Source organism: Streptomyces sp. NPDC046759, from assembly GCF_040645475.1.
GTDB lineage: Bacteria > Actinomycetota > Actinomycetes > Streptomycetales > Streptomycetaceae > Streptomyces.
This window is the reverse complement of sequence record NZ_JBEYYJ010000047.1, coordinates 1-49,556: the sequence shown is the minus strand read 5'-3', so window position 1 is coordinate 49,556 and position 49,556 is coordinate 1. Positions and strand designations below refer to the sequence as shown.

The 49,556-nt window shown below is 72.1% G+C and carries 44 protein-coding genes and 3 pseudogenes; 17 read left to right on the top strand and 30 right to left on the bottom strand.

All coding sequences use genetic code 11. The annotated features are described in order from the left end of the window. Positions 1–122: 122 nt before the first annotated feature. From ABZ919_RS39145 to ABZ919_RS39110, 8 genes are all read right to left on the bottom strand, one after another. Positions 123–1,490 carry a nucleobase:cation symporter-2 family protein gene (locus ABZ919_RS39145; protein ID WP_361258297.1) on the bottom strand — a complete coding sequence of 456 codons (1,368 nt, stop codon included), beginning with the start codon at positions 1,488–1,490 and terminating at the stop codon, positions 123–125. 750 nt (positions 1,491–2,240) lie between these two features. Next, entirely contained in the window at positions 2,241–3,626 is a 1,386-nt protein-coding gene (locus tag ABZ919_RS39140) for an 8-oxoguanine deaminase (RefSeq protein WP_361258295.1), read from the bottom strand. A gap of 69 nt (positions 3,627–3,695) precedes the next feature. After that, positions 3,696–5,108, bottom strand: coding sequence for a nucleobase:cation symporter-2 family protein (locus ABZ919_RS39135; protein WP_361258292.1), 1,413 nt, complete (start codon positions 5,106–5,108; stop codon positions 3,696–3,698). A gap of 64 nt (positions 5,109–5,172) precedes the next feature. Next, positions 5,173–6,096, bottom strand: coding sequence for a factor-independent urate hydroxylase (gene pucL, locus ABZ919_RS39130; protein WP_361258289.1), 924 nt, complete (start codon positions 6,094–6,096; stop codon positions 5,173–5,175). A gap of 3 nt (positions 6,097–6,099) precedes the next feature. Further along, complete coding sequence (gene uraH, locus ABZ919_RS39125; protein WP_361258286.1) at positions 6,100–6,495, bottom strand: hydroxyisourate hydrolase; 396 nt, start codon at positions 6,493–6,495, stop codon at positions 6,100–6,102. Between the two features lie 4 nt (positions 6,496–6,499). Further along, positions 6,500–7,012: a 2-oxo-4-hydroxy-4-carboxy-5-ureidoimidazoline decarboxylase gene (gene uraD / locus ABZ919_RS39120; protein ID WP_361258283.1), complete on the bottom strand. Its 513-nt coding sequence runs from the start codon at positions 7,010–7,012 to the stop codon at positions 6,500–6,502. A 150-nt stretch (positions 7,013–7,162) separates the two neighbouring features. Next, positions 7,163–7,525, bottom strand: a complete 363-nt coding sequence (locus ABZ919_RS39115) for a helix-turn-helix domain-containing protein (RefSeq protein ID WP_361258280.1) — start codon at positions 7,523–7,525, stop codon at positions 7,163–7,165. After that, positions 7,526–7,786 (bottom strand): hypothetical protein, encoded by a 261-nt coding sequence (locus ABZ919_RS39110; RefSeq protein WP_361258278.1) that lies wholly within the window; start codon positions 7,784–7,786, stop codon positions 7,526–7,528. A 171-nt stretch (positions 7,787–7,957) separates the two neighbouring features. On the opposite strand from ABZ919_RS39110, the gene ABZ919_RS39105 reads away from it, so the two are divergent. The 4 genes from ABZ919_RS39105 (at position 7,958) to ABZ919_RS39090 (ending at position 12,367) form a co-directional block, all read left to right on the top strand. Beyond that, a complete protein-coding gene (locus ABZ919_RS39105) occupies positions 7,958–8,797 on the top strand; it encodes a TIM barrel protein (protein WP_361258275.1) in 840 nt (279 codons plus the stop codon). A 42-nt stretch (positions 8,798–8,839) separates the two neighbouring features. Next, the gene (locus tag ABZ919_RS39100; RefSeq protein ID WP_361258272.1) at positions 8,840–9,733 is read left to right on the top strand and encodes a 2-hydroxy-3-oxopropionate reductase; all 894 of its coding nucleotides are present in this window, start codon (positions 8,840–8,842) and stop codon (positions 9,731–9,733) included. Between the two features lie 204 nt (positions 9,734–9,937). Beyond that, complete coding sequence (locus tag ABZ919_RS39095; protein ID WP_361258270.1) at positions 9,938–11,401, top strand: catalase; 1,464 nt, start codon at positions 9,938–9,940, stop codon at positions 11,399–11,401. Between the two features lie 732 nt (positions 11,402–12,133). After that, positions 12,134–12,367: a hypothetical protein gene (locus ABZ919_RS39090; RefSeq protein WP_361258267.1), complete on the top strand. Its 234-nt coding sequence runs from the start codon at positions 12,134–12,136 to the stop codon at positions 12,365–12,367. Positions 12,368–12,602: 235 nt separating this feature from the next. Here ABZ919_RS39090 and gcl read toward each other — a convergent pair whose 3' ends face one another. Then, positions 12,603–14,390, bottom strand: a complete 1,788-nt coding sequence (gene gcl / locus ABZ919_RS39085; RefSeq protein ID WP_361258264.1) for a glyoxylate carboligase — start codon at positions 14,388–14,390, stop codon at positions 12,603–12,605. A gap of 266 nt (positions 14,391–14,656) precedes the next feature. Between gcl and ABZ919_RS39080 the strand changes: the two genes are divergently transcribed. After that, positions 14,657–15,433, top strand: a complete 777-nt coding sequence (locus tag ABZ919_RS39080) for a hypothetical protein (RefSeq protein WP_361258261.1) — start codon at positions 14,657–14,659, stop codon at positions 15,431–15,433. A 101-nt stretch (positions 15,434–15,534) separates the two neighbouring features. Here ABZ919_RS39080 and ABZ919_RS39075 read toward each other — a convergent pair whose 3' ends face one another. Next, on the bottom strand, positions 15,535–17,127 hold the full coding sequence (locus ABZ919_RS39075; protein ID WP_361258258.1) for an AMP-binding protein: 1,593 nt from the start codon (positions 17,125–17,127) through the stop codon (positions 15,535–15,537). Then, entirely contained in the window at positions 17,124–18,797 is a 1,674-nt protein-coding gene (locus tag ABZ919_RS39070) for an AMP-binding protein (protein ID WP_361258255.1), read from the bottom strand. Before ABZ919_RS39070 ends, ABZ919_RS39075 begins: the two co-directional genes overlap by 4 nt. 116 nt (positions 18,798–18,913) lie before the next feature. Between ABZ919_RS39070 and ABZ919_RS39065 the strand changes: the two genes are divergently transcribed. The 3 genes from ABZ919_RS39065 (at position 18,914) to ABZ919_RS39055 (ending at position 23,745) form a co-directional block, all read left to right on the top strand. Beyond that, positions 18,914–19,750, top strand: a complete 837-nt coding sequence (locus tag ABZ919_RS39065) for a LuxR C-terminal-related transcriptional regulator (protein WP_361258253.1) — start codon at positions 18,914–18,916, stop codon at positions 19,748–19,750. Between the two features lie 153 nt (positions 19,751–19,903). After that, positions 19,904–22,747 carry an AAA family ATPase gene (locus ABZ919_RS39060; protein ID WP_361258250.1) on the top strand — a complete coding sequence of 948 codons (2,844 nt, stop codon included), beginning with the start codon at positions 19,904–19,906 and terminating at the stop codon, positions 22,745–22,747. A 206-nt stretch (positions 22,748–22,953) separates the two neighbouring features. Beyond that, positions 22,954–23,745, top strand: coding sequence for a serine protease (locus tag ABZ919_RS39055; protein ID WP_361258247.1), 792 nt, complete (start codon positions 22,954–22,956; stop codon positions 23,743–23,745). A gap of 137 nt (positions 23,746–23,882) precedes the next feature. On the opposite strand, the gene dmpI is transcribed toward ABZ919_RS39055, so the two are convergent. Then, complete coding sequence (gene dmpI, locus ABZ919_RS39050; RefSeq protein ID WP_361258244.1) at positions 23,883–24,065, bottom strand: 4-oxalocrotonate tautomerase DmpI; 183 nt, start codon at positions 24,063–24,065, stop codon at positions 23,883–23,885. Positions 24,066–24,157: 92 nt separating this feature from the next. Next, positions 24,158–25,023 (bottom strand): annotated as a pseudogene (locus ABZ919_RS39045) (LysR substrate-binding domain-containing protein). Here ABZ919_RS39045 and ABZ919_RS39040 point away from each other — a divergent pair. Continuing rightward, positions 24,946–25,389: a glutaredoxin domain-containing protein gene (locus ABZ919_RS39040; RefSeq protein ID WP_361258241.1), complete on the top strand. Its 444-nt coding sequence runs from the start codon at positions 24,946–24,948 to the stop codon at positions 25,387–25,389. The pseudogene ABZ919_RS39045 and the gene ABZ919_RS39040 overlap by 78 nt on opposite strands. Before the next feature lie 11 nt (positions 25,390–25,400). Here ABZ919_RS39040 and ABZ919_RS39035 read toward each other — a convergent pair whose 3' ends face one another. Further along, entirely contained in the window at positions 25,401–26,534 is a 1,134-nt protein-coding gene (locus tag ABZ919_RS39035) for a winged helix DNA-binding domain-containing protein (protein ID WP_361258238.1), read from the bottom strand. Between the two features lie 188 nt (positions 26,535–26,722). On the opposite strand from ABZ919_RS39035, the gene ABZ919_RS39030 reads away from it, so the two are divergent. Then, positions 26,723–27,871, top strand: a complete 1,149-nt coding sequence (locus tag ABZ919_RS39030; protein WP_361258235.1) for a magnesium and cobalt transport protein CorA — start codon at positions 26,723–26,725, stop codon at positions 27,869–27,871. 87 nt (positions 27,872–27,958) lie between these two features. Next, positions 27,959–28,164 (top strand): annotated as a pseudogene (locus tag ABZ919_RS39025) (IS630 family transposase); the annotation flags it as partial. Between the two features lie 4 nt (positions 28,165–28,168). On the opposite strand, the gene ABZ919_RS39020 reads toward ABZ919_RS39025, so the two are convergent. The 3 genes and pseudogenes from ABZ919_RS39020 to ABZ919_RS39010 form a co-directional block, all read right to left on the bottom strand. Further along, positions 28,169–28,435 carry a pentapeptide repeat-containing protein gene (locus ABZ919_RS39020; RefSeq protein ID WP_361258232.1) on the bottom strand — a complete coding sequence of 89 codons (267 nt, stop codon included), beginning with the start codon at positions 28,433–28,435 and terminating at the stop codon, positions 28,169–28,171. A gap of 56 nt (positions 28,436–28,491) precedes the next feature. Continuing rightward, positions 28,492–28,905 (bottom strand): annotated as a pseudogene (locus ABZ919_RS39015) (pentapeptide repeat-containing protein); the annotation flags it as partial. 519 nt (positions 28,906–29,424) lie between these two features. Beyond that, positions 29,425–30,216, bottom strand: coding sequence for a hypothetical protein (locus tag ABZ919_RS39010; protein WP_361258229.1), 792 nt, complete (start codon positions 30,214–30,216; stop codon positions 29,425–29,427). A gap of 146 nt (positions 30,217–30,362) precedes the next feature. Here ABZ919_RS39010 and ABZ919_RS39005 point away from each other — a divergent pair, with 146 nt between their 5' ends. Then, positions 30,363–30,872, top strand: a complete 510-nt coding sequence (locus ABZ919_RS39005) for a MarR family transcriptional regulator (protein ID WP_361258226.1) — start codon at positions 30,363–30,365, stop codon at positions 30,870–30,872. A gap of 51 nt (positions 30,873–30,923) precedes the next feature. Here ABZ919_RS39005 and ABZ919_RS39000 read toward each other — a convergent pair whose 3' ends face one another. The 12 genes from ABZ919_RS39000 to ABZ919_RS38945 all read right to left on the bottom strand — a co-directional run bounded on the left by ABZ919_RS39000 (position 30,924) and on the right by ABZ919_RS38945 (position 43,190). Beyond that, entirely contained in the window at positions 30,924–32,207 is a 1,284-nt protein-coding gene (locus ABZ919_RS39000; protein WP_361258223.1) for an amidohydrolase family protein, read from the bottom strand. Beyond that, positions 32,204–32,767: a nuclear transport factor 2 family protein gene (locus ABZ919_RS38995; RefSeq protein ID WP_361258221.1), complete on the bottom strand. Its 564-nt coding sequence runs from the start codon at positions 32,765–32,767 to the stop codon at positions 32,204–32,206. Before ABZ919_RS38995 ends, ABZ919_RS39000 begins: the two co-directional genes overlap by 4 nt. Beyond that, positions 32,764–33,663 carry a methylenetetrahydrofolate reductase gene (locus tag ABZ919_RS38990; RefSeq protein ID WP_361258303.1) on the bottom strand — a complete coding sequence of 300 codons (900 nt, stop codon included), beginning with the start codon at positions 33,661–33,663 and terminating at the stop codon, positions 32,764–32,766. The genes ABZ919_RS38995 and ABZ919_RS38990 overlap by 4 nt, the downstream gene beginning before the upstream one ends. Before the next feature lie 56 nt (positions 33,664–33,719). Continuing rightward, the gene (locus tag ABZ919_RS38985; RefSeq protein WP_361258300.1) at positions 33,720–34,652 is read right to left on the bottom strand and encodes a carbohydrate kinase family protein; all 933 of its coding nucleotides are present in this window, start codon (positions 34,650–34,652) and stop codon (positions 33,720–33,722) included. 22 nt (positions 34,653–34,674) lie between these two features. After that, positions 34,675–35,883 carry a methionine adenosyltransferase gene (gene metK, locus ABZ919_RS38980; RefSeq protein ID WP_361258218.1) on the bottom strand — a complete coding sequence of 403 codons (1,209 nt, stop codon included), beginning with the start codon at positions 35,881–35,883 and terminating at the stop codon, positions 34,675–34,677. Between the two features lie 4 nt (positions 35,884–35,887). Then, positions 35,888–36,580, bottom strand: coding sequence for a class I SAM-dependent methyltransferase (locus ABZ919_RS38975; protein ID WP_361258215.1), 693 nt, complete (start codon positions 36,578–36,580; stop codon positions 35,888–35,890). Then, positions 36,577–37,518, bottom strand: coding sequence for a TauD/TfdA family dioxygenase (locus tag ABZ919_RS38970; RefSeq protein WP_361258212.1), 942 nt, complete (start codon positions 37,516–37,518; stop codon positions 36,577–36,579). Before ABZ919_RS38970 ends, ABZ919_RS38975 begins: the two co-directional genes overlap by 4 nt. After that, on the bottom strand, positions 37,515–39,119 hold the full coding sequence (locus ABZ919_RS38965; protein ID WP_361258209.1) for an AMP-binding protein: 1,605 nt from the start codon (positions 39,117–39,119) through the stop codon (positions 37,515–37,517). Before ABZ919_RS38965 ends, ABZ919_RS38970 begins: the two co-directional genes overlap by 4 nt. Continuing rightward, complete coding sequence (locus ABZ919_RS38960) at positions 39,106–39,753, bottom strand: thermostable hemolysin (RefSeq protein ID WP_361258206.1); 648 nt, start codon at positions 39,751–39,753, stop codon at positions 39,106–39,108. The genes ABZ919_RS38965 and ABZ919_RS38960 overlap by 14 nt, the downstream gene beginning before the upstream one ends. Positions 39,754–39,784: 31 nt before the next feature. Beyond that, positions 39,785–40,789: a methyltransferase gene (locus ABZ919_RS38955; protein WP_361258204.1), complete on the bottom strand. Its 1,005-nt coding sequence runs from the start codon at positions 40,787–40,789 to the stop codon at positions 39,785–39,787. A 288-nt stretch (positions 40,790–41,077) separates the two neighbouring features. Next, positions 41,078–42,532 (bottom strand): amidase family protein, encoded by a 1,455-nt coding sequence (locus ABZ919_RS38950; protein ID WP_361258202.1) that lies wholly within the window; start codon positions 42,530–42,532, stop codon positions 41,078–41,080. 46 nt (positions 42,533–42,578) lie between these two features. Continuing rightward, on the bottom strand, positions 42,579–43,190 hold the full coding sequence (locus tag ABZ919_RS38945; protein ID WP_361258199.1) for a flavodoxin family protein: 612 nt from the start codon (positions 43,188–43,190) through the stop codon (positions 42,579–42,581). 528 nt (positions 43,191–43,718) lie between these two features. Between ABZ919_RS38945 and ABZ919_RS38940 the strand changes: the two genes are divergently transcribed. Then, on the top strand, positions 43,719–44,069 hold the full coding sequence (locus ABZ919_RS38940; protein ID WP_361258196.1) for a hypothetical protein: 351 nt from the start codon (positions 43,719–43,721) through the stop codon (positions 44,067–44,069). A gap of 184 nt (positions 44,070–44,253) precedes the next feature. Here the strand turns inward: ABZ919_RS38940 and ABZ919_RS38935 are convergent, their stop codons facing one another. After that, a complete protein-coding gene (locus ABZ919_RS38935) occupies positions 44,254–45,714 on the bottom strand; it encodes a protein kinase (protein ID WP_361258193.1) in 1,461 nt (486 codons plus the stop codon). A gap of 231 nt (positions 45,715–45,945) precedes the next feature. Here ABZ919_RS38935 and ABZ919_RS38930 point away from each other — a divergent pair, with 231 nt between their 5' ends. From ABZ919_RS38930 to ABZ919_RS38915, 4 genes are all read left to right on the top strand, one after another. Continuing rightward, on the top strand, positions 45,946–46,311 hold the full coding sequence (locus tag ABZ919_RS38930) for a hypothetical protein (RefSeq protein WP_361258190.1): 366 nt from the start codon (positions 45,946–45,948) through the stop codon (positions 46,309–46,311). Between the two features lie 95 nt (positions 46,312–46,406). Further along, the gene (locus ABZ919_RS38925) at positions 46,407–47,615 is read left to right on the top strand and encodes an MFS transporter (protein ID WP_361258187.1); all 1,209 of its coding nucleotides are present in this window, start codon (positions 46,407–46,409) and stop codon (positions 47,613–47,615) included. A 340-nt stretch (positions 47,616–47,955) separates the two neighbouring features. Beyond that, a complete protein-coding gene (locus ABZ919_RS38920) occupies positions 47,956–48,390 on the top strand; it encodes a hypothetical protein (protein ID WP_361258184.1) in 435 nt (144 codons plus the stop codon). A 21-nt stretch (positions 48,391–48,411) separates the two neighbouring features. After that, entirely contained in the window at positions 48,412–49,260 is an 849-nt protein-coding gene (locus tag ABZ919_RS38915; RefSeq protein ID WP_361258181.1) for a class I SAM-dependent methyltransferase, read from the top strand. Positions 49,261–49,556: the final 296 nt, after the last annotated feature.

The following is a 49,556-nucleotide window of genomic DNA, read 5'->3' as shown; positions in this document are numbered from 1 at the left end:
GCCCGGCGTACACCCCCGCGGGGGAGGGCCGCGCGGGGGCGGGCCGCTGACTGGGCACTGGGCCAACCTGGGCGCCTGGGCTGGGGGGGGGGTACGGCGGTCGCCGTACCCCGCGCCGGTTCTCAGTGCGTGGGCGTGAGTTCCTGGCCCGCTTCCATGGGATGGGTGACGTCCTCGGCGTCACGGTTCCTGCCGAGGTGGTTGAAGACGAGGTTGAGCAGGACGGCGCTGAGACAGCCGGTGGAGATGCCGGAGTCCAGGACGATCTTCGCGGTGTCGGGGAAGGCGTGGTAGAAGCCCGGAGCGGTGATCGGGATGATGCCGACCGCGAGGGAGACGGCGACGATCAGGACGTTGTTGTCCTTCTCCAGGCCCGCCCGCACCAGGGTCTGGATGCCGCTGGCGGCGACCGAGCCGAACAGGACGACCCCGGCGCCGCCGAGGACCGGGCGCGGGACGACCGCGATGAGCGAGGCGGCCATCGGGCACAGACCCATCAGGACGAGGAAGCCGCCGCCCACGGCGACGACGAAGCGGCTGCGGATCCTCGTCATGGCGACGAGGCCGATGTTCTGGGCGAAGGCGCTGCACATGAAGCCGTTGAAGAGCGGGCTGAGGGCGGAGCCGAGGGTGTCGGCGCGCAGGCCGGCCGCGATGGTCCGCTCGTCCGAGGGGCGTTCGACGATCTCGCCGAGCGCCAGCATGTCGGCCGTGGACTCCGTCATGGAGACGACCATCACCACGCACATCGACAGGATCGCCGCGATGTGGAAGGTCGGGGCGCCGAAGTGGAAGGGGGCCGGGAAGCCCACGACGGCGGAGTGCACGACCGGGCTGAAGTCGGTGACGCCGAAGGGTATCGCGATGAGCGTGCCGATGATCAGGCCGAGCAGGACCGCGATCTGCTTGACGAAACCGCGGGTGAAACGGCGCAGCAGCAGCACGATGAGGAGGGTGACACCGGCCAGGGTGAGGTTGGTCGTCGAGCCGTAGTCGTGCGCGGCGGGGTTCGGTCCCTGGGCCCAGCCGAAGGCGACCGGGAGCAGGGAGACGCCGATCAGGGTGATGACCGAACCGGTGACGACGGGCGGGAAGAAGCGGACGGCCTTGCAGAAGACGGGGGCGGCGAGGAAGCCGAGGAGGCCGGCGACGATGACCGCGCCGAAGATCATGGGCAGCGCGTCGGACTTGTCCTTGGCGGAGGCGACGATCGCCGTCATGGGCGCGACGCCGGCGAAGGTCACGCCGTTGACGAACGGCAGACGGGCGCCGATCTTCCAGAAGCCGAGGGTCTGCAGGAAGGTGGCGAGCCCGGCGGTGAACAGACAGGCTCCGGTGAGGAAGGTGAGGTCTTTGCCGGACAGCCCTATGGCCGCGCCGACGATCAGGGGCGGGGCGACCACTCCCGCGTACATGGCGGCCACGTGCTGCAGGCCGCTGGTCGCCATTTTGAGGGCGGGGAGTTTCTCGTCAACAGGATGGGCGGCCACGGCGGCTCCTCCGGGCGGGTGACACGTCGTCGTCGACGTGGGTTTCAGGGAGGTGGTGCGTGTGGTCGTGCGGGACCGGGACGGGGTGGCGCTGAGCGGGTCGAGCGGTGACCGTTCCGGGGCGCGTGCGTACACACGCGCCCCGGAGACGGCTGCCGTGGACCCCGCTCGGGTCCACGGACCCCGGCCGGGAGCCGTCCCTCCCGGCCGGAGCGTTCCGGCGGGCCGCCCATGAGGGGGGCGACACCGCCGTGCCTTCCGGCAGCCGGCCCGCACGGGCCACCTGCCGAGTCGTCCGGCGAACCGCCCACACGGGGCGACCGCCGCGTCTCCCGGCACGCCGCCCGTGCAGGGCAACTGCCGAGTCCTCCAGCACGCCACCCACACGGGGCAACCTGCCAAGTCCTCCGGCAGACCGGCCGTAAGTCCGTCTGCCAAGTCGTCCGGCAGACCAGCCGCGTGTCCGGCCTGCCAAGTCCTCCGGCAGACCAGCCGCGTGTCCGGCCTGCCGAGACCTGTCGCGTTCGCCCGTACGGGGCGACCGCCAGGTTTGTCGGGCGGCCACCCGTGCAGGGCGGGCCGCCGGGTGTTCGGTGGGTCCGCTCCGGGCGGCGGCCGCCGGGGTCCTCCGGCGGACCGGCCGCGCGGGGCGACCACCTGGTCTTTCCGGCGGGTCCGCTCGGGGCGGGCTCGCCGAGGTCGTCCGGCGGGCTGGCCGCAGGGGTGGCCGGCCGCCGGCCTGGGTGGGGATCAGGCCTGGGCGACGATCCGGGCGAGGCGCTGGGCCTCCTCGCGGGTGGTGCGGGCGACGGCGTCCTCGTCGACCGTGAGCAGGCGGCCGTTGTCGACGATCTGCCTGCCGTTGACGAAGGACGCGGTGACCGGAGCCGCCGCGCCGAAGACCAGCGCGGTCACCGGGTCGGCGATCGAGGCGTGGGCGAGGGTGTCCATCTTCCACAGCACCACGTCGGCCAGCTTGCCGGGCTCCAGCGAGCCGATCTGGTCGGCCCGGCCCAGCACTTGGGCGCCGCCGTAGGTGCCGAGCCGCAGCGCCTGGCGGGCGTTCAGCGCGGCCTCGCGGTGGGCGCCGAGACGGTTGATCAGCAGGGCGTTGCGCAGCTCGGTGTGGAGTTCGCCGGACTCGTTGGAGGCCGTGCCGTCGACGCCGAGGCCGACCGGGACGCCGGCTGCCAGCATGTCCGGGACCCTCGCGATACCCGCCGCGAGACGGGCGTTGGACGACGGGCAGTGGGCCACACCGGTCTTCGTACGGCCGAACGCGGCGATGTCGGAGTCGTTCATGTGGACGCAGTGCGCCATCCACACGTCCTCGCCGAGCCAGCCGGTGGACTCGAAGTAGTCGGTCGGACCCATGCCGAACAGCTCGTGGCAGAACTTCTCCTCCTCCACGGTCTCCGAGCCGTGAGTGTGCAGCCGCACGCCCAGGCGACGGGCCAACTCCGCACCCTGGCTCAGCAGTTCGGTGGAGACGGAGAACGGCGAGCAGGGTGCGACCGCCACCTGGGTCATCGCGTCGAAGGAGGTGTCGTGGTGCTTGCGAACGGTGTCCTCGGTCGCGGAGAGCGCACCCTCCAGGGTCTCGACGGCGAAGTCCGGCGGCAGGCCGCCGTCCTTCTCGCTGCGGTCCATCGAGCCACGGGCCAGCGTGAAGCGGACGCCCATCTCGGCGGCGGCGCGGATGATCGAGCCGGACAGGTCGCCGGAGCCGTGCGGGTAGACGTAGTGGTGGTCCATGGCGGTGGTGACGCCGCCGCGGGCCATCATGGCGAGGGACCCCTGCGCGGCCGCGTGGGACATCTGCTCGTCGATGCGCGCCCAGACCGGGTAGAGCGCGACGAGCCAGTTGAACAGGTTGTGGTCGGTGGCCAGGCCGCGGGAGATCCACTGGTAGAAGTGGTGGTGGGTGTTGACCAGACCGGGCGTGGCCAGATGACCGCTCGCGTCGATCCGGCGCACGACGTTCTCAAGGCCTTCGGGGGCCCGGCCCGCGCCGACCGACTCGATGCGGTTGCCGGCGAGTACGAGGTACCCGGAGGCGTACTCGGTGTCGCCCGCGTCCACGGTGGCGATCGCACAGTTCTCGATGACGATGCGCTGGTCTGCCGATGGTGCCATGGTGCTTCCTTGTCTGTCGGTGGCGGCCCGCGGACCGAAGGGGTGTCCACGGGAGGGCACGGCAGGACCCTAGGAGGATTTGAGTGCCGGAGCGGGCTGGCGGCTCCGGGTGCCGAGATGGTGGAAGAACAGATTGAGCAGAACGGCGACGAGCGCGCCGGCGCTGATGCCGGATCCCAGCACGGTCTGCGCCCAGTCCGGGAAGCCGGCGTAGAAGGCCGGCGCGGCCGGCGGGATGATGCCCGCGCCCAGCGCCACCGCGACCAGGATGATGTTGGAGCTGTCGTCCAGTCCGGCCTCGGACAGCGTACGGATGCCGCTGACGGCGATGGAGCCGAAGAGCACGATGCCCGCGCCGCCGAGGACCGGCATGGGGACCAGGGAGACGACCGCGCCGAGCACCGGGAAGGCGCCGAGGACCAGCAGGGCGCCGCCGGCGACGGCGACCACGTAGCGGCTGCGCACCCGGGTCAGCGAGACCACGCCGACTTTCTGGGCGAAGGCGGAGGTGGGGAAGCCTCCGAAGACGGGGCCGAGCAGGGTGGCGATGCCGTCGGTGCGCAGGCCACGGGTGATGGTCCTCGCGTCGGCGCGGCGCGCGCAGATCTCGCCGAGGGCCAGCATCCCGGCGCTGGATTCGGTCATCAGCACCAGCATCACGATGCACAGCGACAGGACGGCCGCGGGCTGGAACTCGGGCGGGCCGAACGCGAACGGCGTGGGCAGGGCGGCGACCGGCGCTGACCTGAAGGCGGTGAAGTCGGCCATCCCGAACGGTATCGCGGCCAGCGTGCCGACGAGCAGCCCGGACAGCAGGGCGACCTGCTTGACGAAGCCGCGGCCGAAACGCTGGATCAGCAGGATCACGGCGAGCGTGAATCCGGCGAGTGCGAGGTGCTTCATGGAGCCGAAGTCGGCGGCGGTCTCGTCGCCGCCCTGCGCCCAGCTCACCGGGACCGGCATCAGTGTCACGCCGATCAGGGTGATGACGACTCCGGTGACCAGCGGCGGGAAGAAGCGCAGCAGCCGTCCGAAGAACGGCCCGACCGCGAGGCAGAAGACGCCGGCGGCCATCACCGCGCCGTAGACGGCGGGGAGTCGGTGGCCCTTGGCGTTGGTCTCGGCGATCGCGAGGATCGGCGCGATGCCGGCGGAGGAGGCGGCGTTGACGAAAGGCAGCCGGTTGCCGACGAACCCCTTGACGCCGATGGTCTGCAGGACGGTCGCCACACCCGCGATGAGCAGACTGGCGGCGATCAGCCGGGTGCGGGCCGCGATGTCGAGTCCGCAGGCCTGGCCGATGATCAGCGGAGGAGTGACAACGCCTGCGTACATGGCGGCGATGTGCTGGAGCGCGACGGGGACGAGCCGCGAGACGTGAAGCTTCTCGTCCACCGGGTGCACGGACATGACGGCGTCCTCGGTGTGCACCGGCAGGGTGGAGCGGGGGGCCTGGGCCGGCCCCTTCGCAGGCAGTGCCATGGTGGTCCCTCCGGTGTGGCGTGTCCCCGGCCCGGGTGGCGGGGCCGGGAGCACGCGTCCCGCGTCAGAGGTTGGTCATGTCGACCGGGATCTTCGGCTCGCAGCCGTCCCGGAGGATGGTCGCCTCGATCAGGCCGTAGGGCCGGTCGGCGGCGAAGTAGACCTCGTTGTCGTTCTTGAGCCCGAAGGGCTCCAGGTCGACCAGGAAGTGGTGCTTGTTCGGCAGTGAGAAGCGGACCTCGTCGATCTCGCTGCGGTTGTTGATGATGCGCGCGCCCATCTGGTACAGCGTCTGCTGCAGGGAGAGGGAGTAGGTCTCGGCGAAGGCCTGGAGCATGTGCTTCTTGACCTGCTCGTAGGACTTCTCCCAGTTGGGCGTCTTCTGCGCGTCGTCGGTCCAGTTGAACCGCCAGCGGCCGGAGACCGACGTCGCGAGGATGCGGTCGTGCGCCTCCTGCAGCGTCGTGTACTTGTCCTTGATGTAGCCCCAGAACTCGGAGTTGGTCGAGTTCATCACCGTCAGGTCCTTCAGACCGGAGATGACCTCCCAGTTCTCACCGTCGTAGGTGATCTGGGTGAGGCGGGTCTCCTGGCCCTTCTTCACGAACGAGTGCTTGACCTCGTCCGCGCCGATGAACTTGGAGTTGGCGTCGGAGGTCTCGATCCGCTCCCAGGCGTACTCCTCGATCCGGATCCGGGCGCGGTGGATCGGCTCCTGCGAGGTGACGAAGTGGCGGGCGAGGTGGATGCCGAACTGCTCGGCGGACTCGATGCCGTACTCCTTGGCGAACGCGAACACCGTGTTCTTGGTGGTGTCGGTCGGCAGGACGTGGGCGTTGGAGCCGGAGTAGTGGACGTCGTCCATGTCGCCGCTCAGCGCGACCGAGACGTTGAGGTCCTTGATGTGGTGGGTGGCGCCGTCCCGCGTGATCTTTACGACTCGGTTCTCGGCCTTGCCGTACTGGTTCTGTCCCAGGATGGTGGGCATTAGCTAGCTCCCTCGGTAAACGGAGTAGCCGAACGGGTTGAGCAGCAGCGGCACGTGGTAGTGCTCGCCCGGTACGACGGCGAACGTGATCGCCACCTCCGGGAAGAACACGGCCCGTCCGCTGTCCCGATTCGCGGGGGCGTCCTGCTGCGCATCGGCTTGCTTCTTCTCGAAATACGGTTCGACCGCGAAGTCGAGCCGTACGTGTGTCGTCCCCTCCGGCAGTGCCGGCAGGTCCTGGCACCGGCCGTCGGCGTCGGTCGCGGAGCCGCCGAGCGCCTGCCAGTCCGCTTCGCGGCCGGTGCGGGCGCTGAGCTGGACGGCGACGCCCTCGGCGGGGCGGCCGACCGAGGTGTCCAGGATGTGTGTGGACACGGAGGCGGTGGTGCTGGTGCTCATGGTGTCAGGCGTCCTCTTCGACGAGTCGGGCCAGCCGGATGCGGTTGATCTTGCCCAGCTCGGTGCGGACGATCTCCCGCTCCTGCTCCGGCGCGTTGCCGATCCGCTGCTTGACCGCGTCGCGCATCTGCTCACCGGTGCGTCCGGTGGCGCAGATCAGGAACACGTGGCCGAACTTCTCCTGGTAGGCCAGGTTCAGTTCGAGCATCTCGGCCCTGAGTTCCTCGGCGGCGCCGGCCATGCCGGACTGTTCCCGCGCGGAGGCCGGGTCCCCCGGCTTGGGGCGCCCGATCGGCGGGTGACCGGCCATCGCCTCCTCGAGGTCCGGCGTGCCGAGCTCGGCCATGGCGGCGTCGCTGGCGGCGTAGAGCTCGTCGGTGGTGACGTAGGGGCGGGCGGCGAGCAGTCGCCGGGCCCACTCGGTGGAGGCGCACGCCTCGTGGAGGGCGGCGAGGGCCTCGCTCTCCTCCAGGGCGTTGAACCGGGACAGGCCCGGGGGCGTGGAAGTCGAAGTCACGGGAGCCTCCGTGGCCGCGATGGGCCGTCGTGCTGAACGGGCTGCCGATAGCTAACGCCCCCGGAAACGCCACGTCAACACTTTGTTGAAAAATCCGCGTAACAAGCCGGCCGGACCGGAGACCGCACGGCCGCACGGCACTCCGTGCGGTCAGACACCCTTCTCGCGGTTGAGGTAGTTGTAGACCGTGAAGCGGCTCACCCCGAGCGCGCTCGCCACGGTCTCCACGCCGTGCCGCACGGCGAAGGCACCGCGCGCCTCCAGCGTACGCACGATCTCCTGCTTCGCCCTGCGGTCCAGATCGGCCAGCGGCCGGCCCCGGCGGCGCTCCATGGCCGCCAGGATGTGGTCGAGGGAGTCGGCGAGCTGGGGCAGGCGCACGGCGACGACGTCGACGCCCTCCCAGGCCAGGACGACGTCCTCGGGACCGGCCTCGTCCGGCGGGAGCATCCGCCCGCCCATGGCGTCGACCAGCGGCTTCACGGCCGTGATGAAGGGCTCGTCCCCGGTCACCTACTCCCCCTCCCCGATCCCGTCGTCGATCACGTTGACCTGGAGCGAGATCCGGGTGGCACCGGCCTCGAGGCTCTTGCGCAGCAGCGCGTCCACGGCGGTGAGCACGCGGTCCGCGCCGCCCTCCGCCGTGTTGCCGAACGGACCGACGTCGACGGCGTCGAGCTCGGCGGTCTCGACGACCTCCCGCGCCACCAGGGCGTGCGCGGGCGCCTCGTCCAGGTCGAAGGGTTCGGTCGTGAACTCCACTCTCAATCGCACGCGCACAACCTAACGCGCGGCGCGGATTTTTTGGCGGCTGTGACCGGACCGGGGCCGAACGGCCGGCCGACCCCCCTTGACAAGCGTCGACACCCGGCGGCAATCTTCCATTAAGCAGAAACAAACTTCCGCTATACGGAATATCGACCACGGAAGGGAGCGCGGCCCCCGATGGGATTCGCAGACCAGCGCTTCAACGTCAACCTGTCGATCCTCTTCACGGAACTCCCGCTCCTGGAGCGTCCCGCGGCCGCCGCCGCGGCGGGCTTCACGGCGGTCGAGCTGTGGTGGCCCTGGGTCGACTCCCCCACCCCCGCCCAGTCGGAACTGGACGCCCTGAGAAAGGCGATCGAGGACGCGGGCGTCCGGCTCACAGGCCTGAACTTCTACGCCGGACAGCTGCCGGGCCCGGACCGCGGCGCCCTGTCGGTCCCCGGTGCCGAGTCGGAGAAATTCCGCGCCAACATCGACGTGGCCGCCGGCTTCGCCGCGTCCCTCGGCTGCAAAGCGCTCAACGCCCTGTACGGCAACCGCGTCGAAGGCGTGGATCCGGCCGAGCAGGACGCGCTCGCCCAGGAGAACCTGGTCCTCGCGGCCAGGGCCGCCGACCGGATCGGCGCGGTCCTGCTGATCGAGGCGCTGAACCAGCCGGAGTCGCCGCTGTACCCGCTGGTGAGCGCGCCCGCCGCCGTCGGGATCGCGGACAAGGTCAACGAGGCGACGGGCCTCGGGAACGCGGCGTTCCTGATGGACCTGTACCACCTGTCCATGAACGGCGAGGACCTGCCGTCGGTGACCGAGCAGTACGCGGCGAAGACCGGCCATGTGCAGATCGCCGACAACCCCGGCCGCGGCGCCCCGGGCACGGGTTCGCTCCCGCTGGAGGAGCTGCTCGACCAGCTGAAGAAGGCCGGTTACGACGGCTGGGTCGGCCTGGAGTACAAGCCGGGCGACCGGCCGAGCGCCGAGGCCTTCGACTGGCTCCCGCGCGAAGCGCGCACGGCGCGCTGAACCCCCCTGACTTCGCAGAGCAGTGAGAGAGGCACCCCCATCATGAGCAACACCCTCCCCAAGATCGCGTGGATCGGCCTCGGCATCATGGGCTCCCCCATGTCCGAGAACCTGATCAAGGCGGGTTACGACGTCACCGGCTTCACCCTGGAGCAGGACAAGCTGGACCGCCTGACCGCCGCAGGCGGTACGGCCGCCTCCTCGATCGCCGAGGCCGTGCGCGACGCCGACGTCGTCATCACGATGGTGCCCGCGTCCCCGCAGGTCGAGGCCATCGCCTACGGCCCGGGGGGCATCCTGGCGAACGCGCGGCGGGGCGCCCTGCTGATCGACATGTCCTCGATCACCCCGCAGACCTCCGTCGACCTGGCGAAGGCCGCCGGGGACAAGGGCGTCCGGGTGCTGGACGCCCCGGTGTCCGGCGGTGAGGCCGGTGCCGTCGAGGCCGTACTGTCGATCATGGTCGGCGGCGAGCAGGCCGACTTCGAGCAGGCGAAGCCGATCTTCGAGGCGCTCGGCAGGACCATCGTGCTGTGCGGCCCGCACGGTTGCGGCCAGACCGTGAAGGCGGCCAACCAGCTGATCGTCGCCGTCAACATCCAGGCCTGCGCCGAGGCCGTGGTCTTCCTGGAGAAGTCGGGCGTGGACCTGCGGGCCGCCCTCGACGTCCTCAACGGCGGGCTGGCCGGCTCGACGGTGCTGACGCGGAAGAAGGACAACTTCCTCACCCGCGACTTCAAGCCCGGCTTCCGCATCGACCTGCACCACAAGGACATGGGCATCGTGACCGACGCCGCCCGCAACGTGGGTGCCGCCCTGCCGGTCGGCGCCGTGGTCGCCCAGCTGGTCGCCTCGCTGCGCGCCCAGGGCGACGGCGGCCTGGACCACTCGGCCCTGCTGCGGGCGGTGGAGCGCCTCTCCGGCGCCCAGGTCTGACGAGACCGCACAGACTTCCGGGCGGCGCCGCCGCTGACACCTGTCCTGTCGCGCCCAGGCGGCGGCGCCGTCCGGAATCACCCCTGAGATCGAATTCAACAAAGTGTTGACGTTCAGATCGCCCCACTCCTAGGCTCCACGAAGACTTCTAGGCTCCACAAAGCGGAAGAAGATTTCCGCTGCCATCCGCACGGAAGGTCCACGATGTCGAAGCGCGTGCTCACGACAGAGTCCGGCGCACCGGTCGCCGACAACCAGAACTCCGCCTCCGCCGGCGTCGGCGGCCCGCTCCTGATCCAGGACCAGCACCTCCTGGAGAAGCTCGCGCGCTTCAACCGCGAGCGGATCCCGGAGCGCGTGGTGCACGCCCGTGGTTCCGGCGCGTACGGCCACTTCGAGGTGACGGACGACGTCACCGGCTACACCCACGCCGACTTCCTCGGCGAGATCGGCAAGCGCACCGAGGTGTTCCTGCGCTTCTCCACGGTCGCCGACTCCCTCGGCGGCGCGGACGCCGTGCGTGACCCGCGTGGCTTCGCGGTGAAGTTCTACACCGAGGAGGGCAACTACGACCTCGTCGGCAACAACACCCCGGTGTTCTTCATCAAGGACCCGATCAAGTTCCCCGACTTCATCCACTCGCAGAAGCGCGACCCGTTCACGGGCCGTCAGGAGCCGGACAACGTCTGGGACTTCTGGGCCCACTCCCCCGAGGCCACGCACCAGATCACCTGGCTGATGGGCGACCGCGGCATCCCGGCGTCGTACCGCCACATGAACGGCTACGGCTCCCACACCTACCAGTGGACCAACGCCCAGGGCGAGGCCTTCTTCGTCAAGTACCACTTCAAGACGAACCAGGGCATCCGCTGCCTGTCGGCCGATCAGGCCGCGGAGATCGCGGGCAAGGACCCCAACTCCCACCAGACGGACCTGCTCCAGGCCATCGAGCGCGGCGTGCACCCGTCCTGGACCCTGTACGTGCAGCTCATGCCGGCGGCCGAGGCGGCGGACTACCGCTTCAACCCGTTCGACCTGACCAAGGTCTGGTCGCACAAGGACTACCCGCTGCAGCGCGTGGGCCGCCTGGTGCTGGACCGCAACCCGGACAACGTCTTCGCCGAGGTCGAGCAGGCCGCGTTCTCCCCGAACAACTTCGTGCCCGGCATCGGGCCGTCCCCGGACAAGATGCTCCAGGGCCGCCTGTTCGCCTACGCGGACGCCCACCGCTACCGGCTCGGTGTCAACCACACCCTGCTGCCGGTCAACTCCCCGAAGGCGGTTCCGGGCGGTGCCCGGAACTACGGCCGTGACGGCTACATGGCCTTCAACGCCCAGGGCCGGCACGCCAAGAACTACGAGCCGAACTCCTACGACGGCCCGGTGGAGACCGGCCGCCCCCTCTCCGCCCCGCTGGCGGTGTCGGGCCACACGGGCAACCACTGTGCCCCGCTGCACACCAAGGACGACGACTTCTTCCAGGCTGGCGAGCTCTACCGATTGATGTCCGAGGAGGAGAGGTCCCGCCTGATCGCGAACATCGCCGGCGGCCTCTCGCAGGTCTCCCGCGACGACGTGATCGAGAAGAACCTGGCCCACTTCCACGCCGCCGACCCGGAGTACGGCAAGCGCGTGGAGCAGGCGGTCCGCGCCCTGCGCGAGGACTGAGACCAGTAACCCGCAAGCAGCGTACGGAATCCGACGGGAGGTCGGGATCTCCGCACGCGGCCCGCGCGCACACCGGACGGCCCGGATGAGGGGTGGCCGTACGGCGGTGGGCGCGGGCAGGGCGAGGACCGTGGCGGCGTGCGAGCCAGTGCGGTGGTCAAGGACCGCGTCCCCTTCTCGACCAGAGGGAAGGGGTCCCGGCTCCGTCGCATCCGCCGCGGTCCCACCCAGCCCCCCCGACGGGGGCCACTGCTCCGTCCGGCGGCGCGAACGACCTGTCGCGCCCAGCCTCGCGCCGTCGGACGGCCAACACCGAGAACGCTCCCTGCGCCGGCCTGACGCCTCCGGCGAGGGAGCGTTCCGCGTTGCCCGCGAAAGTGCCCGGCGGGCCGCCCGCCGGCGGGGCGGCTCTCCTGACACCGCCGCACCGCCGTCCGTACGGCCTCCTCGTCCTCGGCGGCAAGGACACCCGATGCGCCCGCGGCGCCGGGGATCACCTCGCGGCGCGGTGCGCGCCTCGGCCACGGCGATGCGGCTGGTCAGGGGCGTCCCGCCGTCGGACCGGCGCAGGACGATCACTTCACCGGTCAGACCGACGCCGGCCACCACCGGCGGAGGGAGACCTCGCCCGGCGGCGGCTCCGGTCCGTCGAAGGACCCCCGCCTCCGCACCCGCAGGCGCACGGGCGGCGACCGACGTGCGAGAAACCGGGCGGCGCCGCACGCTGAACCCATGGGCAATCCGATGCACCACCCGCACATCGTGGTCCACTCCCCGGCGCTGGACGGCTCGCGGCGGGTCACCGAGGGGGACGTGACGCTGGGGATCGCCTCGCATCTGGACGATGTCGTGGAGATCCTGCGGCTGGCCGACCTGGACCGGATCGAGGTGGAGGAGACGGATCTCGTCGAGTGGCAGGGAGGCGGCCCCGACGACTGGCCGGGTTTGTCGGAGCACGAGCTGTAGCGGCCGGGCGTACCGCAACGGCCGTAGGGGGAGTACGTCATGCTCAAATCAAGCTCTGAACACCGCGACAGAGGTATCAACTCACCGCTCGGCAGGGCAGATTACCGGCACAGGGCCCGCCGGCACGGGGGCGGCGGGCCCCGTACGGGGGAAGCACGGGGGAAGTACGGGGGACGCGAAAGGGCGGCCCGTCCTCTTGGACGGGCCGCCCTTGGTGTGCGCGGCGGGATCGGGATCAGACCTTCAGCGGCTTGATCGACGTCGGCGCGTGCCCCGGCTCGGTGGCCAGGTCCTCGAACTCGGAGATGTCGCTGATGTCCATGGTGCGGCTCATCGAGATGTTGGTGATCCGCTCCAGGATGGCCTCGACGACGACCGGCACCTGGTGCTCGGCGGCCAGCTTCTTCGCCTGCTCGAACGCGGCGCCCAGCTGATCCGGCTCGGTGACCCGGATCGCCTTGCAGCCCAGCCCCTCGGCGACCTTGACGTGGTCCACGCCGTAGACGCCGATCTCGGGCGTGTTGATGTTCTCGAACTCGAGGTTGACCTGGAAGTTGATGTCCAGGCCGATCTGCGCCTGACGGATCAGGCCCAGGTAGGCGTTGTTCACCAGCACGTGCACGTACGGAATCCTGTGCTGTGCGGCGACCGCCAGCTCCTCGATCATGAACTGGAAGTCGTAGTCGCCGGAGAGCGCGACGACCGGCGAGTCCGGGTCGGCCTTGGCGACGCCGATCGCGGCCGGGATGGTCCAGCCGAGCGGGCCGGCCTGGCCGCAGTTGATCCAGTGGCGCGGCTTGTAGACGTGCAGCATCTGCGCGCCGGCGATCTGGGAGAGCCCGATGGTGGTGACGTAGCGGGTGTCGGGGCCGAAGGCCTTGTTCATCTCCTCGTACACGCGCTGCGGCTTCATGGGCACGTTGTCGAAGTGCGTACGGCGCAGGAGACTCGCCTTGCGCTCCTGCGTCGAGGCCACCCAGTCGGCGCGGTCCGGCAGCCTGCCCGCCGCCTTCAGCTCCTTGGCCACCTCGACGAACAGCTCCAGCGCGATTTTGGCGTCGGAGACGACACCGTAGTCCGGCGGGAAGATCTTGCCGATCTGGGTGGGCTCGATGTCGACGTGGACGAACTTCCGCTCGCCGCGGTACACGTCGAGCTTGTAGCCGGTGTGGCGGTTGGCCCAGCGGTTGCCGATGCCGAGGACGAGGTCCGACTCCAGGAAGTTGGCGTTGCCGTAGCGGTGCGAGGTCTGGACGCCGACCATGCCGGCGTTCAGCTCGTGGTCGTCGGGCAGCGCGCCCCAGCCCATCAGGGTCGGGACGACCGGCGTCCGGGTCAGCTCGGCGAACTCCACCAGCAGGTCGGCGGCGTCGGCCCCGATGACGCCGCCGCCGGCGACGATCACCGGGCGCTCGGCGGCCAGCAGGAAGGACAGGGCCTTCTCGATCTGGGCGCGGGTCGCGGCCGGCTTGTAGACGGGCAGCGGCGCATACGTCTCCGGGTCGAACTCGATCTCGGTGAGCTGGACGTCGATCGGCAGGTCGATGAGGACCGGGCCGGGCCGGCCGGAGCGCATCAGGTGGAAGGCCTGCTGGAAGACGCCGGGGACCTGCGCGGCCTCCAGGACGGTGACCGCCATTTTGGTGACCGGCTTGGCGATCGAGGCGATGTCGACGGCCTGGAAGTCCTCCTTGTGGATCACGCTGGTGGGCGCCTGGCCCGTGATGCACAGGATCGGGATGGAGTCGCCGATGGCCGAGTACAGGCCGGTGATCATGTCGGTGCCGGCCGGGCCGGAGGTGCCGATGCAGACGCCGATGTTGCCCGGCCCGGTGCGGGTGTACCCCTCGGCCATGTGCGAGGCGCCCTCGACGTGACGGGCGAGGGTGTGGTGGATGCCACCGCCCTCCTTGAGGGCCTTGTAGAACGGATTGATCGCCGCGCCCGGCACACCGAAGGCGTCGGTGACGCCCTCGCGCTTGAGGATCTCAACTGCCGCGCGGGCAGCGGTCATACGGGCCATCGAGTACTCCTGCTTCGGCTGTCGGATGCGTACTCCCGTCGCGCCCCGCGGTGAGCACAGTCTCCAGATGTTCAAACTTCCGCAATGCGGAACTTAACTTCTACTATCTGGAATCAATGTAGAAGTGCGCGCCAACTGTCGTCAAGAGACGTGGAGACAGGGCAAGCGCCGGACAGGGGGGACGCGGAGGAGGAGGATGGAGCCGCTGTTCCGACGCGGCTGTTGCCAGGCGGCTGTTCCGAGGCGCCGCCCGGGGGAGGTGGACCATGCCCGAGAGCGTGCCGGTGCGCTGCCCGGCCTGCCGGCGCGAGCACGTCTACACCGCCCCGCCGTACCCGTGCGCCTGCGGGGCGCCCACCGCCCCGCGGCTGGATCCCGCCGCCGAGCCGGCCGTCGCGGCGCACCGGGCCTGGGACGACGAGTGGATCGCCGTGACCTGCGGCGTCTGCGGGCGCCCGGGCCAGTGGCCGCAGCCGGAGCTGGGCTGCCCCTGCGGCACGGTCCTGCGCATCCCGGTGGCCGCGACTCCTGGGTCGCGCTCCGGCACGCGGTCGGCGGCGACGGGGACACCCCCGCCGGCCCTTCGCCCCTCGTCCACGGCGGCCGGGCCCGGCGCCTCCGTCCGCAGCCCCGCCTTCCAGCCGCGCGCCATCCGCACCGCCCGTGACGCCGTCACCGTCGCGGCGCTGTACCTGCGCTGGCTCGGGTACCGGGACATCCGCCGCGCCGACCAGCGTCCGCCGAACGGCATCGGCCTCGCTGCGCACCGGCTCCTGGCCCAGGTGGACCCGACGGTCCACCCGGCGACGCCGCGGGACGTGGAATGCCTGTGGCTGACGGCGATGAGCGAGTCCGCGGACTGCGTGTACCTCTCCCTCGCGGGTTACACCGACGAGGCCCGGGCCCGCGCGAACGCCCTGGGCATCCCGCTCTTCGTGCTGGACCTCGCGGGCGTCCCGCAGCCGGTGAACGGCCACGCCGACACGCTGAACGCCGAGGGAGCGCCGGAACGGGGGCCGCGGCCGCGGGACCGGCGAGGCTGATCCTCCCGCCCCCAGACGGGTCCCGCACGTGTGCACCGCCGACGGCGCGCTCCTCCGGGACCCGTCCCCGAGCATCTACCGCATGCTCGGTTCCGGCCGTCTCACACCTGGTACTTCTCCCGCAGTTCGACCTTGCGCACCTTTCCGGACACCGTCATCGGGAAGGAGTCGAGAATCTGCAGCCTGGTGGGGATCTTGTAGTGCGCGAGCTGCCCCTGACAGAAGGCGTGCAGCTCCTCCAGGGTGAGCGGGTCGGCCACGTCGTGCGGGATCACACAGGCGAGGACCTCCTCGCCGTACCTCTCGTGCGGCACACCGACGACCTGAACGTCCCTGATCTTCGGGTGGGCGTAGAGGAACTCCTCGATCTCGCGCGGGTAGATGTTCTCGCCGCCCCGGATGATCATGTCCTTGATCCGGCCGACGATCTCGACGTAGCCGTCCTCCCGCATGACCGCGAGGTCACCGGTGTGCATCCAGCGGCCCGCGTCCACTGCCTCGGCGGTCTTCTCCGGCTCGTTCCAGTAACCGAGCATCACGCTGTAGCCACGGGTGCACAACTCCCCTGCCGCACCGCGCGGCCGGGTCACTCCGGTGGCCGGATCGACGACCTTGACCTCCAGGTGCGGCAGGACCCGGCCGACGGTGCCGGTGCGGTGCTCCAGGTCGTCGTCCCGGCGGGTCTGCAGCGACACCGGGGACGTCTCGGTCATGCCGTAGCAGATGGAGACCTCCGCCATGTGCATCTCGGCGACGACCCGTTTCATGACCTCCACCGGGCACGGGGAGCCCGCCATGATGCCGGTGCGCAGGCTCGTGAGGTCGTACGTGGCGAAGTCGGGGAGGTTGAGCTCGGCGATGAACATCGTCGGCACGCCGTACAGGGAGGTGCAGCGCTCCTGCTGCACCGCCCGCAGGGTGGTCCTCGGCTCGAAGGACGGGGCCGGGATGACCATGCAGGCGCCGTGCGAGGTGGCCGCGAGATTGCCCATCACCATGCCGAAGCAGTGGTAGAAGGGCACCGGGATGCAGATCCGGTCCTGCTCGCTGTAGGCGATCAGCTCCCCGACGAAGTAACCGTTGTTGAGGATGTTGTGGTGGGACAGGGTGGCCCCCTTCGGGAAGCCGGTGGTCCCCGAGGTGTACTGGATGTTGATCGGGTCGTCGCAGGACAGCTCCTCGTACGGGGCGTCACCGGTCCCCCGCCCGAGCAGGGTCTCCCAGCTCGGGTCGCCGATGTACACGACCTCGCGCAACTCGGGACACCGGCCGCGCACGTGCTCGACCATCGCCCGGTAGTCGCTGGTCTTGTGGCTCAGCGAGGCGAACAGCAGCAAGATCCCGGCCTGGTTGAGGACGTACTCGACCTCGTGGGTGCGGTAGGCGGGGTTGATGTTCACCATGATCGCGCCGATGCGAGCGGTGGCGTACTGGACCAGGACCCACTCCGGGCAGTTGACCGCCCAGATGCCCACCCGGTCGCCCTTGACGACCCCGCTCGCGAGGAGCGCCTGCGCCAGTTCCTCGACGGCCGCGCCGAACTCGGCGTACGTCCAGCGCCGTCCGGACGGCACGTCGACCAGCGCCTCGCGGTCCGGCCAGGCGGCCACGGCCCGGTCCAGGTTGGCGCCGATGGTGTCGCCGAGCAGTGGCGTCGAACCGGTTCCGTGCGTGTACGACAGCGATGCGCTCACCGGAAGTCCTCCTCGCGGTACTCGTTCCGGGAGCCCAGGGCGGTCGCCTCGCGCAGCTCGATCCGGCGGATCTTGCCGGAGACGGTCTTGGGCAGCGCGCCGAACTCCAGCCGGCGGATGCGCTTGTAGGGGGCGAGCGCCTGACGGGAGTGCTCGAAGATGACCTTCGCGGTGTCGGGTCCCGGCTCGAAACCCTCGGCGAGGACGACGTACGCCTTCGGCACCGCGAGCCGCAGCTCGTCCGGCGCGGGCACGACGGCGGCCTCGGCCACCGCCTCGTGCTCCAGCAGCGCGCTCTCCAGCTCGAACGGGCTGATCTTGTAGTCGGAGGCCTTGAAGACGTCGTCCGCGCGGCCGACGTAGGTCAGATAGCCGTCCTCGTCCCGTGAGGCGATGTCCCCGGTGCGGTAGTAGCCGCCCGCCATGGCCTCGGCCGTGCGGTCCGGGTCGCCGTGATACCCCGTCATCAGGCCCACCGGCCGGTCGGACAGGTCGAGCGCGATCTCGCCCTCGGCGACACCCGGCGCGCCGGAGACGGGGTCGAGGAGTTCCACCCGGTAGCCGGGGCTCGGGCGGCCCATGGAGCCGCTCTTGAGGACCTGGCCCGGGCTGTTGGAGACCTGCACGGCGGTCTCGGTCTGCCCGAAGCCGTCCCTGATGGTGACGCCCCAGGCCCGCCGTACCTGCTCGATGACCTCCGGGTTCAGCGGCTCGCCGGCGGCCACGACCTCGCGGGGCGGGGTGGCGAGGACGCTCAGGTCGGCCTGGATGAGCATGCGCCACACGGTCGGCGGCGCACAGAACGTGGTCACCCCGGCCCGGTCCATCTCGGCCATCAGCCGGGCCGCGTCGAAGCGGGTGTAGTTGAACAGGAAGACGGTCGCCTCGGCGTTCCACGGCGCGAACAGGTTGGACCAGGCGTGCTTGGCCCAGCCCGGCGAGGAGATGTTCAGGTGCACGTCACCGGGGGTGAGGCCGACCCAGTACATGGTCGCCAGGTGCCCGATCGGGTAGGAGACGTGGGTGTGCTCGACCAGTTTGGGGCGGGCGGTCGTCCCGGAGGTGAAGTAGAGCATCAGCGGGTCGTCGGCCAGGGTGGGGCCGTCGGGCAGGAACTCGGCGGGGGCGGCGTACGCGTCCTCGTACGGCTCCCAGCCCTCCTCCGGCAGGCCGCCGACCGCGATCCGGGTGTACACGCCGGGCACGTCGGCGAACTTCGCGGTGTCCTCGGCCCGCACGATCACGTGCTTCACCCGGCCCCGGTCCACCCGGTCGCGCAGGTCGGCGGGGCCGAGCAGCGGGGTGGCCGGAATGACCACCGCACGCAGCTTCATCGCCGCCAGCGCGGTCTCCCACAGCTCGGCCTGGTTGCCGAGCATGACGAGGATGCGGTCCTCGGCGGCGACACCCCGCTCGCGCAGCCACCGGGCGACCCGGTTGGAGCGCTCGGACAGCTCGGCGAAGGACAGCCGGGTCCCGCCGCCGTCCTCCTCGACGATGTGCAGCGCGGTCCGGTCGTTCCCCGCGGCGATCACGTCGAACCAGTCCAGCGCCCAGTTGAAGTGCGCGGGCCGCGGCCAGGCGAAGCCCTCGTAGGCGGTGGCATAGTCCCCGCGGTGCTCCAGCAGGAAGTCCCGGGCCTTGCGGAACGACTCGGTCGCCGTCGTCATCACACACTCCTTGCTGTTCCGGACCATTGCCGGGCGGCTCTCTGGCATCGTCTAATCCGTGATGCAGGTCTCACTACCCCCGAACGGGGGTATGGGGCGGCAGGAGGAGTGAAGCGGTGACGGCAGACGCGGCGGGAACGGTGGAGATCGTCCGCGCGCTCGCCCGGCTGCGGCAGGCCACGGGGCTGCCGGTCGTCTTCGGCGGCCTGGTCGAGTCCGGGCGGCCGCAGATCCGGATCAGCGAGTTGAGCGGCACGACCACGGCTGCCCTGCGCTCCCTCGCGGTGACCTCCGGCAACGGGCTCGGCGGCAAGGCGGTGGCGCTCGCCCGGCCGTGCGCGGTGACGGACTACTCCAGCTCCCGGCAGATCAGCCACGAGTACGACGTCCCGGTGGCCGCGGAGGGCATCCGCTCGGTCGTCGCGGTCCCGGTGGTGGTGCGGCGCCGGGTGCGCGGGGTGCTGTACGGCGCACTGCGCTCGACCCGGCCGCTCGGCGACCGCACGCTGGGCGCGGCCATGGCCGTCGCGCGGGACGTGGAGCAGGCGCTGGTGGTCCGGGACGAGGCGCGCGGGCTGCTGGCGGCGGCCCGGCCGGAGCCCGCGGGCGGCGAGCAGGGCGCCGCCGCCTGGGAGCAGGTGCGCGAGGCGCACGCGGCGCTGCGCGCGCTCGCGCCCCGGATCGCCGACCCGCGGCTGCGGGCGGAACTGCTGGCCGCGTGCGGGCTGCTGACCGCGCCGCGCCCGGCGGCCGGGTGCGCGGCACTGGCGCCGCGCGAACTGGACGTGTTGTGCTGGGTGGCGGCGGGGGCGACCAACGCGGCCGTGGGCGAGCGGCTGGGGCTGCGCCCGGAGACGGTCAAGGGCTATCTGCGCTCGGCGATGCGGAAGCTGGGCGTCCACACCCGAGGGGAGGCGGTGACCGCGGCCCGCAGGGCGGGGCTGCTGCCGTGACGGAGCGACCGTGAGGAAACTGTCCATTCAAGCGGAGGTGCCCTGAATATCCTCATGCTTGACCATTTGTTATTTCCCTCACCACAAGCTTCCGTCCGAATTTCAGGGTTCGTTGCCTAGAATTTGGCCCGGACACGACACACGAGGGGAGCGGTGACCGTGCGACGGGACTTCCAGGAGCCTGCCAGGTGCCGCCCCGAGCTGGTCATCGGTCGCGACGAGCTGTTCGCCGGGGCCCGTGACCACCTCGCCTCGGGCGGCAGCGTCCTGCTCCACGGTCCCGCCGGAATAGGGAAATCCACCGTCCTGCGGGCATTGGCCGAGGAATACGGGGCCACCGCCCGCACCGTCCTGCGCTGCTCCGCCACCGAGTCCGAATCCCACCTTCCCTTCCTGGCCCTCGCCGACCTGCTCGGCCTGGTCCTCGACGAGGTCTCCCCCCGGCTGCCCGTCGCCCAGCGCACCGCCCTGGAGTCGGCGCTCACCGGCCGCGGCGAGTCCAGCCTGCAGCGCGACGGCCTCGCCCTGCGCCTCGCGGTGCTGTCCGCGCTGCGCGCCCTGGCCGCGCACGGCGGCGTCCTCGTCGTCGCCGACGACCTGCAGTGGCTGGACCCGGCCAGCGCCGAACTGCTCGGCTTCGCCGCCCGCCGCCTGGAGGGCACCCCGGTACAGCTGCTGTGCGCCGTACGCACCGAGGGCCAGGAGAGCCAGGAGTACGACCGGCACCTGCGCTCCTGCCCGCCGGGCACCCTCGCGGTCCGGCTCGGAGCGCTCTCCCGCGCCCAGGTCGCCCAGCTGCTCGACCACCGCGGCCACGGCGCTCTGCCGCGCTCCACGGTCCGCGAGATCCACCGCACGTCCGGCGGCAACCCGCTGTTCGCCCTGGAACTCGGCCGCGCCCTCGCCGACAGCCCCACCCCGCCCCGGCCCGGCGAGCCGCTGCCGGTGCCGACCTCACTGCGCGCCCTGGTGCTCAGCCGCCTGGACATGCTGTCCGTGGAGGCCCGCCGCACCCTGCTGGTGGCCAGCGCCGGTGCCCGCCCCACCCCCGCGCTGCTGCACGCGGCGGGCCGGGACAACGCCGAGGCGGAGTGCGCCCAGGCCGCCGAACTCGGGCTGCTGGCCACCGGGCCCGACGCTCCCGCCGTACGGTTCGCGCACCCGCTCATCTCCGCCGCGCTGTACGCGGAGGCGCCCGCGCACGAGCGGCGCGACGCGCACGCGGCCCTGTCCACGGCCGCGTCCGACCCGATCGAACGGGCCCGCCACCTGGCCCTGGCCACCACGGGCACCGACCCGGACGTCGCCGCCCGGCTCGCCGAGGCCGCGGCCCTCGCCCGGGACCGCGGCGCGCCCTCGGTCGCCGCCCACCTCGGGCTGCTGGCCGCCCGGCACACCCCGGGCGACGGTGTGCCCAGCCAGGAGGAGCGCCGGCTGCTGGCGGCCGAGGACGCGATCACCGCGGGCGAGATCGACCTGGCCCGGGACATCGCCCGAGAGGTGCTGTCCCGGACGACCGTGCCCGCCGAACGGGTGCGGGCCTGGATCACCGTCATCGACAGCGCCGGCCACACCATGACCGAGGTCGACGCCGTCTTCCCGCAGGCCCTCGCCGACGCCGGCGACGACCCGCGGCTGCTGGCCCTGGTGCACTATCAGCTGGCCTGGCGGGCACTGATCGTGGAGGGCGACTTCACCGAGGCCCGGGAGGCCGCCGCGCACGCCGCCGAGCTGGCCGCCCGCGGCAAGGACCGGCGCACCGAACTGCTCTCCCTCGCCTTCCAGGCGCAGACCGAGACCCTGATGGGCCATCCGGAGGCACCCCGGACCATCAAGCGCGCCCTGAAGGAGCCTCAGGACCCCAGGGTGGCCTGGCACCACAACGGGGCGGGCAGCGCCCGGTTCCGCTGGCTCGTCATGGGCGACCAGCTGGCCGAGGCCCGGGCGACGGTCACCGCGCTGCTGCGCGAGGTGCGCCGGCGCGGCTCGGTGGAGAGCGAGGTGCACTTCCTGCGCGGCCTCGCCGAGACCGAACTGCGCGCCGGGCACTGCGGGCGCGCCCTGGAACTGGCCCGCGAGAGCCTGCGGCTGGCCCGGGACTCCGGGATCGGCGAGACCGCCTCGGCGATGCTCACCTCGCTCGCGGAGGCCTCGGGCGGCGATGTGGACCGGGCCCTGGCGCTCGCCCGGGAGGCGGTGGAGCACGCCGAGGAGGACGGCGACCAGATGTACCTCTCCCGGGCCCTGGGCGCGCTCGGGTACGCCCAGTTGGTGGCCGGGGACCCGGCGGGCACGGTGCGCTCGCTGCGCCGGGTGCGGGCCCTGGAGCTGGGGCTCGGCATCACCGACCCGGCGCGCGGCCGCTGGCAGGGCGACCTGGCCGAGGCGTTGGTCCGGATCGGTGAACCGGCCGAGGCGCAGGACGTCATCGACACGAGCCGTGAGCACGCCCTCCGGCTCGGCCGGGAGAGCGTCCTCGCCGTCCTCGACCGCTCCGAGGCCCTGGTGCGGGCCGCCCAGGGCGACCTGGAGGCGGCCCTGGCGCAGCTGACGTCCGCTCAGAACCGGCTCGGCAAGCTCGGCTACGGCCTGGAGGAGGCGCGGGCGGCGTTCGCGCTCGCCCGGCTGCGCGGCGGCGTGCGCCCGCATGCCCGGGCAGGCACGGCGGCGTCGGCGTACGACGAGGCCACCCGGATGTTCCGCCGGTGCCGCGCGCTGCCCTGGCTGCGCCAGGTGGACGAATCCCGCACCGTCCCCGAGCAGCCGGAGCCGGTGCTCGCCGTGCCCGACGCCCTGGACGCGCTGGACGCGCTCGCCGCGATGGAACGGCAGGTCGCCGCGCTGGTCATGGAGGGCTCCACCAACCGGGAGATCGCCGCCCGGCTGTTCATCAGCGTCAAGACGGTGGAGGCGACCCTGACCCGGGTCTACCGCAAGCTCGGGATCCGCTCGCGGGTGGACATCGTCCGATTGGCGGCTGCTCGCCGCGCGAAGTGAGAACACGGCCGGTTAACTGAACCGGACCGAGGGTTTTCCCTCACCCAGCCCGCTAGGGGGTTCCCTCATTGGGAGCCGGGTGTTCCGGGTCCTAGCGTAATGGGCGTGCCGCTCGCCCGGGCACACGGGGTCGGTCCCACGACTTCTGTGAACCACCTCCGCCCCCGGGCGACCCCCCACCGGTGCAACCCCCACTGAGGAGACTCATGTTCGGGCCCAGACGTGCAAGACAGACCGCCGCGACGCTGATGGCCGGCGCCGCCGCCGCGGCGACCGCGCTGCTCGCCTCCCCCACGGCGAGCGCCGCCCCGCAGCCCATCGTCGGCGGTACGACCACCACCACGGCGGAGTACCCGTTCGTCGTGCAGATCACCGACGCGTCCGGCAACCAGTTCTGCGGCGGCACTCTCGTCTCCGCCAAGAAGGTCGTGACGGCCGCGCACTGCATGGCCGGTGAATCCGCCGGCAGTGTCCGGGTGGTCGGCGGCCGCACCAATCTGAACGGCACCGACGGCACGGTCGGCAAGGTCGGCAAGATCTGGGTCGACCCGGACTACACGGACGCCACCAACGGCGACGACGTGGCCGTACTGACCCTGTCCACGTCGATGCCGTACAAGCCGGTGTCGTACGTCTCCTCCACGCAGACGGGCGTGTACGCGGCCGGCACCACGGCCCGCATCCTCGGCTGGGGGACCACCTCGGAGAACGGCAGCTCCTCCAACCAGCTGCGGACCGCGACCGTCCCGGTCGTGTCCGACTCCAGCTGTAAGAGCTCCTACGGTACGGACTTCGTCCAGTCCGACATGGTTTGCGCCGGATACACGTCCGGCGGCACAGACACCTGCCAGGGCGACAGCGGCGGTCCCCTGCTCATCGGGGGCGTCCTGGCAGGGATCACTTCCTGGGGCGAGGGGTGCGCGGAGGCCGGTTACCCGGGTGTGTACACCCGGCTGACCACCTTCTCGGACCTGGTGACCGCGCAGATCAACTCGTGACCGCGCAGGTCTCCTCGTAGCCCGGAAGAGGGACACCTGAGCACCCCTCAGGTAGATGCCAGGGGGGCGCTGCGAGCCACCACGAGCGGCCCGCAGCGCCTCCCTTTCCACGTTCACCCCCGTGGAACGCGGGCCGGTCACTTGTCGGCCGTGAGCTTCCCGGCCGCGCCCCAGCTGTCCGCCGGGACCTCGTGGATCCACACCTGCACGGCCTGTGCCGGGATCCGGTAGACGTCGACGAAGGCGTCGGTGACCCGCTTGACCAGCTCCCGCTTGAGCTCGGTGTCGCGCGGGCCCTGCTGGACGGTGACGATCGGCATGGCTGAACTCCTTCGAGTGGTGTTCCCGTTCGGTGGGTCCAGTCCATCGCGGGGCACGGCCGTGACCAAGGAGCAGTCCGCGGCCGCAGCGATCAGCTCTCGTGATCGCCGCAGGCCAGGAGCAGTTTCTCCAGGTGCGGGGAGGGGGCGGCGGTGGGCACCGCCAGGCCCGTGGGCAGGGCCAGTCCGGGAGCGCGGAACGGGACGTAGGCCACCCGGGGCGTGGCCAGCACGCGCGCGTGGGAGTCGTAGACGACCGTCCACAGGGGGCGGGCACCGATGGTGGCGAGGGTGTCGTGCAGGGTGCCGCCGGCCGGTCCGGGCACCGCTCGAACCCGGCCGCGTGGCAGGCGCCGACGACCAGGTCCACGAGACCGGGGTTGTTGCGGCGCGAGGTGAGGGCGAGCGGCAGTCCGGCGAGGTCGGCGAGGCCCACCTCGGCACGCCGCGCCAGCGGGTGGGTGGCCGGCAGCGCGGCGACCAGCGGATCGGGCCACAGCGGCACCACCCGTACGCCGGGCGGGGGTTCGGCCGACCGTACGAAAGCGGCGTCCAGCCGGCCCTCCGCGACCCGGGCGAGCCGTTCGCCCGCCGGCAGGGAGACCAGCTCCACCGGCACCTCCGGTGCCCGCTCGGCGAACGCGGCCAGCACCCGGTCCAGATGCGCGCCGAGGCCGGTGCTGGTGCCGAGGCGCAACCCGGCGGGCGCCGTCACCGCGGCCCGCGCCCGCTCCGCCGCCGTGAGCACCGCCCGCGCCTCGGGCAGCAGCCGCTCGCCCGCTCCGGTCAGCCGTACCCGGCGCGGCGAGCGGTCGAACAGCGCGGTGCCCAGCTCCCGTTCCAGCCGTTGTATCTGCTGACTGACGGCCGACTGCACGATGTGCAGCCGCTCGGCCGCCCGCCCGAAGTGCAACTCCTCCGCGACGGCGACGAAATAGCTGAGCTGGCGGAGTTCCATGGGCCCGACTGTAGAGGGCGGGCGGGAGGCGCCTCTACGCTGATCGGGCCGGGCCGGACGAGGGAGAGGGTGAGGACGCTGAGCGAGGCACACGACGGCGTGGTGGTCTACTGGCGGCCCTTGTGCCCCTTCTGCATGAAGCTGCGGACGGAACTGCTCCTCGCCCGCCTGCCCCACACCAGGGTCAACATCTGGCGGGATCCGGAGGCGGCGGCCTTCGTGCGCTCCGTCGCGGACGGGAACGAGACCGTGCCGACCGTGACCGTGGCCGGCCGGGCCCTGGTGAACCCCTCGCTGCGACAGCTGAAGGAGGCGGTCGGGAGGTACGCGCCGCACCTGCTGTCCCCGGGGTCCGCCCCGCGCTGACACCCGCCCGGTCAGTGGCGTGCGACGGTCCCGAACCGGATGTCGTACGGCGTGTCCGGATGCAGGGCGGCCAGCATCCGCTCCCCTTCCGCGGTGACCTCGTCCCGCTGGGCCCTGGTCGGTTCGGCGAAGGGTTCGATGACGAGGGCGCCGGGGTCGAGCTTCCACAGCCCCGCGAGGAAGCCGTCGACCAGGAGGGTGCGGTACGCCTGGTTGCCCTGCCAGTGACGGCCCCGGTACTCGGGCGGTACGACGCGGCCGCGGTCGGCGTGGGAGAGCAGGAGGTTGTCGAACTCGGGCAGGAAGCGGGGCGGGGCCGGGGTGTCCGGATCGGGGCGCGGGGCGTCGGGCAGGTCGAAGAGCTCGGTGCCGTCCGGGTCCCGGAAGGTCAGCAGGCGGGGGCGGAGGCGTTCGAAGGCGTCCCGCAGCCGGGTGAGTCCGGCCCAGGCCTGCATGTCCTTGACGGACGCCGGGCCGAAGGCGGCGAGGTAGCGCAGGACCAGGGAGTCCGGCTCGAGGGCCGGCCCGGCCGCGCGGCCGAGCCAGTGCTCGGCGGTGGTGAGCGCGACCTGGCCGCTGCGCCCCCACAGTCCCCGCGGGGTGACCTGGACCAGTGGCAGCGTGCAGCGGGCGGCGACGGCGAGGGCCTGCGGGTCGGCGTCCGGCCACCGGGCGCTCAGGGCCTGCCGCAGCTCGGCCATGGTCCGCGGCTCGGTCTCGACCAGCTGCCGGGCGAGGCCGGCCAGGACGTCCAGGTCGACACCTGCGAGGCCCGCGCGGAAGGTGCCCAGCTCGCGGTCCCGGGCCGGCTGGACGAGGGGCCGCAGGGTCAGGCAGTCGTCGGCGGTGTGGGTGTGGAGGGTGGAGCGCACGGTGACCATCCGGGCGACCTCGCGGTCGGCCATGAGCATGGACAGGCGCTGGGGTGCGAAGCCGTCGAGGCGGGCGGCGAGGGCGTAGTACGGCGGTGTGACGTTCTGCGCCTGCAGACCCAGCAGGTGGGCCACGGCGTCCCGGGCGGACAGCCCCGAGCGGCGCAGCAGCAGTTGCCGTTCGAGGGTGGCGCGGTTGAGGGCCCGGACGTCCAGGGCCGGGGCCCGCGTCGCACGGTTCTTCGTGCTGCTCCGCACACTGCTCTTCGTCATGGCCGCACGCTAACCGGGATCGCGGACACCCACTGTCCGCGACTCTCACCAACCCTGCACCACGGCGCGAACCCGTCCCGGCACCCCGGTGGATATTCTTTTTCTCCTGCCCCCCGGGTTCCTCCCATCCCCCGGCCCCTGTCCCGCCGCGCGATCGGGCGCCCGGGGACCCGACGGAGAGGCTGCCGATGTCCGAGCGAGAGAACGGCAGGAACGGCGGGCGCAGGACCGTCTGGCGGCGCGCCGCCGCCCAGCCCCAGTCCCCCGCCGCCGAGGCGCCCGAACCGCCGCTCACGCCCCCAAAGGGAGCAGAGCCCGCGAGCGTCGTGCAGGCGGCGCTGTACCGCGACGGCCTCCGGGTCTCCTCCCCCGCCACGCTCGCCGAGACCTACCGTGAGCTGCGCGAGCAGCCCTCGGGCATGGCGTGGATCGGCCTGGCCCGGCCCACCGGGACCGATCTGCACTCGCTGGCCGCCGAGTTCGGGCTGCATCCGCTGGCGGTCGAGGACGCGATGGAGGCGCATCAGCGGCCCAAACTGGAGCGGTACGGCGAGACGCTGTTCGTGGTGCTGCGCGCCGCCCGCTATCTGGACGCGCCGGAGGAGGTCGACTTCGGCGAGCTGCACGTGTTCGTCGGCCCGGACTTCGTCATCACGGTCCGGCACGGCGCGGCCCCGGATCTGTCGGCGGTCCGCCGCCGCATGGAGGACAGTCCGGACCTGCTGAAACTCGGTCCGGAGGCGGTCTTGTACGCGATCCTCGACGCGGTGGTCGACGGCTACGCACCGGTGGTCTCCGGTGTCCAGAACGACATCGACGAGATCGAGACCGAGGTGTTCCGCGGCGACCCCGAGGTATCCCGCCGCATCTACGAACTCTCCCGCGAAATGGTCGAGTTCCAGCGCGCGACCCGTCCGCTCGTCGGCATGCTGCACGGGCTGATGGCGGGTTTCGCCAAGTACGAGACCGACGAGGAACTCCAGCGCTACCTGCGTGACGTCGCCGACCACGTCACCCACACCAGTGAACGCGTCGACGGCTTCCGCCAGGCCCTCTCCGAGATCCTCACGGTCAACGCCACCCTGGTCACCCAGCAGCAGAACGCGGAGATGCGGGCGCTGGCGGAGGCGGGCTTCGAGCAGAACGAGGAGGTCAAAAAGATCTCGTCGTGGGCGGCCATCCTCTTCGCCCCCACCCTCGTCGGGACCATCTACGGCATGAACTTCGACCACATGCCGGAGCTGCACTGGCTGTTCGGCTATCCGTTCGCGATCGGGCTGATGGGCGTGGTGTGTCTGACGCTGTACGTCGTCTTCAAGAGACGGGACTGGCTCTAGTGCTCTGACCGGGAAGGTTCACCGGGTTGGCTGTTGTGGCGGTTGGATGTCGGTGACGTCCGTCCGACCGCTGGGGGTGTGGTGGCCTTCGGCCCGCTGCGGCAGTTCACCCTGGCCAACTCACACCACCGAAGCCACCCCGCGCAGACCCAGGCCCTGCACGCTACCTGCGCTGGCGCAACGTCAACGCCCGTCACCCCGATGTGCTCGCCGCCCAGCGCAAGGAACGCGCCCGCATCCGCAGCGAGAAGGGCATCCGCTGGGGCGGACGGTCCTTCGACTGCGCTTCCTGACTGCTCAATTCGCCGACGCTGACGGACCATGCATCGGCTCCGATCGCAGCAGCGGCACTCGCCTCGTCAGCGCGGCAGCTGGAAGCAGATTGTCCGGTTCGATGCCAGGGTCCGCCGTGACAACGACGCCGGCTGCTTGAGCGTCGAAGCCGGTCGGCCAGATCGTAAGGTCGCTCGCCAGCGCGTCTTCCAGCCTCGCCTCTCGCAGGTCTGCGTCGGTGAGGTCGCAGCCCCGGAGGTCGGCCAACCGCAGGTCCGCGCCGGCGAACACGGCACCCTGGTACGAGCCTTGCGCAGGTTCGCCTCCCGGAGGTCCGCACCGGAGAAGTCCGCCGACCTCAAGTCGGCTTTGACCAGGCGTGCACCGCGCAGATCGGCTTGCAGACAGCGGACCTGGTGGAGAATGGAAGTGCCGAGTTCCGTATGCCGCAGGTTGGCGGCGATCAGTGACGCCTTGCTCAGGTTGACCTGGTAGACGCTCGCCGCTTCCAGGCATGCGCCGTCGAAGTTCACCCCGTGCAGCCACAATCCGTCACAGTCGGCTCGGCGCAGGTCGGTCAAACTGACGTTGAGCCACTCAGGACGGCGTTCCTGGTACAGGACCCCGAGGCAGGTCAGCGCCGTCTGAGCGTCCGCGGCGCGGGTCTCCAACGGGGGCACCGCGTTAATGGACACGTCCGCCGCCGCAACTGCGGGTTCCTGCGGCGGCCAGGGAAGGTGTGTCCGCAGATACGCCGCCATGATGGAGACGACCGCCTCATGGTCGCGGTCGGAGTGATCCGCAATCCGCCACAGTGCGTGAATACCTCCGATCCGCACGTCCAGTTTGTCACTGCCGAGCTGATCCACGGCCCGACTGAAGCGATCGGTGATGTTTCCCTCTCGGGTTGCGTTCAGCCCGTCTTGGCTGACGCGCAGCTGCCGCCATGTGGCATAGGCGCCGAACAGGACGACCGCACCGCCAACCGTCTGCAGAAGCGCGGTGCGCACGTTGTTCACCGCGTTCAACCGGTCCGCTGCAGCGAGGTGGCCACCTGCGAGGTCGTGGTCGACTATCAGCCCCGGAAGAACCAGGAGCACGACGCCCAGCAACACGATCACGGCCAGCGCGGCCAGCGCCACAGCAACGGCACGAGTCAGGCGCCACCGGTCACAAGAAGATCCCCCCATAGCCAGAGGATCCTAGAACAAGGCCAAACCCGGCGAACCTTCCCGGTCAGAGCACTAGCCCGGACCGCCCGGGCCACGGCCGGGGTTCGGTCAGGCACCCGGGTCCGAACTGGTCGCGTGCGCGAACGACGCCTCCAGGAACGTGTCCAGTTCCTTGCGCGCCCGGTCGGCGTGCGGGCCCGCGAAGATCTCCGCGGCGTGCAGCGTGCCGGGCAGGACGACGACCTCGGCGCTGGGGAAGCTCGCCGCGACCTCGCGCAGGCGACGGGCGTCGGCCAGCGGGTCGTCGGCCGTGCCGAGGAGGAACAGCCGGCCGTCGTAGGGCGCCGGGACGGAGCTCGCGTAGCCGCCGAGCGAGGCGAGGGGGCTGATGCCCGCCACGCCGACCGGGCGTTCGGCGGCGCTGGTCCTCGGTGCCAGACCGAGCATCACGTTGCCGCCCACACAGCCGCCCACCCAGGCGACCCGGTCGGCGCCCCGGGCCCGCAGCAGGCGGGTGGCGTGCAGGACGGTGCGCTGGCGGTCGGTGCCCCAGTCGACGCTGGCGACGTGGTAGCCGGCCGCAGCCAGGCGTTTGGCCTCGGCGGCCCACTCGCAGGCGTTGCCCCAGGAGATGGGGGCGAGCACGACACCGCGGGGGCCGGAGCCCAGGGTGACGACGCGGGAGCGGGAGGAACCGGGCTGCAGGTGAATGGCGGCGCCGCTGCCGGCGAAGCAGGCCGGTGCGGCGGTCTCGGACAGGTGGAGGTCCGGCACGGCGGTCGCCTTTCTGGGTGCGGGTGCGGAGCTGCGGCCCTCGGCGGAGCCGCCGGGCGCGAGGGCTCCCGAAGCGGTCAGGACGAGGACGGCCAACAGCGCACGACGTGTGTGTCGAGTACCCATACGGGGGAACACTAGCAAGAAAGCATTACACAAAGCTAAACAGAAAGCTAAACTGTGAACCGGGGTCCTGAGGTGACTGCTGGCGTCCGAGCGTTTTCGGCCTCCCAGTATCTTTATGTTGAGCAAACCCATGAAAGGTGGTGCCAGTGGAGCCCGACCACGTTGACGAGATCATCTCGGCCTGGCGCGTCGAGATGCCGGAGATCGCCGGTCTCCCCCTCGAACTCGCCAAGCGCACCGCCTTGCTGGTGTCGGCCTTCGACCTGACCGCCGCCGCGGCGCTGGACAAACTCCACCTCACCCAGGCCGAGTACGGGGTGCTCGCGACCCTGCGCCGGGTCGGCGCGCCCTACCGGCTCAAGCCGACCGATCTGACGCACGCCCTGCTGCTGTCCTCCGGAGGCACCAGCAACGTGATCAAGCGGCTGGTGGCCGCCGGGTACGTGAGCCGGCAGGCCGACACCGAGGACGGGCGGAGCAGTTGGGTCGAACTCACCCCGCTCGGTGTCAAGACAGCCGAAGAGGCGGTGCGGGCCACCACCGCGGCCCACGCCCGCCTCGTCTCCCGGATGCCCGACGCCACCGCACGGGCTCTGAGCGAACACCTGCGCGTCGCCCTCGCCGCCGTCGAGGAGGGCGTCCTCATCCACCGGTGAGCCCGGCGCTGCGCCCGGCCCAGGGTCGGCCGGGCCCGCCGAAGCCGGCTCTCACCTCCTCGGCGCCGGCTCCCGCAGCCGGTCGCGTACCGCCGCGGCGCGTTCCAGCAGCCGGGACAGACCGGGGTGCAGCAGCCTGCCGTCGCGCTTGACCACGCGGCCGGCCACGAGCACCGTCTCCACATCACCCGGGCCCATGGCCGAGACCACCGTCCCCACGGCGTCGTACACCGGAAGCACCCCGGGCCGGTCGGCGCGCAGCACCACCACGTCCGCCTGCTTGCCCGGGGTGAGCGACCCCGTCAGACGCCCCAGGCCCAGCACCTCCGCGCCGGCGATCGTGGCGTACTCCAGCAGGTCCCGGGTCGTGGGCAGGGCGGCCGGCCCGTCCGGCCCCACGGTCCGGCCCTGCAGGGCCGCCAGGCGCGCCACCTGGAAACCCGTGCGCATCGGGCCGAACAGATCGGCCGCGGCGGCCACTTCGACGTCCGTGCTCAGACCCGGCCGCAGGCCCGCCGCGGCCGCCGCCCCGAAGGGCGGCAGGCCGTGGCCCATGGTCATCTCGATGGCGGGCGCGATCGAGAGCGCCGCGCCGCTGTCGCGCATCAGCCGAAGCTCGCCCTCTTCCAGGCCCGTGCCGTGGATGAAGACGGTGCCGGGCCTGAGCACGCCCAGCCGGTGCAGCCGGGACACCGGCCGGCCGCCCCGCACGTGCAGGGCGGCCGGAACGGCCAGGTCCCGGGCCAGGGACCAGATCCGCCGGATGTCGTCCTCCCCGCCGGCGTCGGCGTCCAGGGCCATGGTCACCAGGGCGTCACCCGTGCCGAGACGGGTCTCGCGGACACGGCGGGCGTCCTTCGCCGGGCCCGACCCGTAGGCGAACACACAGCGCACGCCCGAGGACTCCAGGGCGTCGAGGAGGGCGTCGGTGTGCTCGGGAGTGGGCTTGCCGACGTTCGAGACGTCCTGGACCGTGGTCACCCCGGAGTCGAGGGCCGCCAGCGCGCTGAGCGCGTTGCCGACGTACAGGTCGTCCGGGGTGAGCCGGGGGCCCAGGGAACCGAGGACGGTCTCGAAGTACTCCCCGAGCGTCTGGTCGGCTCCGCAGCCGCGCAGCACCGCCTGCCACATGTGCCGGTGCGTGTCGACGAAACCGGGCAGCACCAGGCGGCCGCGGGCGTCGATGCGGTCGTCGACGTCCGCGGCCCCGGCGTCCGGGCCGACGGACCGGATGACGCCGTCCTCCACCAGCACGTCGGCGCACGGCAGTTCCCCGATCGCGGGGTCCATGCTCAGGACGTGCCCGCCCGCGATGAGGGTACGGCGTCCGTTCACGCCCGGCCCCAGCCCTGCGGAGGGTCGTAGCGGCCGGTGCGGAGAATCCAGTACTCGCTGTTGCGCGTGCACAGCCGTTCCGATCCCACGGTCCCGAAGGTCAGGACGTTGGTCTCGATCAGGGTGATCCAGTGGTCCCCGTCCGGATTGGCGGCCGGGGCACGCAGGGTGACCCACATCTCGACGGCCGCCCGGTCGCCGGTGACGACCGGGGTGCCCTGCCGGTAGCCGATGTCGGACTGCCCCGAGGTGACGTCACGCCAGTACTGGCCGATCGCGTCCCGGCCCCGGTAGGTCTGGGTCTCGTCGCCGGGCACCGCCTCGTACAGGGCGTCGGGGGTGAAGAGGCGGACGGCGGCCGCGGCGTCCTTGGTGCGCCAGGCCTCCAGGTAGGCGGTGGTCCACCGGGACACGAAGGCGCAGGTGAGCCCCTGGCCCCCGGACTGCTCGCCGGACGGGGCGGCGACCGCCTGCCCGGCGAGAGCCGGTGTCGCCGTCAGCAACGGCACGGCGGCGACACCTGCGCGGAACAGGGAACGGCGGGCGGGTCGGAGAGTCATACGCGCTCGGCTTCCAGTCGGAGGGACGACGCCACCGTGGGCCGCGTCCCGATGCCGAGGGCTTCGAGAACGTGCCGAGTGGCCGCCGTGGTGTTCAGGGAATAGAAGTGCAGGGCCGGAACGCCCTCGTCCAGCAGCCGCGCGCACAGGCGCACGGCGGCGTCGAGGCCGGCGGCGCGGAACGCCGCGGGCTCGTCGGCATACCGCATCAGGGCCCGCATCTGCTCGGGCTCGCCGCGCACCCCGGACAGTTCGAGCGCCTTGCGCAGCACCTTGGGGGTGGTCATCGGCATGACGCCGGGCAGCAGCGGCACGTCGCAGCCCTGCCCCTCGAGCCGGTCCCGCAGCCGCAGGAACGCCTCCACGTCGAAGAAGAGCTGCGCCACCGCGAAGTCCGCGCCGGCCCGGATCTTGCGCACCAGGTGTGCGAGGTCCGAGGCGGCGTCGGGCGAGCGCGGATGCCCGTGCGGGAAGGCGGCCACACCGACGCAGAAGTCGCCGAGGGTGCGGGCCAGCGCCACCAGTTCAGCGGCGTGGGTGAGGCCCTGCGGGTGGGCGGTCCACTCGCCCCCCGGGTCACCGGGCGGGTCACCGCGGACCAGCAGCAGGTTGCGTACGCCGGTGGCCGCGTACCACGACAGGGCGTGCCGCAGTTCGGCGACCGAGTGGCCCACCGCCGCCAGGTGGGCGACGGTGCACAGGGTGGTCTGCTCGCGCAGCCGGGCCGTGGTCTGCACCGTACGCTCCCGGGTGCTGCCGCCGGCGCCGTACGTCACCGACGCGAACACCGGGGCGAGCGGCTCCAGTTCGCGCACGCACCGCCACAGCCGGGTCTCGCCCGCCGGGTCGCGCGGCGGGAAGAACTCCACCGAGAACAACGGGCCGGGCCGCCGCAGCGCCGACGTGACGGTGACGTCACGGCCACCGCCGCCGCCCCTTGGGAGGCTGCCGGTCACCGTCCCACCCCCGCGAGGGCCCGTTCCCGCACCGACGCATAACTCGCCTCGTAGTCCTGGCTGCCGACCGACTCCAGAGCGGTGGCGGCCAGCGCGCAGCCGGTCCTGACCGCCTCCGTGTCGTCGCGGCCGCGGGCGTGTTCGGCGAGGAAGCCCGCCCGGAAGGCGTCGCCCGCCCCCGTGGGGTCGGCCACGCGCGGGACGGGGACGGCGGGCACGGTCACGGCGGGGGCGGCGTGCCGCTCGATCCGGGCGCCGTCGGCACCGAGCGTGACGACCCACGCGCCGACCCGGCGCAGCACCTCCTCGCCGCTCAGACCGGTGCGCTGCAACAGCAGCGCCTGTTCGTAGGCGTTCGTGAACAGATAGCGCGCGCCCTCGAACAGGCCGGGGATCGCGGCCGGTTCGAGGCGGGCCAGCTGCTGGGACGGGTCCGCCGCGAACGGCATGCCGTGGCGGCGGCACGCCTCTGCGTGCCGGACCATGGCGGCCGGGTCGTCGGGGCCGACGAGGACGAAGTCCGCGTCGCCGAAGCACTCCTCCAGCCGGATACCGGCGGCCTCGGCCATCGCCCCGGCGTAGAACGTGGCGATCTGGTTCTGGTCCCGGTCGGTGGTGCACACGAACCGTGCGGTGTGCCGGGTGCCGGAGATCCGCACGGGCGAGGTGTCCACGCCCGCGGCCTCCAGCAGGGCGCGCTGCTCGGAGAAGTCCCGGCCGGCCGCGCCGACGAGCAGCGGGCGCAGACCCAGCCGGGCGAGCCCGTAGGCGATGTTGGCGGCGACGCCCCCGTGCCGCACCTGGAGGTCGTCGGCGAGGAAGGACAGCGACACGTGGTCGAGCCGGTCGGCCATCAGGTGCTCGGTGAACCGGCCCGGGAAGACCATCAGGTGGTCGGAGGCGATGGACCCGGTGACCGCGATGCGCAGCACGGGTTCCGTCAGACCGGGCTCAGACATCGGCGGCGTCCTTCAGCGCGGCGGCCCGGTCCAGCCGCTCCCAGGGCAGGTCGAGGTCGGTCCGGCCGAAGTGACCGTAGGCCGCGGTCTGCCGGTAGATCGGCCGGAGCAGCCCCAGGTCGCGGATGATCGCCGCCGGGCGCAGGTCGAAGACGTCGCGGATCGCGGCCTCGATCCGCACCGGGTCGACGGTCTCGGTGCCGAAGGTCTCCACGAACAGCCCGACCGGGGCGGCCTTGCCGATCGCGTAGGCGACCTGGATCTCGGCGCGTTCGGCGAGCCCGGCCGCGACGGTGTTCTTCGCCACCCAGCGCATGGCGTACGCCGCCGAACGGTCCACCTTGGAGGGGTCCTTGCCGGAGAAGGCGCCGCCGCCGTGCCGGGCCATCCCGCCGTACGTGTCGACGATGATCTTGCGTCCGGTGAGTCCGGCGTCGCCGACCGGACCGCCGGTGACGAAGCGGCCGGTGGGGTTCACCAGGGTGCGCAGCCCGTCGGTGGCGAGGTCGAGGGCCTCCAGCTCCGGCTTGATCACATGGGCGAGCAGGTCGGGTTCGAGCAGCCCGGACAGGCTGACGCCGTCGGCGTGCTGCGCGGAGACGACGACGGTGTCGAGGCGCACCGGGCGCTGTCCGGCGTACTCGACGGCGACCTGGGTCTTGCCGTCGGGCCGCAGGTAGGGCAGCAGACCGTCCTTGCGGACCTGGGTGAGGCGGCGGGCGAGCCGGTGCGCGAGCGTGATGGGCAGCGGCATCAGCTCGGGCGTCTCCGAGCAGGCGTAACCGAACATCAGGCCTTGGTCGCCGGCACCCTGACGGTCGAGGTCGTCCTCGGTGCCGCCGTCCTGGCGGGTCTCGTACGCCGCGTCGACGCCCTGGGCGATGTCGGGCGACTGGGAGCCGATGGAGACGTTGATGCCGCAGGAGGCGCCGTCGAAACCCTTGCCGGACGAGTCGTATCCGATGCCGGTCACCACGTTCCGCACGATGGCGGGGATGTCGGCCCAGGCGCGGGTCGTCACCTCGCCCGCCACGTGCACCTGACCGGTGGTGACCAGGGTCTCGACGGCCACGCGCGCGTGCGGGTCGTCGGTGAGCAGTGCGTCGAGGATCGCGTCGGAGACGGCGTCCGCGACCTTGTCGGGGTGGCCCTCGGTGACCGACTCGCTGTTGAACAGCCGGCCTCGGGGTGAAGTGGACATGTCCTCAGGCTCCTTCGCCGGTCGGGCGCGGGCGGGTGCGTACGGTCAGTTCGATGCCGTCGCCCAGCGGAAGCTGCTGGGACAGATAGCCGTTGCCGGGCTCGCGGACGTGTGCGAGGAATTCCTCCGGCAGCATCGGCAGGTTGTCGGAGACGATCAGCGCGCCGTCCGCCAGGGCCGGTTCGAGGACCCGCAGGACCGGCAGGTACAGCTCCTTCCAGCCGTCCAGGAGCAGCAGGTCGATCGGGCCCGGCAGGTCGGACAGCTCCTTGCGGGCGTCACCGGTACGGATCTCGACGAGGTCCAGCAGGCCCGCCCGCTCCAGGTGGGCGCCGGCCCGCCGGGCCTTGCCCGGGTGGAGTTCGGAGCCGATGACCCGGCCGGTGCCGTTGTCGCGCACCGCGGCGGCCAGGTACAGCGTCGAGGCACCGAAGGACGTCCCGAACTCGACCACGAGCTGGGGGCGCACGCCACGCACCAGTTGGTAGAGCAGCGTGCCGACCTGCGGGTGCACCGGCAGGGCGGCCTCGGCGCACAGCTCGGCCGCCTGCTCCGGGGTGGGCGGCGCCGGCCAGTCGGCGACCGTGTCGTAGGCCCGCCGCATCACGTCGTCGTCGTGCCGGGCGCCCTGGGCGATGTCGTCCAGTACGGCCGTGATCCGGGGGTCGGTGAGCGCGTGGGGGACCGCCTGGGTCATCGGTCCTCGCCTCCCGCTGTGACAGCGTCGACCAGCTCGCGGCGGATGTAGCTCTGGGCGTTGTAGATGGTGCGGTCGGTGTCGAGGATCTCCCGTCGGCCGTGCATCACCCGGGTGTTGTCGATCAGTGCGACGTCGCCGTCCTGCCAGTCGATGTCCTCGGTCAGCTCGTCGGTGAGGGACTTCAGCTCGGCCTGCAGATCAGCGGGGATCTCCTTGCCGTCCTGCAGGGTGATCCGGGGCGTCTCGTAGTTGTACGACGGCCCGAAGATGCTGTTGGCCCAGGCGAGCCGGGTGCCGAACAGGGTGCTGTGGGCGGCACCGGTGGTGTACGCGTACCGGATCGCGCCGTCCTCCTCCAGGGTCAGGTGCGTGTGCGGGTCCGCGCCGACCAGCGCCTCCATGTCGGCGAAGGTGATGTCGGCCGGTGCCTTGCGGCCCTCCAGCTGGTGGGCGACGAAGGCCTTCCACTTGGGCTCCTCGACCCGCCGGCTGTAGGTGATCGGGCCACCGCCGAAGACCGCACGGGCGCGCGGGCTCGACGCGTCCCACACCCGGTAGCCGTCGCAGACGGTGGTCTGGGAGCCGGCGGAGGCGGCCTTTTCGCAGAAGAACCAGGTCAGGTCGGGGCCGAAGGGGCTGTTGCCGTTCTCCAGGTGCAGCCCGACGGCCGCGGTGCCCGCGTCGACCTTCTGGGCCACCTCGCCGCCGTGGAAGCTGCGGGCCGGGTCGAGCGTGATCCGTGCGGAGTGCGCCTTGACGAACGCCGTGAATTCCTCCAGGTCCGTGCGGAAGCCGCGGAACAGCAGGAATCCGGAGCCCGCGAGCAGCCCGGTGACCCAGGCGGGGTCGAGGGTGCCGAGCGAGTCCGGTCCACCCGCGACAACGAGCTTCCCGGTCGCCGCGCCGTAGGGGCGGACGTCGGCGGTGCTGGTCATGCTTCTGCTCCTTCGTTGGCTTCGATGGCTCGGTCGGCTTCGCCGGCGTGCAGCGTTCCGTTGACAAGGTCGTGCTGGACGGCCGTCCTCATGGGCCTGCCGGTGACGGTGAAGTACCGGCGGTACAGCCCCTCGGAGGCGGTGACGATGTGCGGCTGCGCCACCCTTTCCACCTGCGACAGGTGCTCCTCGCCGAAGGCGCGTACCGCCTTCTCGGCGTCGGCCAGATCGACGCAGCCGTCGACCAGGAACAGGCCGTGCAGAGCGGTCAGGCCGTCACCGACCACGGCCACCGCCCGGACGAACGGCAGTTGGGCGTACTGGGCCTCGACCCACTCCGGGGCGACGTTGCGGCCGGCCGCCGTCACGATGACGTTCTTCTTGCGTCCGGTGATGCTGATGAAGCCGTCCTCGTCGACGGCCGCCAGATCGCCGGTGTGCAGCCAGCCGTCGGTGTCCAGCACGAGGCTGGAGGGGTCGTTGCGGGTGTAACCGGCGAACAGTGAGGTGCTGTTGACCAGCAGTTCGCCGTCGTCCGCGACACGGACGGTGACGTGCGGCAGCGGGCGTCCCACCGTGCCGGTGCGGCGGGCGGAGGGGGTGTTCCAGCTGACCACGGAGCTGTTCTCGGACAGTCCGTAGCCCTCGTGGACGGGCAGCCCGTGCCGCTCCAGCCGACGCAGCAGCTCCGGGTGGACGGGTGCGCCGCCGCAGCAGACGAGCGGTGTCTCAGCGGTCCCGAACAGGGCCGTGGTGACGGGCTCGCCCGCGTCGAGCGCCGCGTCCACGCGGACGGCGAACGCCTCGACCAGTGCCGGGGTGGCGACCATCGCGGTGGGCCGGGCCGCCGCGACGTGGGGCAGGACGTCGGCCGGTGCGGCCGCCGCGGTGCCGACCAGCGGCATGTCCTCGGGAAGCAGCACCAGGGTGCCGCCGTCGAGGAGGACCAGGTACAGGCCGGTGACCTGCTCGATCAACAAGCTGAACGGCACGACCGACAGGTAGCGGGTGAACGCTCCCTCGGGCATCACCGTGCGCAGCGAGGTCAGCAGCGCGTCGAGGCCGTGGGCCCTGATGCGTACGCCCTTGGGCCGCGAGGTGGTGCCCGAGGTGTGGATGACCTTGCACTCCCAGTCGGCCGCGGTGTCCGGGTCGCCGGGGGACGCGAGGTGCAGGGGCGCGTCGGGCACCGGCCCATCGGCGGTCACCGGCAGCAGGGCGCAGTCGGCGCCGAGGACCCGCCGCCTGCCCCACTGCTCCAGCCGCTCCTGCCCGGCCCGGTCCACCAGGCACAGGTCCACGCCGTCCAGCAGTCCCGCCGCCTGCTCGGCGGAGAAGGCCAGCGGGACGGGCACCTCGACCGCCCGCCCGGCGATCAGCGCCAGGTCGGCGATCACGAACTCCGGGGTGTTCCCGCAGACCACGCCGACCCGCGGGGCCCGCCCGTCGACGGGCCGCAGCCGCCCGGCGAGGGCCTGGGCCCGCCGGCTCACCTCGCGGTAGCTCAGGCTCCTGACCGGTGTGCCGCCAAAGCCCTGCACCTCGACCAGCGGGCGGTCCGACTCCGCCATCCGGACCAGTGCCCGTTCAACGAGTCGCATGCTCGACTTCCTCGCACTCGGGGATGTGGAACTGCAGCTCGGTGACGGTGTATCGGCCGGTGGAGTCGGCGAACAGCCGGTGCAGGGAGTTGAGCGGGATGACCCCGACGGTGGGTTCGTGGGCGTAGTACGTGCCCCAGCGGCCCAGTTCCGCCGGCGCGATCCGGCCGGGGTCGGCCGGCCCGATCGGCACGAAGGCGATCCCGACCCGGTGCAGGGTGGTGACCAGGCTCCGCGTGGCGGTGCACAGGATGTACTCCATCCCCAGGCACCAGGACATGATGGGTGTGGCGCGGATCAGTTCGCGGCCGGCGGTGCGCCGCGCGCTGGCCAGCGCGCCGACCTCGACCACCCGGCTGCGGTCGGCCGAGGTGCCGAGGGCCGCCTTGATGGCACCCTCGATGTCGGTGTCGAGGTACCGCTCGGAGAACAGGGGACGGTCGTCGCCGAACGTCAGCCCGGCACAGGCCACGACCTCGCCGTCGCCGCCCGCGTCCCCACTGGGTCCGGCGACGATGAAGAGATCGGGGTTCGGGTCCACGTCCGCCTGGTACGACGTGGCGTACACCTGGTGCGCAAGGTCCGCTGCGGTCTGCCATTGCCGGGTGGACCGGCGGGCCAGAGCGATCTGCACGCTGTTTCTCCTCCCCCTCGGCCGGACACCGTCACTTGGTGCCTATGACCAGGGACACGGAGGACGGCAGCTGAATCTGCTCGACACCGCCGAGTCCGGCATCCGTGAGCCAGCCGGAGATCTCCGGGAAGCTGTAGGTGCGGTCGCCCGAGCAGGCGAACATCGCGAGGCTGAACGCCGCGTTGTGCGCGTCGAGTTCCGCACCGCGCACGTCCTCCAGGACGACGATCCTGCCGCCGGGCCGCAGTGCCTTGGCGGCGCGGGCGATCAGGTCGCGGTTCTCCTCGTCGGTGTGGTTGTGCACGATCTCGAAGAGGAACACGACGTCGTAGCCGGAGCCGAGGTCACCGCTGAGGAAGCTGCCCCGGCGCAGGGAGACCCGGTCGGCGAGGCCGGCCTTCTCGATGGCCGGGCCGGTGTTGGCGAGCGCCTCGTCCAGGTCCATGATCGTCGCCGTGAGCTCGGGGTGACGCCGGCACATGGCCATGGAGTGCAGGCCGTGCGAGCCACCGAGGTCGAGCAGTTTGCGGGCGCCCTCGGGCAGTTCGACGGCGTCGACGATGGAGTCCACCGTGAGCCGGGACTTGATCTTCATGTACTCGGAGAAGTCCCGGCCGGCGTCGGGGTTGTTCTCCCAGCGCTCCCACAGCGACTCGGCGGGCTTGCCGTCCCGGACGGCCTGCGGCAGCTCCCACATCACGTTGATCAGCTCGTACGCCCACAGCAGCGCGGGGGTGAAGTCGTACTCGACCTTCTCGCCCAGCCAGCGCTCGGCGAGCGGGCCGTTGCGGTAGCGCCCGTCCTCCCGGGTGAGCCAGCCGAGTACGGCGACCACGTCGGCGACGGCGCGGATGCCGTCGGCCGTGGCGCCGACCGCCTGGGCGAGTTCCTCGGCGCTGAGCGGGCCCCGCTCCTCCAGGGTGGCGAAGAGGCCCAGTTTGGCCGCGGTGGTGAGTGCGGCGTAGTGGATGGTGCCGCCGATCACCTCGTCGATCGGGTTGCCGGTCAGCTGCTCGTCGGTGGTGGTCTGGAACATGGTTCAACCTCCTGTTGTGGGCAGGGTTGTCGCCGCGTACGAGGCACGCGGTGGTCGGCGTGGGTACGACGGACGGTGGGCGGTGGGGCGCGGGGTGGGACGCCCCTGGCCGCTACGCGCGTTGCGGAGGCCGTGCGGCCGCTCGCTCCGTGAGGGCGTGGTCCGGCCGGACGGGAGCGATGCCGGCAGGGGTGGATGCGGGCGTGCGTCACCGCCGCCGGTTCGGGGGGCGGTGTGTGCGGGTGCGGGGCCCGGCGCAGAGCATGGGCCGCCGGCGCCGATAAACCGTCAGGGCTGGGTGAATGGTGGCTTCCGCCGGGCCCAGGGCCGGGCCTGTTCCAGCTGGGCCGCCAGGGCGAGCAGGGTGTGTTCGTCCCCGTACCGTCCGGTGAACTGCACTCCGATGGGCAGCCCCGCCGCGTCGTGGTACAGGGGTACGGACATGGCCGGCTGGCCGGTCAGATTGGCCAGGGGGGTTTCGTGGGCGAAGGCCAGCGCCCGGTCGAGCTGTTGCTCGGGGGTACCGTGCGCGCAGAAGCCGAGGGGTGGTGGTGGGGAGGCCGTGACGGCCGAGATCAGCACGTCGTAGGTGTCGTGGAAGGCCGCGAGAGCTCTGGCGGTGCGCTGCAGGTGGCCGATCCGGAGCAGATAGTGCGCCCCCGACAGGGAGCGGCCCCGCTCGTAGAGCCACCAGGTGAGTTCCTCGACGGCTTCCGGCGCGGGGGTGCGCCCGGCCACGGCGCTCTGGGCGGTGACCGCCGAGGACACCCCGGCCGCCCACACGTCGAGGAAGGCGTCGGCGACATCGGGCATCGCCGGAGCAGGCGCGTCCTCGGTGACGGTGTGTCCGAGGTCCGCGCACAGCCGGGCGGCCTGCAGGACGGCCCCGGCGCACGAGGCGTGCAGGGTGCCGGTGCCGTCGCGGGTGGTGAAGGCGATGCGCAGCGGGCGCGGGGGCTTCTCGACGGCGTCGCGGAACGGTCCGGGCGGCGGTGGCGCCGGGTAGGGATCGCCGGGCGCGGGACCGGCGATCAGGTCCAGGGCCGCCGCGCTGTCCCGTACCGAACGGCTCACCACGTGCTCGCCGGCGAGTCCGTTCATGAGGTCGCCCACCTGGGGGCCGAGCGGGGTGCGGGCCCGGGTGGGCTTGAGGCCGAAGACTCCGCAGCACGCGGCCGGGATACGGATGGAACCCCCGGCGTCGTTGGCATGGGCGAGCGGCACCAGGCCCGCCGCCACGGCCGCCGCGGCACCGCCGCTGGATCCGCCCGCGGACCTGCCGAGGTCCCACGGGTTGCGCGTGGGGCCGTGCCGGCGGGGTTCGGTCGTGGGTAGGACGCCGAATTCGGCCGAGTTGCTCCTGCCGACGATGAGCAGCCCACCGGCCTTGAACCGCTCGACCAGCGTGCTGTCCTCGTCGGGAACGAACCCCGCCAGCAGACCTGACCCCTGGGTGGCCTCCAGTCCGGCGCAGGGCGCCCCCAGGTCCTTGAGCAGGAAGGGCACGCCGGCCAGGGGCCCGGGGTGCTCCGGTCCGGTCAGCGCTGAGCGGAACTCCGGGTCTCCGGCCTGCTTCCGGGCCCGTTCGTAGTCGGTGATGGGCACCGCGCCGACCGTGGCGTTCGCCGCCTCGATCCGCCCGATCGCGGCCTCGACCAGTTCGTCCGCACCGATCTGGCCCGTCCGGACCAGATCGGCTTGGGCATGTGCGTCGAGCCATGCCAGTTCGTGCCGGTCAGTCATCCCCACGTCCCCCCACAGGTTTCGACTGCGATGTCGTGCCCGCTGGTCAGGCGGACGCGCCCTCGAAGTCCACGGCCTGGCGTCCGGCAAGGAAGACGTGCGTGGTCTCGGCGATGCGACGGCCCAGGGCCTCGGCGGTGCGCAGGTCGCTGGGGCCCGGTGTGACGTCGGGTCCCTCGTCGTTGTTGGCCTGGGACATGGCGCCGAGCCAGCTGCCGAGCCGGTTGAGGTCCTCCGGGCTGCCGGCCGAGGTGTTCCAGCCGCCGTACTCGGCGAGGCCGACCCAGATCATGCCGTGCTGGGCGGCGAACAGGGCGATGTCGAACAGCGTGTTGAGCTTGTCGCCGGACATGTTGCCGCTGTTGGTGAAACCGCCGGCGATCTTGTTCTTCCAGCGGAGGTTGTCTCCCCAGACCTTGCTCGTGGCTTCGATGAAGGCACGGAAGACGGCACTGCTGCCGCCCATGTAGGTGGGCGTCCCGAAGATGATCGCGTCGGACTCCTGGAGCGTCTCCCACAGTTCGTCGGTCAGCTCAGCGAGCGAGACGAGCGTGACCTCGGTGTCCGGGACCTTCTCCGCCCCGGCCGCGACGGCAGCCGCCTGCTTCGCCGTGTGCCCGTAACCGCTGTGGTACGCCACAGCCACCTTGACCTGCATGACTTCCCCCTTGAGCGAGAGTGCCCGGAGCGGCGGATTTACTTGTCCGTAAAGCATCTCGGAAAGCTTTGATGGCAGTGACTGTACCCAGGCGCCGAGCCGGAAGGCAAGCAGCTCCGGACAGTCGGCGCGTCGCCGTCCGCCACGGCTCCGGCGGCCAGGACGTCCGGCGGCGGCAACGGGTCCCCCGAACGGAGACCCCGCGTCGTTACGGAACCTATTGGGCCGTTCGAGGGAGGCAGCGGCGTCGGGACTGTCGGGGACATGACGGACCGTCAGATCGTTTTGGCTGCTCACAGGGTGTCGCGGGACCAGGACAGGGCCGACCCCCGGAGCCTCCCCAGGATCGATGGCCCATACAAGGGAGAGTTACGGATATATGTGTGCTTTGTAACGCGAATCTTTCCCTCGACCGTGAGCGGCCGTTGCGGGCCACAGTGTGGGCCTCGGCACCTGAGCCGGGAATTTCGGATTTGCACGACCGGCCCTCACCGGGGTCGATGTGCACGAACGTGAGGTGACAGATTCATGTCTGTTTCTCGTACGGCGGTCCGCCTGATCGCCACCTGCGTGGCTTCGGGCGCTCTCGTCGCCGCGGCCGCCATGCCGGCCCTGGCCGCCGGAACCGACCACGACCGCGACAACGGGAGGGGCTACTCGCACAGCCGCTGGAGCGACCACGACCACGACGGCCGCGGCGACCGGGGCTGGGGCCGGGACCACGACCACGACCGGGACCACGACCGGGGCTGGCACCACGGCTGGCACCGCGGCTGGCACCAGGGCTGGGGCCGGGGCTGGGACCGGGACCACGGCCGCCACCACGGCTGGTACCACGACCGGGACCGGGACCACGACCGGTACTTCGGTCACCGCTAGCCCGCCTCACGGGTCCTGCCGGGACCGGGAGGCCGGCCACACGCACTGCCTCCCGCCGTCATAGCCGGCACGACCGCCCCAACCACCGGAGGGCCGAAGACCGCTCGCAGCGGTCTTCGGCCCTCCGGCCACGTCGTCGCACCGTACGGTCCTTGCCCGGGCACCGCACCGCACCCGCCGCCCCTCAGTCGCTGTCCTTGTGCGTGGGGTAAGGCTGGGGCCCGTCGGCCTGTGCGGGCGGCTGCGGAGCGCCGTGCGGCGCGTGGCGGGTGTGGTCGTCCGTGTCCCGGGGGTGGTGCGGACCCCGCTTGCGGGGTGCGGCACCGTGATGTCGGGCCGGCGCCCCGTGCGCCGGCGCTGCCCGGTCGGACGGGCCCAGGCTCCTGGAGGCGGAGCCGGCGGGAAATCCGGTCGACGCCGCCGGACCGGACGCGCCGACTGTCCTGGAGGCGGGCCGGGCGGGAGATCCCGCCGGTGGAACGGCACTGGGCCCGCTTCGGGGAAGCGCCGTGCCGGAGGACGGGTGGGCGGGGGTCGTTGCGGTCGAGTTCAAGTCGGCGCGCTCGTCGCTGTCCCCGCCGACCGCCGGGGCGACGGCGAGGGTCGTTCCCAGGGCCACCGAGAGTGCGGCCAGGGCGGTCCCCACCGCCAGGCGTCGGCTGTGCCGGGTGCCGCCGGGAACGCCGGGCCTGGTGACCGCCACCTCCTGTGTACGGACGGGCTCGTCCGCGCCGGGGCGAGCGGCAGGGGGCGCCGGGAGGCGGGCCGCCGGGGGTGACGGCAGCGGGGAAGGACGTCTCCCGGCGTTCGAAGAGGAGAGGGCCCTCGCGCACTGCTCGGCGTCCGGGCGCGTCTCGGGGTCCCGGGCGGTCATGGCCCGCAGCAGCGCGGCCAGGTCGAAGGGGCACCAGGCGGGGACCGCGGGCGGGCGGTGCAGGCGGGCGAGCGCGGCCTCCAACGGGGTTCCCGGGTATTCCAGTTCCCCTTTCAGGCACTCCAGCAGGACCAGACCGAGCGCGTAGACGTCCGTGGCCGGCCCGACGGGCCTTCCCTCGACCTGCTCGGGGGCCAGATAGGCAGCGGTGCCCGTCAGCGCGTCGGGTGCCGTGCGACGCGTGGAGTTCGCCAGGCGTGCGATGCCGAAGTCGGCCAGGTGGGGGCTGCCGGCCGTGTCGAGCAGGATGTTCGACGGTTTGATGTCGCGGTGCACGATGCCGGCCCGGTGGACGTGTGCGAGCGCCCGCGCGAGGGCGGTGCCCAGATCGGCCACGCGCGGCAGGGGCAGCGCTCCGCCTGCCAGGAGGCTGCGCAGGGTGGGGCCGTTGACCAGTTCCATGACCAGGTAGGCGCGGTCGTCGTGGCGGCCGGCGTCGTGGACGGTGACCAGTCCGGGGTGCTGCAGGCGGGCGAGGAGGACGGCCTCCGCGGCGAGACGGTCGTCGTTCTGCGGATCGGAGCCCGGACGGAAGACCTTGACGGCCACGGGCCGCCGAAGGCGTGTGTCGACGCCTTCGTAGACGTCGGCCATGCCCCCCGATCCGATCTTCCTGCCCAGCCGGTAGCGGCCGGACAGGACGTGAGCGGAGGGCGGATCCGCTGGAACCGGCGCGGGAGCCGGCGGGGCTGCTGATCGGCGGGCCTTCATCGCGTTCTCCGTTGCTGTCACCGCGTACCGGACTCGGCCAGGGGGCCGTGCTGCACGGCGGGTACCCCGAGCCGCTGGCCGATATCCGGACGAAATCGGGCCCGCGCCCTGCCGGGGCAGCGGCCGGCCACGTGGTTCCGGTCGTTCCGAGGGCAACACCTGCCGGCAGGAGCCCACTTCGGCCTGGTCATCTATGCTGACCTGCGACGGCACAGGGGGAAGGGACGGCTGATGGCCTGGTACTGGTGGGTGCTCATCCTCTTCTGGACAGGTGGCTTCGGGTGGGCCGCCGACAACGTGCGCACCGCACTGCGCAACCGGCACGAGCGCAAGCTGGAGCTGCTGGAGGCGGCGAACCGGGAGCGCCTGGCCGTCGAAGCGGCGAAGAAACCCCCGGAGCCGGTGTGCGGATGTACGCACCATCTCGCCAAACACGACAAGCAGGGCCGTTGTCACGAACGCGTCGAGGTGCCGACGGCATGGGATGAGAACAAGAAACCGCTGCGGTACGAGGCCGGCGAGTGCAACTGCCGGCAGTACGTGGGACCGCAGCCCCTGTCCCAGGTGTTCGCGGAGGAACTGACCGACCGCGCCTGACCGCGGTGCCGGGGCTGGCCACTTCCGGTCGGGGGTCACTCCGGCCGCCCCGCACCTCTTGTCCACGAGGGCCCGCATCCCCCCAGAATCCGCCCATGCGGACCTACCAAGACGTCTTCAGGACACCGGAGTTCACCCCTCTCTTCGTGACGTCCACCCTTCAGGTCGCCGCCGTCACGGTGAGCGGCCTGGCTCTGGGCACGCTCGTGTACGCCGCGACCGGGTCACCCCTGCTCGCGGCGCTGAGCATGTTCGGGCCCTCGCTCGCCCGGGTCCTCGGCGCGGCGGTGCTGCTGTCGGCGGCCGACCGGGTGCCGCCGCGTACGGCGCTGGCCGGCCTCGCCGCGGTCTCGGCGGCGGGCACCGCCGTCCAGGCGGTGCCCGGACTGCCGCTGTGGGTGTCCTTCGTGGTCCTGCTGGCGCTGGGCGCGCTCGGCTCGCTGGGCGGCGGGGTCCGGTTCGGTCTGCTGAACCAGATCCTGGCCAAGGACGGCTATCTGCTGGGCCGTTCGGTGCTCAACATGGCCGGCGGCACCATGCAGATCTGCGGGTTCGCGGTCGGCGGCGTGCTGCTGACCGTGCTCTCGCCGCGCGGCACGCTGCTCGCGGGCGCGGCCCTGTACGCCGTCTCCGCCGTCACCGCGCGTTTCGGGCTCGCCGCCCGTGCGGCGCGCGCCACCGGGCGCCCGTCGGTCGCCGCCACCTGGCGCGACAACGCCAGCCTGCTCGCATCGCGGCCCCGTCGCACCGTCTACCTCGCGCTGTGGGTGCCCAACGGGCTGATCGTCGGCTGCGAGTCCCTCTTCGTGCCGTACTCCCCGCACCACGCGGGGCTGCTGTTCGCGTGCGCCGCCGTCGGCATGCTCGCCGGGGACACGCTCACCGGCCGGTTCGTGCCGGCGCGCCTGCGGGAGCGGCTCGCCGCGCCGCTGCGGCTGCTGCTGGCCGCCCCGTACCTGGTGTTCGCGCTGCACCCGGCGCTGCCCCTCGCGCTCGTCACCGTCGTCCTGGCCTCCGTGGGGTACGCCGCGAGTCTGATGCTTCAGGAGCGGCTGATGGAGCTGACCCCGGACGAGCTCAGCGGGCATGCGCTCGGGCTCGCCTCGACGGGGACGCTCGCCGGGCAGGGCTTCGCGGCGGCCCTCGCGGGAGCCGTCGCCGAACGCACGTCGCCCACGGCCGCGATGGCCACGATGTCGGTCCTGTCGGTGGCGGTCACCCTGACGCTGGCGCCGGGACTTCGGCCGCGGCGGACGGCGGCGGCCGCTCCCGCAGGCACGGGCGCGGACACCGTACGTCCGTGACGCCCCGCCTGGCCCCTTCTGGCCATGGCCGACATGCCCGGCTGTCTCTCTCTTCAGCCGATGCGGGGCGGACACGAGACTCGGTACGACCGGAGGGGCGGCGCCCACCGCCCGTACCGGAGAAGTCCCTACCGACGAAGGAGAAACCATGCCGAAGCGGATTCCGACCAGTGCCCTCCAGACGGCCGTGCGCGCCGCCGTCGTCCGCGCCCGCGCGAACCGTCCGGTCGCCGCGAGCGCCCGCTACGAGATGGGCGGCTGAGCCTTCACGGCCCAGCCCCGCCCGTCGTCCCGCGCAACAGCGTAAGAGTGCACGAGCGCACGAGGAGATGAAGCCGGCATGGACGAACAAGAGAACGTCGCATGGTGTCCGAGCGCCAAGCCCGACCGACCGGAAGCCGTTGTCCTGGGCGTCCATGCCGACTCCGAGGGCCTGACCTACCTGGAGACGCCGGTGCCCGCGGCGGAGGCGACCGCGATGCTGCCGCCCGATGTGCTGCCCACCCGGGTGCTCCGGTTCGCCGGCCACTGCTACGCGGAGTGCGCGCAGCGCGTCGGTGACAGCTGCGGCCTCGTCACGAAGGTCGCTCTGCACGCGCCCACCGCCACCGCGGCGAACCTTCCGCGCTGCCACCTGCGGCCGCGCTGCAAGTGGTGGCGCCAGGTCGGCGTCGACGCCTGCCACCGCTGTCCCCTCGTGGTCCACGACGTCCGCGAGGACGAGGAGCTGGCCAAGCGCATCGCCGACCCCGGTGTGGCACCGGACGATGTCTGACGGAAGGGGCGAGGACCGACGATGAGCGTGCAGACCGTACGACCCGGCACAGGGACGGCCCCGGTCCACAGGGACCGGACCCGCACGGACCCGGCCGGCCCGGACCCGGCCGGCCCGGACGCGGCGCGGTCACCGCGGGATCCGCGCACCGGTGACGCCTTCGGGGAGCTCGTGTCGCGCTGCTGGGACCTCGGGGTCCGCCCGGGCGCGGTGTTCGAGGTGCTGGAGCGCACGGACGGGGCCGTCTTCGCCACGGACACGTCCCACTGGTTCAGCGGCCCCGACGCCTGGCACGCGCCGGAACGGTGGGCCTGCGAGCAGGCCGCCGACCGGATCCTGGACATCGGCTGCGGACCCGGCCGGCACGCCGTCGTGCTCGCCGGCGCGGGCCACGACGTGACGGGCCTGGACGAGTCGCCGGGTGCCGTGCGCGTGGCACGGGAACGCGGCCTGACCGTTCACCTCGGTGAACTCGAGGCGGCGGGGGCGGAGTTGGGGACCTTCGACACGCTGCTCCTGCTGGGCAACAACCTGGGCTTTCTGCGCGGCCGGTCCGCGGCCCCCGCGGTCCTGGCCCGGCTGGCCCGGCTGGCGCGCCCCGGTGCGCGGCTCCTGGCGTCCAGCCGCGATCTGAGCGGCAGCACGGTAGCCGAGCACATCGCGTACCACGAGGCGAACCGCCGCGCGGGCCGGCTGCCGGGCGAGCACCGGGTGCGGATCCGTCACCGCGGCCTGGCGACCCCGTGGTTCGACTACCTGTACGCCTCCGTCGACGAGGTCGCGGAGCTGGTGCGGGACAGCCCGTGGCGGCTGGACGACGCCGACCAGGACGGCCCCGCGCTGGCGGTCCGGCTCACGCTGCGCGACTGAGGACACCCAGGGCGTGTCTGCCGCCGGAGCGGGAGCCCGGGTTTCGGGGCCGGGGCCGGGACCGGGAAAGCCGATGCCGGCACTCGGACGTGCGAGCCGCCCGGACCCGCCACGAACCGGCCGAACCCGAAAGCACCCCCGCCGAGCGGTACGTCCGCACGCCGTCAGCGGACGCCGTCCCCGCTCGGCACGGCCGTGGGGGGGGGGGGGGGGGGGGGGGGGGGGCCCCCCGCGGCGCCCCACACAGGTCGGGCCGCCCCCCCTTGCCGGTTTCACGGCGGCGCCTATCCGAACAC

Coding starts and splice junctions, on each gene's coding strand:
- ABZ919_RS38970 (WP_361258212.1), bottom strand. CDS start 37,518: ATGACCAGCACCGCCGACGTCCGCCCCTACGGCGCGGCGACCGGGAAG.
- ABZ919_RS39140 (WP_361258295.1), bottom strand. CDS start 3,626: ATGGCACCATCGGCAGACCAGCGCATCGTCATCGAGAACTGTGCGATC.
- ABZ919_RS39035 (WP_361258238.1), bottom strand. CDS start 26,534: ATGACGAAGAGCAGTGTGCGGAGCAGCACGAAGAACCGTGCGACGCGG.
- ABZ919_RS39095 (WP_361258270.1), top strand. CDS start 9,938: ATGTCGAAGCGCGTGCTCACGACAGAGTCCGGCGCACCGGTCGCCGAC.
- ABZ919_RS38940 (WP_361258196.1), top strand. CDS start 43,719: ATGTCTGTTTCTCGTACGGCGGTCCGCCTGATCGCCACCTGCGTGGCT.
- ABZ919_RS38925 (WP_361258187.1), top strand. CDS start 46,407: ATGCGGACCTACCAAGACGTCTTCAGGACACCGGAGTTCACCCCTCTC.
- uraH (WP_361258286.1), bottom strand. CDS start 6,495: ATGAGCACCAGCACCACCGCCTCCGTGTCCACACACATCCTGGACACC.
- dmpI (WP_361258244.1), bottom strand. CDS start 24,065: ATGCCGATCGTCACCGTCCAGCAGGGCCCGCGCGACACCGAGCTCAAG.
- gcl (WP_361258264.1), bottom strand. CDS start 14,390: ATGGCCCGTATGACCGCTGCCCGCGCGGCAGTTGAGATCCTCAAGCGC.
- ABZ919_RS38935 (WP_361258193.1), bottom strand. CDS start 45,714: ATGAAGGCCCGCCGATCAGCAGCCCCGCCGGCTCCCGCGCCGGTTCCA.
- ABZ919_RS38995 (WP_361258221.1), bottom strand. CDS start 32,767: ATGACTCTCCGACCCGCCCGCCGTTCCCTGTTCCGCGCAGGTGTCGCC.
- ABZ919_RS38920 (WP_361258184.1), top strand. CDS start 47,956: ATGGACGAACAAGAGAACGTCGCATGGTGTCCGAGCGCCAAGCCCGAC.
- ABZ919_RS39055 (WP_361258247.1), top strand. CDS start 22,954: ATGTTCGGGCCCAGACGTGCAAGACAGACCGCCGCGACGCTGATGGCC.
- ABZ919_RS39070 (WP_361258255.1), bottom strand. CDS start 18,797: ATGACGACGGCGACCGAGTCGTTCCGCAAGGCCCGGGACTTCCTGCTG.
- ABZ919_RS39030 (WP_361258235.1), top strand. CDS start 26,723: ATGTCCGAGCGAGAGAACGGCAGGAACGGCGGGCGCAGGACCGTCTGG.
- ABZ919_RS38975 (WP_361258215.1), bottom strand. CDS start 36,580: ATGACCCAGGCGGTCCCCCACGCGCTCACCGACCCCCGGATCACGGCC.
- ABZ919_RS38945 (WP_361258199.1), bottom strand. CDS start 43,190: ATGCAGGTCAAGGTGGCTGTGGCGTACCACAGCGGTTACGGGCACACG.
- ABZ919_RS39100 (WP_361258272.1), top strand. CDS start 8,840: ATGAGCAACACCCTCCCCAAGATCGCGTGGATCGGCCTCGGCATCATG.
- ABZ919_RS38915 (WP_361258181.1), top strand. CDS start 48,412: ATGAGCGTGCAGACCGTACGACCCGGCACAGGGACGGCCCCGGTCCAC.
- ABZ919_RS38955 (WP_361258204.1), bottom strand. CDS start 40,789: ATGTTCCAGACCACCACCGACGAGCAGCTGACCGGCAACCCGATCGAC.
- ABZ919_RS38950 (WP_361258202.1), bottom strand. CDS start 42,532: ATGACTGACCGGCACGAACTGGCATGGCTCGACGCACATGCCCAAGCC.
- ABZ919_RS38930 (WP_361258190.1), top strand. CDS start 45,946: ATGGCCTGGTACTGGTGGGTGCTCATCCTCTTCTGGACAGGTGGCTTC.
- ABZ919_RS39105 (WP_361258275.1), top strand. CDS start 7,958: ATGGGATTCGCAGACCAGCGCTTCAACGTCAACCTGTCGATCCTCTTC.
- ABZ919_RS39135 (WP_361258292.1), bottom strand. CDS start 5,108: ATGGCACTGCCTGCGAAGGGGCCGGCCCAGGCCCCCCGCTCCACCCTG.
- ABZ919_RS39090 (WP_361258267.1), top strand. CDS start 12,134: ATGGGCAATCCGATGCACCACCCGCACATCGTGGTCCACTCCCCGGCG.
- ABZ919_RS38965 (WP_361258209.1), bottom strand. CDS start 39,119: ATGCGACTCGTTGAACGGGCACTGGTCCGGATGGCGGAGTCGGACCGC.
- ABZ919_RS39080 (WP_361258261.1), top strand. CDS start 14,657: ATGCCCGAGAGCGTGCCGGTGCGCTGCCCGGCCTGCCGGCGCGAGCAC.
- ABZ919_RS39010 (WP_361258229.1), bottom strand. CDS start 30,216: ATGGGTACTCGACACACACGTCGTGCGCTGTTGGCCGTCCTCGTCCTG.
- metK (WP_361258218.1), bottom strand. CDS start 35,883: ATGTCCACTTCACCCCGAGGCCGGCTGTTCAACAGCGAGTCGGTCACC.
- pucL (WP_361258289.1), bottom strand. CDS start 6,096: ATGCCCACCATCCTGGGACAGAACCAGTACGGCAAGGCCGAGAACCGA.